This window comes from Methylomonas koyamae (genome assembly GCF_019669905.1).
In the GTDB taxonomy this organism is placed as follows: domain Bacteria; phylum Pseudomonadota; class Gammaproteobacteria; order Methylococcales; family Methylomonadaceae; genus Methylomonas; species Methylomonas koyamae.
Genome location: NZ_AP019777.1, coordinates 4242007 through 4298441 on the forward strand (window position 1 = coordinate 4242007; position 56435 = coordinate 4298441).

Annotated in this window: 58 protein-coding genes and 1 other RNA gene (1 of these 59 running past the window's edge); 20 read left to right on the forward strand and 39 right to left on the reverse strand. The window is 57.4% G+C overall.

Annotated features, from left to right (window positions below):
- Positions 1 to 64: 64 nt before the first annotated feature.
- From hypD to MKFW12EY_RS19155, 7 genes are all read right to left on the reverse strand, one after another.
- The gene (hypD, locus tag MKFW12EY_RS19125; protein ID WP_054763401.1) at positions 65 to 1174 is read right to left on the reverse strand and encodes a hydrogenase formation protein HypD; all 1110 of its coding nucleotides are present in this window, start codon (positions 1172 to 1174) and stop codon (positions 65 to 67) included.
- Positions 1171 to 1398: a HypC/HybG/HupF family hydrogenase formation chaperone gene (locus MKFW12EY_RS19130; protein ID WP_054763404.1), complete on the reverse strand. Its 228-nt coding sequence runs from the start codon at positions 1396 to 1398 to the stop codon at positions 1171 to 1173. Before MKFW12EY_RS19130 ends, hypD begins: the two co-directional genes overlap by 4 nt.
- Positions 1399 to 1422: 24 nt before the next feature.
- Entirely contained in the window at positions 1423 to 1734 is a 312-nt protein-coding gene (locus MKFW12EY_RS19135; RefSeq protein WP_172680363.1) for a type II toxin-antitoxin system RelE/ParE family toxin, read from the reverse strand.
- A complete protein-coding gene (locus tag MKFW12EY_RS19140; RefSeq protein ID WP_054763400.1) occupies positions 1731 to 1934 on the reverse strand; it encodes an addiction module protein in 204 nt (67 codons plus the stop codon). Before MKFW12EY_RS19140 ends, MKFW12EY_RS19135 begins: the two co-directional genes overlap by 4 nt.
- A 61-nt stretch (positions 1935 to 1995) precedes the next feature.
- Positions 1996 to 2844 carry a hydrogenase nickel incorporation protein HypB gene (hypB, locus tag MKFW12EY_RS19145; RefSeq protein ID WP_221053577.1) on the reverse strand — a complete coding sequence of 283 codons (849 nt, stop codon included), beginning with the start codon at positions 2842 to 2844 and terminating at the stop codon, positions 1996 to 1998.
- Entirely contained in the window at positions 2844 to 3185 is a 342-nt protein-coding gene (hypA, locus tag MKFW12EY_RS19150; protein WP_054763399.1) for a hydrogenase maturation nickel metallochaperone HypA, read from the reverse strand. Before hypA ends, hypB begins: the two co-directional genes overlap by 1 nt.
- A gap of 343 nt (positions 3186 to 3528) precedes the next feature.
- Complete coding sequence (locus tag MKFW12EY_RS19155) at positions 3529 to 3717, reverse strand: hypothetical protein (protein WP_054763397.1); 189 nt, start codon at positions 3715 to 3717, stop codon at positions 3529 to 3531.
- A 264-nt stretch (positions 3718 to 3981) separates the two neighbouring features.
- Here MKFW12EY_RS19155 and MKFW12EY_RS19160 point away from each other — a divergent pair, with 264 nt between their 5' ends.
- Positions 3982 to 4392, forward strand: a complete 411-nt coding sequence (locus tag MKFW12EY_RS19160; protein ID WP_054763396.1) for a hypothetical protein — start codon at positions 3982 to 3984, stop codon at positions 4390 to 4392.
- A gap of 60 nt (positions 4393 to 4452) precedes the next feature.
- Here MKFW12EY_RS19160 and MKFW12EY_RS19165 read toward each other — a convergent pair whose 3' ends face one another.
- The 10 genes from MKFW12EY_RS19165 to gcvH form a co-directional block, all read right to left on the reverse strand.
- Positions 4453 to 4782 carry a hypothetical protein gene (locus MKFW12EY_RS19165; RefSeq protein ID WP_157199565.1) on the reverse strand — a complete coding sequence of 110 codons (330 nt, stop codon included), beginning with the start codon at positions 4780 to 4782 and terminating at the stop codon, positions 4453 to 4455.
- Positions 4783 to 4956: 174 nt separating this feature from the next.
- The gene (locus MKFW12EY_RS19170) at positions 4957 to 5760 is read right to left on the reverse strand and encodes a general secretion pathway protein GspB (RefSeq protein ID WP_221053578.1); all 804 of its coding nucleotides are present in this window, start codon (positions 5758 to 5760) and stop codon (positions 4957 to 4959) included.
- 9 nt (positions 5761 to 5769) lie between these two features.
- Positions 5770 to 7359 (reverse strand): ExeA family protein, encoded by a 1590-nt coding sequence (locus MKFW12EY_RS19175; RefSeq protein WP_221053579.1) that lies wholly within the window; start codon positions 7357 to 7359, stop codon positions 5770 to 5772.
- 170 nt (positions 7360 to 7529) lie between these two features.
- Entirely contained in the window at positions 7530 to 9896 is a 2367-nt protein-coding gene (locus MKFW12EY_RS19180; RefSeq protein ID WP_221053580.1) for a phosphoketolase family protein, read from the reverse strand.
- Positions 9897 to 9968: 72 nt separating this feature from the next.
- Positions 9969 to 10487 (reverse strand): 3'-5' exonuclease family protein, encoded by a 519-nt coding sequence (locus MKFW12EY_RS19185; RefSeq protein WP_054763604.1) that lies wholly within the window; start codon positions 10485 to 10487, stop codon positions 9969 to 9971.
- A 98-nt stretch (positions 10488 to 10585) separates the two neighbouring features.
- Entirely contained in the window at positions 10586 to 11035 is a 450-nt protein-coding gene (locus tag MKFW12EY_RS19190; RefSeq protein WP_221053581.1) for a hypothetical protein, read from the reverse strand.
- A gap of 3 nt (positions 11036 to 11038) precedes the next feature.
- Entirely contained in the window at positions 11039 to 11842 is an 804-nt protein-coding gene (mazG, locus tag MKFW12EY_RS19195; RefSeq protein ID WP_082410029.1) for a nucleoside triphosphate pyrophosphohydrolase, read from the reverse strand.
- Positions 11839 to 12771: a carbohydrate kinase family protein gene (locus MKFW12EY_RS19200; RefSeq protein WP_064027736.1), complete on the reverse strand. Its 933-nt coding sequence runs from the start codon at positions 12769 to 12771 to the stop codon at positions 11839 to 11841. Before MKFW12EY_RS19200 ends, mazG begins: the two co-directional genes overlap by 4 nt.
- 102 nt (positions 12772 to 12873) lie before the next feature.
- A complete protein-coding gene (locus tag MKFW12EY_RS19205; RefSeq protein WP_064022867.1) occupies positions 12874 to 13233 on the reverse strand; it encodes a diacylglycerol kinase in 360 nt (119 codons plus the stop codon).
- Between the two features lie 10 nt (positions 13234 to 13243).
- The gene (gcvH, locus tag MKFW12EY_RS19210) at positions 13244 to 13627 is read right to left on the reverse strand and encodes a glycine cleavage system protein GcvH (RefSeq protein ID WP_064022868.1); all 384 of its coding nucleotides are present in this window, start codon (positions 13625 to 13627) and stop codon (positions 13244 to 13246) included.
- A 145-nt stretch (positions 13628 to 13772) separates the two neighbouring features.
- Here gcvH and MKFW12EY_RS19215 point away from each other — a divergent pair, with 145 nt between their 5' ends.
- The gene (locus MKFW12EY_RS19215) at positions 13773 to 14819 is read left to right on the forward strand and encodes an efflux RND transporter periplasmic adaptor subunit (protein WP_245006358.1); all 1047 of its coding nucleotides are present in this window, start codon (positions 13773 to 13775) and stop codon (positions 14817 to 14819) included.
- A 15-nt stretch (positions 14820 to 14834) separates the two neighbouring features.
- Here the strand turns inward: MKFW12EY_RS19215 and MKFW12EY_RS19220 are convergent, their stop codons facing one another.
- Positions 14835 to 15875, reverse strand: coding sequence for an MJ1255/VC2487 family glycosyltransferase (locus MKFW12EY_RS19220; protein WP_054760525.1), 1041 nt, complete (start codon positions 15873 to 15875; stop codon positions 14835 to 14837).
- Entirely contained in the window at positions 15872 to 16396 is a 525-nt protein-coding gene (locus tag MKFW12EY_RS19225) for a phosphatase PAP2 family protein (RefSeq protein WP_054760524.1), read from the reverse strand. Before MKFW12EY_RS19225 ends, MKFW12EY_RS19220 begins: the two co-directional genes overlap by 4 nt.
- 291 nt (positions 16397 to 16687) lie before the next feature.
- Between MKFW12EY_RS19225 and MKFW12EY_RS19230 the strand changes: the two genes are divergently transcribed.
- The 5 genes from MKFW12EY_RS19230 (at position 16688) to MKFW12EY_RS19250 (ending at position 25026) form a co-directional block, all read left to right on the forward strand.
- On the forward strand, positions 16688 to 18145 hold the full coding sequence (locus tag MKFW12EY_RS19230; RefSeq protein WP_221053582.1) for a TrkH family potassium uptake protein: 1458 nt from the start codon (positions 16688 to 16690) through the stop codon (positions 18143 to 18145).
- A gap of 103 nt (positions 18146 to 18248) precedes the next feature.
- Positions 18249 to 19178 carry a protein translocase subunit SecF gene (gene secF / locus MKFW12EY_RS19235; protein WP_221053583.1) on the forward strand — a complete coding sequence of 310 codons (930 nt, stop codon included), beginning with the start codon at positions 18249 to 18251 and terminating at the stop codon, positions 19176 to 19178.
- A 54-nt stretch (positions 19179 to 19232) separates the two neighbouring features.
- Positions 19233 to 22832 (forward strand): pyridine nucleotide-disulfide oxidoreductase, encoded by a 3600-nt coding sequence (locus MKFW12EY_RS19240; protein ID WP_221053584.1) that lies wholly within the window; start codon positions 19233 to 19235, stop codon positions 22830 to 22832.
- Positions 22833 to 22950: 118 nt separating this feature from the next.
- Positions 22951 to 24387 (forward strand): sodium:proton antiporter NhaD, encoded by a 1437-nt coding sequence (gene nhaD / locus MKFW12EY_RS19245; protein ID WP_054760522.1) that lies wholly within the window; start codon positions 22951 to 22953, stop codon positions 24385 to 24387.
- Between the two features lie 429 nt (positions 24388 to 24816).
- A complete protein-coding gene (locus MKFW12EY_RS19250; protein ID WP_054760518.1) occupies positions 24817 to 25026 on the forward strand; it encodes a cold-shock protein in 210 nt (69 codons plus the stop codon).
- 37 nt (positions 25027 to 25063) lie between these two features.
- Here MKFW12EY_RS19250 and rimO read toward each other — a convergent pair whose 3' ends face one another.
- From rimO to MKFW12EY_RS19270, 4 genes are read right to left on the reverse strand one after another with little or no spacing between them, the layout of a single operon-like run.
- Positions 25064 to 26374, reverse strand: a complete 1311-nt coding sequence (rimO, locus tag MKFW12EY_RS19255) for a 30S ribosomal protein S12 methylthiotransferase RimO (RefSeq protein WP_221053585.1) — start codon at positions 26372 to 26374, stop codon at positions 25064 to 25066.
- 18 nt (positions 26375 to 26392) lie between these two features.
- Positions 26393 to 26725 carry a TusE/DsrC/DsvC family sulfur relay protein gene (locus MKFW12EY_RS19260; RefSeq protein WP_221054631.1) on the reverse strand — a complete coding sequence of 111 codons (333 nt, stop codon included), beginning with the start codon at positions 26723 to 26725 and terminating at the stop codon, positions 26393 to 26395.
- Complete coding sequence (gene tusB / locus MKFW12EY_RS19265; RefSeq protein ID WP_054760515.1) at positions 26716 to 27009, reverse strand: sulfurtransferase complex subunit TusB; 294 nt, start codon at positions 27007 to 27009, stop codon at positions 26716 to 26718. Before tusB ends, MKFW12EY_RS19260 begins: the two co-directional genes overlap by 10 nt.
- Positions 27009 to 27329 (reverse strand): DMT family transporter, encoded by a 321-nt coding sequence (locus MKFW12EY_RS19270; protein WP_054760514.1) that lies wholly within the window; start codon positions 27327 to 27329, stop codon positions 27009 to 27011. The genes tusB and MKFW12EY_RS19270 overlap by 1 nt, the downstream gene beginning before the upstream one ends.
- Before the next feature lie 79 nt (positions 27330 to 27408).
- On the opposite strand from MKFW12EY_RS19270, the gene MKFW12EY_RS19275 reads away from it, so the two are divergent.
- The 4 genes from MKFW12EY_RS19275 (at position 27409) to MKFW12EY_RS23325 (ending at position 33872) form a co-directional block, all read left to right on the forward strand.
- Positions 27409 to 28164: a flagellar brake protein gene (locus MKFW12EY_RS19275; RefSeq protein ID WP_054760512.1), complete on the forward strand. Its 756-nt coding sequence runs from the start codon at positions 27409 to 27411 to the stop codon at positions 28162 to 28164.
- Between the two features lie 109 nt (positions 28165 to 28273).
- Positions 28274 to 31720 (forward strand): transcription-repair coupling factor, encoded by a 3447-nt coding sequence (mfd, locus tag MKFW12EY_RS19280; RefSeq protein WP_221053586.1) that lies wholly within the window; start codon positions 28274 to 28276, stop codon positions 31718 to 31720.
- A 641-nt stretch (positions 31721 to 32361) separates the two neighbouring features.
- Positions 32362 to 33414 carry a PEP-CTERM sorting domain-containing protein gene (locus MKFW12EY_RS19285; protein WP_221053587.1) on the forward strand — a complete coding sequence of 351 codons (1053 nt, stop codon included), beginning with the start codon at positions 32362 to 32364 and terminating at the stop codon, positions 33412 to 33414.
- A gap of 200 nt (positions 33415 to 33614) precedes the next feature.
- A complete protein-coding gene (locus MKFW12EY_RS23325; RefSeq protein WP_054760511.1) occupies positions 33615 to 33872 on the forward strand; it encodes a restriction endonuclease in 258 nt (85 codons plus the stop codon).
- A gap of 95 nt (positions 33873 to 33967) precedes the next feature.
- On the opposite strand, the gene MKFW12EY_RS19295 is transcribed toward MKFW12EY_RS23325, so the two are convergent.
- Entirely contained in the window at positions 33968 to 34345 is a 378-nt protein-coding gene (locus MKFW12EY_RS19295; RefSeq protein ID WP_221053588.1) for a lipocalin family protein, read from the reverse strand.
- A gap of 189 nt (positions 34346 to 34534) precedes the next feature.
- Complete coding sequence (locus MKFW12EY_RS19300; RefSeq protein ID WP_054760509.1) at positions 34535 to 34993, reverse strand: hypothetical protein; 459 nt, start codon at positions 34991 to 34993, stop codon at positions 34535 to 34537.
- A gap of 67 nt (positions 34994 to 35060) precedes the next feature.
- Between MKFW12EY_RS19300 and MKFW12EY_RS19305 the strand changes: the two genes are divergently transcribed.
- Positions 35061 to 35477 (forward strand): DUF805 domain-containing protein, encoded by a 417-nt coding sequence (locus MKFW12EY_RS19305; protein WP_054760507.1) that lies wholly within the window; start codon positions 35061 to 35063, stop codon positions 35475 to 35477.
- Positions 35478 to 35544: 67 nt separating this feature from the next.
- Here the strand turns inward: MKFW12EY_RS19305 and MKFW12EY_RS19310 are convergent, their stop codons facing one another.
- The 4 genes from MKFW12EY_RS19310 to orn form a co-directional block, all read right to left on the reverse strand.
- On the reverse strand, positions 35545 to 35934 hold the full coding sequence (locus MKFW12EY_RS19310; RefSeq protein WP_221053589.1) for a group I truncated hemoglobin: 390 nt from the start codon (positions 35932 to 35934) through the stop codon (positions 35545 to 35547).
- A gap of 157 nt (positions 35935 to 36091) precedes the next feature.
- Positions 36092 to 37363, reverse strand: a complete 1272-nt coding sequence (gene serS, locus MKFW12EY_RS19315) for a serine--tRNA ligase (protein WP_221053590.1) — start codon at positions 37361 to 37363, stop codon at positions 36092 to 36094.
- Between the two features lie 41 nt (positions 37364 to 37404).
- Entirely contained in the window at positions 37405 to 38112 is a 708-nt protein-coding gene (gene crcB / locus MKFW12EY_RS19320; protein ID WP_054760504.1) for a fluoride efflux transporter CrcB, read from the reverse strand.
- The gene (gene orn / locus MKFW12EY_RS19325; protein WP_054760502.1) at positions 38112 to 38657 is read right to left on the reverse strand and encodes an oligoribonuclease; all 546 of its coding nucleotides are present in this window, start codon (positions 38655 to 38657) and stop codon (positions 38112 to 38114) included. The genes crcB and orn overlap by 1 nt, the downstream gene beginning before the upstream one ends.
- An 89-nt stretch (positions 38658 to 38746) precedes the next feature.
- On the opposite strand from orn, the gene MKFW12EY_RS19330 reads away from it, so the two are divergent.
- From MKFW12EY_RS19330 to MKFW12EY_RS19360, 7 genes are all read left to right on the forward strand, one after another.
- Positions 38747 to 39997 (forward strand): M48 family metallopeptidase, encoded by a 1251-nt coding sequence (locus MKFW12EY_RS19330; RefSeq protein WP_221053591.1) that lies wholly within the window; start codon positions 38747 to 38749, stop codon positions 39995 to 39997.
- On the forward strand, positions 39997 to 40887 hold the full coding sequence (gene rsgA, locus MKFW12EY_RS19335; RefSeq protein ID WP_221053592.1) for a ribosome small subunit-dependent GTPase A: 891 nt from the start codon (positions 39997 to 39999) through the stop codon (positions 40885 to 40887). The genes MKFW12EY_RS19330 and rsgA overlap by 1 nt, the downstream gene beginning before the upstream one ends.
- 122 nt (positions 40888 to 41009) lie before the next feature.
- Entirely contained in the window at positions 41010 to 43022 is a 2013-nt protein-coding gene (locus MKFW12EY_RS19340; RefSeq protein WP_221053593.1) for a dehydrogenase E1 component subunit alpha/beta, read from the forward strand.
- Positions 43023 to 43030: 8 nt separating this feature from the next.
- The gene (locus MKFW12EY_RS19345) at positions 43031 to 44137 is read left to right on the forward strand and encodes a 2-oxo acid dehydrogenase subunit E2 (protein ID WP_221053594.1); all 1107 of its coding nucleotides are present in this window, start codon (positions 43031 to 43033) and stop codon (positions 44135 to 44137) included.
- 27 nt (positions 44138 to 44164) lie between these two features.
- Positions 44165 to 44431 (forward strand): phosphopantetheine-binding protein, encoded by a 267-nt coding sequence (locus MKFW12EY_RS19350; RefSeq protein ID WP_054760496.1) that lies wholly within the window; start codon positions 44165 to 44167, stop codon positions 44429 to 44431.
- A 38-nt stretch (positions 44432 to 44469) separates the two neighbouring features.
- Positions 44470 to 45327 carry a hypothetical protein gene (locus MKFW12EY_RS19355; protein WP_221053595.1) on the forward strand — a complete coding sequence of 286 codons (858 nt, stop codon included), beginning with the start codon at positions 44470 to 44472 and terminating at the stop codon, positions 45325 to 45327.
- The gene (locus MKFW12EY_RS19360) at positions 45324 to 46316 is read left to right on the forward strand and encodes a polysaccharide deacetylase family protein (protein ID WP_221053596.1); all 993 of its coding nucleotides are present in this window, start codon (positions 45324 to 45326) and stop codon (positions 46314 to 46316) included. The genes MKFW12EY_RS19355 and MKFW12EY_RS19360 overlap by 4 nt, the downstream gene beginning before the upstream one ends.
- On the opposite strand, the gene MKFW12EY_RS19365 is transcribed toward MKFW12EY_RS19360, so the two are convergent.
- From MKFW12EY_RS19365 to rluC, 8 genes are all read right to left on the reverse strand, one after another.
- Positions 46317 to 46655, reverse strand: coding sequence for a histidine triad nucleotide-binding protein (locus MKFW12EY_RS19365; RefSeq protein WP_054760489.1), 339 nt, complete (start codon positions 46653 to 46655; stop codon positions 46317 to 46319).
- Between the two features lie 8 nt (positions 46656 to 46663).
- Complete coding sequence (recR, locus tag MKFW12EY_RS19370) at positions 46664 to 47260, reverse strand: recombination mediator RecR (RefSeq protein ID WP_054760488.1); 597 nt, start codon at positions 47258 to 47260, stop codon at positions 46664 to 46666.
- A 3-nt stretch (positions 47261 to 47263) separates the two neighbouring features.
- Entirely contained in the window at positions 47264 to 47587 is a 324-nt protein-coding gene (locus MKFW12EY_RS19375) for a YbaB/EbfC family nucleoid-associated protein (protein ID WP_054760486.1), read from the reverse strand.
- A gap of 16 nt (positions 47588 to 47603) precedes the next feature.
- Positions 47604 to 49223: a DNA polymerase III subunit gamma/tau gene (gene dnaX, locus MKFW12EY_RS19380; RefSeq protein ID WP_221053597.1), complete on the reverse strand. Its 1620-nt coding sequence runs from the start codon at positions 49221 to 49223 to the stop codon at positions 47604 to 47606.
- 33 nt (positions 49224 to 49256) lie between these two features.
- An RNA gene (ffs, locus tag MKFW12EY_RS19385) (signal recognition particle sRNA small type) lies at positions 49257 to 49353 on the reverse strand.
- A 97-nt stretch (positions 49354 to 49450) separates the two neighbouring features.
- Positions 49451 to 50425 (reverse strand): signal peptide peptidase SppA, encoded by a 975-nt coding sequence (sppA, locus tag MKFW12EY_RS19390; RefSeq protein ID WP_054760484.1) that lies wholly within the window; start codon positions 50423 to 50425, stop codon positions 49451 to 49453.
- 9 nt (positions 50426 to 50434) lie between these two features.
- On the reverse strand, positions 50435 to 51082 hold the full coding sequence (locus tag MKFW12EY_RS19395; protein ID WP_221053598.1) for an HAD-IA family hydrolase: 648 nt from the start codon (positions 51080 to 51082) through the stop codon (positions 50435 to 50437).
- Positions 51066 to 52025: a 23S rRNA pseudouridine(955/2504/2580) synthase RluC gene (gene rluC, locus MKFW12EY_RS19400; protein WP_221053599.1), complete on the reverse strand. Its 960-nt coding sequence runs from the start codon at positions 52023 to 52025 to the stop codon at positions 51066 to 51068. Before rluC ends, MKFW12EY_RS19395 begins: the two co-directional genes overlap by 17 nt.
- A 419-nt stretch (positions 52026 to 52444) precedes the next feature.
- Between rluC and MKFW12EY_RS19405 the strand changes: the two genes are divergently transcribed.
- Positions 52445 to 54652, forward strand: a complete 2208-nt coding sequence (locus tag MKFW12EY_RS19405; protein ID WP_221053600.1) for an Rne/Rng family ribonuclease — start codon at positions 52445 to 52447, stop codon at positions 54650 to 54652.
- Positions 54653 to 54708: 56 nt separating this feature from the next.
- On the opposite strand, the gene MKFW12EY_RS19410 is transcribed toward MKFW12EY_RS19405, so the two are convergent.
- Positions 54709 to 55593 carry a carbon-nitrogen hydrolase gene (locus tag MKFW12EY_RS19410; RefSeq protein ID WP_054763529.1) on the reverse strand — a complete coding sequence of 295 codons (885 nt, stop codon included), beginning with the start codon at positions 55591 to 55593 and terminating at the stop codon, positions 54709 to 54711.
- Between the two features lie 68 nt (positions 55594 to 55661).
- On the reverse strand, positions 55662 to 56435 hold the 3' portion of the coding sequence (locus tag MKFW12EY_RS19415; RefSeq protein ID WP_054763530.1) for an agmatine deiminase family protein. It continues 258 nt past the right edge of the window; only the last 774 of its 1032 coding nucleotides appear in the window; its start codon lies off the right edge, out of view; it ends in the stop codon at positions 55662 to 55664.

Consider the following 56435-nt stretch of genomic DNA (forward strand, 5'->3'; position numbering starts at 1 on the left):
CACCGCCAGCAAGGCCCGAGCCGCGAATTGACGCCGAGTCGCTACGCTGGGGAGTTGGAGTAACTTAACCGGCCCTCACCCGGCCATAACTCCAATACGCCGCGCAAGCGCCTTCCGACGACACCATGCACGAACCCATCGGATTTTCCGGGGTGCAGACTGTGCCCAGCAGTTTGCAATCCTGCGGTTTTTTGGCGCCGCGCAGGATGGCCGGACACTCGCAGCCCTTGACGTCGCTGGCTTTGATGGCCGGCATCGCGAAGCGGTGTTCGGCGTCGAATTGGGCGTATTGCGGTTTGATGCGCAACGCGCTGTTGGGGATCAGTCCCAGGCCGCGCCATTCGAATTCCGGGCGCAATTCGAATACCTCGGCGACCAGCGCCTGGGCTTTGCCATTGCCGTCGCGGGTCACAGCGCGGCTGTATTCGTTTTCCACTTCATGGCGGCCGGCGTTGAGTTGGCGAATCAGCATCAAGGCCGACTGCATCACGTCCAACGGCTCGAAACCGGCGATGACGATGGGCTTGCCGTAATGTTCGGCGAACGTTTCGTAAGGCCGGCTGCCGATCACGCTGCTGACGTGGGACGGACCGAGAAAGGCGTCGATCTGCACCGGTTCCGGCGCGTTCAAGATTGCCTGCATCGCTGCCGGCGTCAGCACGTGATTGCAGAACACGCTGAAATTTTTCAAGCCTTCGGCTGCAGCCTGTTTGATCGCTACCGCGGTCGGCGGCGTCGTGGTCTCGAAACCGATCGCGAAAAACACCACCTGCCGCTCCGGATTGGCGCGGGCGACGTTTAGCGCATCTTGCGTGGAATAAACCATGCGGATGTCGCCGCCGGCGGCTTTGGCTTTGATCAGGCTTTGGCGTTCACTAGCCGGGACCCGCATCAAATCGGCATAAGTACATAAAATCACCTCGTGCTCGCGCACCAGTTGAATCGCATTGTCGATGCGTCCGGTCGGCAATACGCAAACCGGGCAGCCGGGGCCGTGGATAAACTCGACATTGCTCGGCATTAAATCCTGCACGCCGTAACGGAAAATGGCGTGGGTATGGCCGCCGCAAAATTCCATCAGCCGGTAATGCCGATTCGGATCGACCGTTTGCGCAATCGCCCCGGCCAGTTGCTTGGCGACGTCGCGCTGGCGGAATTCGTCGATATATTTCATGAAGCGGTCAAACCGGCTTCGGCGAACAAAGCCAGAGTTTTCAGCGCTTCGTCCTCGTCGATCTTGTTCAGCGCGTAACCGACGTGGACCAGCACATAATCACCGACTTTCACGTCGTCAACCAACGCTAGCGACACTTCGACTTTGACACCGTCCACCGACACGGTGGCCGTGTCGCCGGCGGGGGCGATTTCAATGATTTGGGCGGGGAGGGCTAGGCACATCGGCAAAATCTCTTGATGGCAAAATCAAAGCGTTGGGCGATTTAATCGGCTCGAAATCCAAGTCGGATTACGCCGCAAATCGAGCACCGCGACGACGATAATCGCCGAGTCGGTAATGTCGTAATAAATCGCGGAAGGAAAACGCTTAGCCAGCATGCGGAATAAACCGAATTGCTTTTCATGTATGCCGGCGTATAAGTGCAGGGATTCAATGTCGGCAATCAAACTGTCGAAAAAATAATCGCCTACTCCCGGTTGGCTGGCCTCGTAAAACTGTTTGCTGGTCTGTAAATCGGCGGCCACTTCTTCTAAGAACAGCAATTCTTTAAAACTCATCGATTACTGTCTTTCAACTGCTGCAATGTCAACAATTTAGCTTGATGCGATGCGAGCCGCTCCATTCTGCCGTTAAGCACCCCTTGGTGCCATTGCGGCGAGGCGATCGGCTCCGGCTCTCGGCAAAGACTGTCCCAGATTTCCTCCATCAACAACATGCGTTCGCTGACGGGGAGCGATTTAATTTCGGTTATGGTCATGGCGATACTCCTATTTGCTTGAAGTCACTATACCGTATCTTTCAAGAATGAAATGCGGCCATCAAGCATACCCAATCCCCTGCAAGTCCAACTCCGCCCGCAGCCATTTCAACCAGTTGTCCATGCCCTCGCCGGTTTTGGCCGACAACTGCAACACCCGAATTTTGGGATTGACCTGCTTGGCATAGCGGATGCACTGTTCGACGTCGAAATCCAGATACGGCAACAAATCGGTTTTGTTCAGGATCATCAAATCGGCGGCATGGAACATGTCCGGGTATTTGATCGGTTTATCCTCGCCCTCCGTGACCGACAGAATCACCACTTTATGCGCCTCGCCCAAATCGAAGGCCGACGGGCAGACCAGATTACCGACGTTTTCGATAAACAACAGACTTTTCTCCGGCAAATTAAGGCTTTCCAGCGCGTGGCCGACTCGATGCGCGTCCAGGTGGCAGCCCTTGCCGGTATTGATCTGCACTGCCGGCACACCGGTAGCGCGGATGCGGTCGGCATCGCGGGCGGTTTGCTGGTCGCCTTCGATCACGGCGATGTTCAGCTCGTCTTTCAATCGCAGAATGGTTTCGGTCAACAGCATGGTCTTGCCGGAGCCGGGGCTGGACACCAGATTCAACGCCAGCATGCCGCGCTCGCCGAAATAGCGCCGATTGTCGTCGGCGTAACGGTTATTCGCGGACAAAATATCCTGCTCGATCTGTACCATCCGCGCCGGCGTCAGGCCCGGTGCATGCGCATGTTCCGGGCCGAGAGCATGTTCGTGGTGATGGTGATGCTGGCTATGGCTGTGCGCATGCGCGTGCCGATGTTCGTGTGCGTGGCCATGTTGAGGATCGTGTTCGTGTTCATGCGAGTGGTTCAGGCCCTCGCCGCAGCCGCAGACGCCGCACATTACTCTACCTCCAGTTCTTTGATTCGCATTTGGTCGCCGCCGACGATTTGCAGTTGATGGCTGCCGCAGTTGGGGCAAACGTCGTACAACTGGCTGACGGCGACATTTTTCCCGCACGGCAGACACCAGGCCACGCCGGGCGCGGCAATAATTTCCAGCCCGGCGCCATCGGCCAGCGAACCGCGCATAACCGCGTCGAAGCAAAACCGCATCGCTTCCGGTTCGACGCCGGCCAAAGCGCCGATTTCCAACCACACCGTTTTCACCCGGCCGAAGCCCTGAGTTTGCGCTTCCCGTTCGATGATGTGCAATACGCCTTCGCATAACGACATTTCGTGCATAGTCTTTCAATCCACCCTATCTCGGAGCCGTTTCAAGCCTTCGATGGTACGCGGTGCGTACCCTACCTTTCATTCACTACCAGCCGATAAGGTACACAGGGATCGATAGCCTGTATCCACCATTCCGCCTGCCGGCGTAAATTGTGCGGGTCGTTTGCCGTTAACGCGCTCAAACCCTGAGCCAATACGCAGCCGGGCGGGCAATTCCATTCGGTCGGTGCGATAACTCGATAATCGACCACTTTGCCGGCCGCAAATTCGACCCGGTGGATCAATAAGCCATGCTATTTTATTCGGCGAGCCAGACCAGTAAATCCGCTTCCCTGGCTATCTGGCGCCAAGTTTACAAATTTTCGCCGAAAACGGCTTGGTCCAGCAAAGCGACGATTTCGGAGCGAATGCCCGGCAACAGTTTACGATCCTCGGTAAACAACGCGGACCGATGCGGCCTATCCAGCCGGACCAATAACGCCGGCCAGTCCAGCAAAATTCGCCAGGCATATTCGCACTGGCTTTCCATCGCAACCAGCATCCGCCAGTCGGCGTACCCCGAATTCCGTTTCGCCGTCCCACGCCGCCCGGCAGGCTGAAAACGATGCGCGGCCAGCAGGTCTTGCTGGGCACGAATATGGACTCCTCCCGTTTTGCAAGCGGAACACTTCTGTTAGTAAGGGGCGCGACTGCACAGGTATAAGCTACAAACTCGGCAATCGTTAATACGATTTGCCGCAAAACCAACAAAACCAATTGCCACGCCGCCGGCGGACAAATCGGCCAAACACGACAGGAAACATTCATGTGCAAACGCCTATTGATACTGAACATCGTCGTCTTAATCGGCAGCCAAACGGTATGGGCCGACTGGGACCCGGAATTGGAAGCCAAAGCAGCCGCCGAGCGTGCCGCCGCGCAACGTGCCGAGCAGGCCAGGCAACAACAAGCGCAACACATGCTGGACGCGGCCAAGGCCAAAGCGGAGCGGGAAGTCATGAACGGCAAACGCAAAGCGCTGGGCGCGGCGGTGCAGGAAAAATCGGACGCAGAAGTCGACCGGCTTTACCAAGCCCGGACCCGGCAAAACCAGCAAGAAGCCGAACGATTATCGGCGGAAGCCCGCGCGGCATTGAGCAGCGGCCAAGGCGCCGCGGCGGTGAAGCAAGTCACCGGCAAAACCTTGCAGGAGCTGGAGAAAAAATACGGCCAGTAAAGCGCTGACCCTCAACCGGCGCTGCCGATGCCGCGGCGCCGGAGCCTTAGAGCTCGACAGCTAATCGCCGTCGATTTCCTGTTCCAATAAGGTCCGCAGGCCGGCCGGCATTTCCAGGGTTGCCATGTCCCAACCTTCCAGCTCCAGCACGTCCTTCAAACACGCCTCCATGATCCGGTGCGCCTGCTCGCTGGCTTCGGCGATGCGGGCGTGCACCTGGGTTTGAATTTCGCTCCGGCTGCGGTCGGCGCAATTGGCCTGATAATCGAACAGGCGGCGCAGGCTGTCGATCTGCACGCCGACCTGGGACGGGCAGGAACATAGGTACAAGATGGATTGCACGTTGATGCGTTGCAATTGCGCGGTGCTGAATTGGGTTTCCAGTTTCATGCGGAGGGCTCTGTTATCGGTATTGTTATAGTTATCTAGGCGCCACTCCTGGCTAGGTTCCGCCGGCCCGTTCCGTCGCCGCTCGGCCGGCAATAGGCTATCAAGGCCACCGCCGCTTAGCAACCTCCGGCCCGCCGGACCCGTTCGGACATAGTACCGCCGGCCCGGCCGCAATCACTGGCGTTTGATTTTAAACTGCTGGCCGTCGTAACTGACGACGATGCCGTCTTCCAGGATCTGCTTCAGTTCCAAGCGGTCCTTGATCATTTGGCCGGGTACGTATTTGACCATATCGATCATGACGAAGCGCTCGGCCGGAATCGGCGAATAACTGAAGACGTTGATCGGCAGACTGGGCAGAGACTGACGCAGTTCTGCCGGCAATTGTTCCAGCGTCGGCAAACCGCTCTTCGCCGCCAGCGCAACGGGGCCAGGCGCTGCCGCGCCAGCCTCATTGGCGATTGCCGCCCGCATCGGCGGCCGGCCGGCCGGTTCCGCTGCCGGCAACGGCTTGGCGGCACTCGCCGGTTCGGCCTGCGCCAGCGTTTTGGCCGGTGCCGGCGGAACCGGCGCCGGTTTGGCCGGCTCGATTGACGGCTTCTTGAGCTCGGCGGACTTAACCGCGGCCGCCGGGGTTGCGGCGCGCGTTTGCTCCGGCTTGGCCTTGGGCGAAGCTTTCGCCGGCAGCGGCGGCCGTTCGCCAGGCAGCGCCGGGTTCGATTCTGCGAGCGGCAAGGCCGGCAACTGTTGCGCCGCGGCCTGCGGCGGCGGCGCATTGCCATTGGCGGCCATCCTCGGCGCCACACCCAGGAAGTAAGCCAGAATTGCCGCGTTTACCGCCAACAATGCCGCGATGATTTTGGCGGTAGCGTGCGGCGGCGGCGCGTGTTGCAGCACAATTCGGCTGGCGACCGTATCCGGTTGGCAAGATTGGCGTTCCCGCTCCGATTTACGTAATGCGTTCAGGATATAAGACATGTCCAAGACCTAGCGTTGACCGGCTTGCAAATGCGGCGAATCGGCGGCGCCGGTTAAATTATCCAAATGAATCAACGTCCTGGCTCCGGCAATGCCATCGGCCGCCAAATGCTGCAAGCGCTGAAATTCCGTCAATTGCCGTTTCAGCGTATCGTCGAAATAGTCCGGCTCGGCCTCGGCTTTCGCCAATTGCATCGCTTGCCCCAGCCTGTCGCGCAACCACAACACTTCGGCCGATTTCTGCGGCGCGGCAATTTCGCTGACGCCCGGGCGCGGCGAACGCCACAGCAGCAAAAAATTGCCGTCCCAATCCGCCAGCACATCGGCCAATGGAAAACGGATCGCACCGCCGGCCAAAACCAAGGTCCGCCCCTGTTCCACGGCTTGGATCGGCACGAAGCGCTTGCGGCCTTGGCCGTCGGCGAACTCCAGTAAAGCCGGACGATCCAGAGCGAGCACATCCTTCCAATTGCCTGTGCCGGGCAAGCAATACAAGCCTAGCTCGGTCGCATAACGGCAATCGGCCATCCGCCCGGCCGGCGCTGCCGCGCCCCAAATCCGTAACAGTTCGCCGAGTGCGGCATCGAAGGCCGGCGCCGAGTACTCCAGCCATGCGCGGAATGCCGGGTTTTCCGGCTGGGCGACAACCGGTTTCGATACGGCCGCTTCCGGAACGGTTAGCGGTTTCGCCGGACTTACCAACCCCAATTCATGCCGCCAGACATAGCCGCCGGCCATCGCGCCGGCTAACAGCAGCGCCGCGGCAACCGCCGGCAACCGGCGCGGCAGCCACGATTTCAAACCCAAGGTTTCCCGGGCCGAACGGCTGACGATGGCCGGGGTAATCCGCCCGGCATCGGTGGCATAGGCGCCGAGCAAGGCTCTATCGCACAAGATATTGATCAGTCGCGGCACGCCGGCCGAATAGCGGTAAATCCGCCGAATCGCGGCGGCGCTAAATAAACGGTGGCTGCCGCGGCAGACCCGCAACCGGTGCTGAATGTAAGCTTTGGTCTCGTCGAAGGATAAAGGCAACAGATGGTAGCGCGCGGTAATCCGTTGGTTAAGTTGGCGCAGCTCGCGCCGCCCCAGCATGGCGTTTAGTTCCGGCTGGCCGACCAGGACGATTTGCAGCAATTTGGCCTTGCTGGTTTCCAGATTGGTCAGCAACCGAATCTGCTCCAAGACTTCCAGGCTCAGATTCTGGGCTTCGTCGATCAACAGCACGGTGCGCCTGCCGGCGGCATAGGCCGAAAGCAAATATCGATTGATGGCGTCGATCAGGCTTTTCGCCGTCATCCCATCGTGTGCGATACCCAATTCGTCGCAAATCGTCGCCAACAATTCGATAGCGCTCAGCTTGGGGTTCAATATCAGGGCGATATCGATGTTGGCGGGCAATTGTTGCAGCAGACAGTGGCATAGCGTGGTCTTGCCGGTACCCACCTCGCCGGTCAACGCGACGAAACCGCCGCCGCGATCGATGCCGTACAGCAAATGCGCCAGGCCCTCCTGATGCCGTTCGCTCATGTACATGAAGTGCGGATCGGGCGAGATCGAAAACGGCGGCTCGCTGAAGTTGAAATATTGCTGGTACAAAGCGGCGGTTAAGTCGGAAGTTACGTTTGCTTAAAAATTACACTTAAATATCTGACCGAGTGCAAAAGATTTAGGCTTGGCCGGGCAACCCTGCCCTGGCGCATGATTAGCAATCAAAAACATAAAACGACAAACCCCGCCACATTGATTGGAATTGATAAATCGCGGCATCACGGCCAAATCCAATCATCCGCCTCCGGCAAATCCACGCCGTGCTCGTAGGCGTAATGCCGGCATTCGAGCTGCATATCGCGCATTTTTTCCTTGACGTGGGCGCCGGCGACTTTTAGCCCAGGCAAACGGTCGATCGCATCGATCACCAAACTAAAGCGGTCGATTTCGTTTTGAATCGCCAACTCCAGCGGGGTGTTGATGCTGCCCTTTTCCTTGTAGCCGCGCACGTGCAGATTTTTGTGGTTGGCGCGCCGATAAGCCAGACGGTGGATCAGCCACGGGTAGCCGTGGAAATTGAACAGAATCGGTTTATCCAGCGTGAACAGACTGTCGAAATCCTTGTCGCTCAAGCCGTGCGGATGCTCGCTGGTCGGCGTCAGTTTGTACAAATCGACGACGTTGACGAAACGTACTTTCAAATCCGGGAAATGCTGGCGCAGAATCACGGTCGCGGCCAACGCTTCCTTGGTCGGGATGTCGCCGGCGCTGGCCATCACCAAGTCCGGCTCGGCGCCGGCATCGTTGCTGGCCCATTCCCAGATGCCGATGCCTTTGCTGCAATGTTTGATCGCGGCGTCGATATCCAGATATTGCAAATGTTTCTGTTTGTCGGAAACGATGACGTTGACGTAATTGGTGCTGCGCAGGCAGTGGTCGGCAATCGCCAACAGGCAATTCACGTCCGGCGGCAGGTAGATGCGGGTGACCGCCGGGCTTTTGTTGACCACCAAATCCAGGAAGCCGGGGTCCTGGTGGGTAAAGCCGTTGTGGTCCTGGCGCCAAACGGTCGACGTAATCAACAGATTCAACGACGACACCGGCGCCCGCCACGGCACGGCCTGCATCATTGCCAGCCATTTGGCGTGCTGGTTGAACATCGAATCGATGACGTGGACAAAGGCCTCGTAAGTCGAGAAAAAGCCGTGGCGTCCGGTCAATAAATAGCCTTCCAGCCAGCCTTCCAGCGTGTGTTCGGACAGCATTTCCATGACCCGGCCGTCGGGCGATAACTCGCCGCCGTCGGCATCCTCCGGCAGATAATCGGCCAGCCAGGTTTTCTTGCTGGCGGCATAAATCGCATCCAGCTTGTTGGAACTATTTTCGTCCGGACCGAACACCCGGAAGTTATGCATATTGTCGGCCATGATGTCGCGCAGGAACTGGCCGAGCGGCCGGGTGTTTTCGGCGCTGATTTTGCCCGGTCCGGGCAAGGCCACGGCGTAATCGCGAAAGTCCGGCATCCGCAACGCCCGCCGCAACACGCCGCCGTTAGCCTGCGGCATCGCGCTCATCCGGCGCTGGCCTTGCGGCGCCAGAGCCTTAAGAGCCGAAACTAATTTGCCGTCGGCATCGAACAATTCCTCCGGTTTGTAGCTGCGCAGCCAGTCTTCCAGTTGTTGCAAATGGGCCGGGTTTTCGCGCACAGCCGCCATCGGCACCTGATGCGCACGCCAGTAGCCTTCGACTTTGCGGTTGTCTACAAACTTGGGACCGGTCCAGCCTTTCGGCGAACGCAACACGATCATCGGCCAACGCGGCCTTACTACCTCGCCGCCTGAACGCGCGACCTGCTGAATCTTGCGGATTTCCAGCAAACAGGTTTCCAGCGTCTCGGCCATTTTCCGGTGCATCGCCAGCGGCTCGTCGCCTTCGACAAAATACGGGGTCCAGCCGTAGCCTTTGAACAAATCGTCCAATTCCTGATGCGAGATGCGCGACAGCAGGGTCGGATTGTTGATCTTGTAGCCGTTCAAATGCAGGATCGGCAGCACCGCGCCGTCGCGGGCCGGATTCAGAAATTTGTTGGAATGCCAGGACGTGGCCAGCGGCGCAGTCTCCGCTTCGCCGTCGCCGACCACGGCCGCGACCAGCAAATCCGGGTTGTCGAAGGCCGCGCCGAAGGCGTGGGAAATGCTGTAGCCCAACTCGCCGCCTTCGTGGATCGAGCCCGGCGTTTCCGGCGTGCAATGGCTGCCGATACCGCCCGGAAACGAGAATTCCTTGAAGAACTGGCGCATGCCCTCTTCGTCTTCGCCTTTGTTGGGGTAAATCTCGCTGTAAGTGCCTTCCAGATAAGCCGGTGCCAATACGCCGGGCGCGCCGTGGCCGGGGCCGGCAATGAACAGCACGCTCTGGTCGTAGCGGTTGATGATCCGGTTCAAATGCACGTAGGCAAAGCTCAAGCCGGGGCTGGAACCCCAATGGCCGAGCAGACGGCGTTTGATATGCTCGGGCTGCAGGGGTTGGCGCAGCAACGGATTGTCGCGCAGGTAAATCATACCGGCGGCCAGATAATTGCAGGCGCGCCAATAGGCGTCGATCTGTTGCAATTCGCTATCGGAAACTAAAGTTGTCGTAGTCATTGCTGCTTCACCGTTGGAGTAAAAATGTAGCGTAGTAAATTTTCGATACGGACTGATAAGTGCACGGCGCGGTCAAGCCAAGGCGTAACCGCCGGCACCGCTTAGTTGCCGGGTGCGGGCATAAGTTTCCTGAATGATCAAGGCATCGGTGCTGGCGCGATGTCGGTGCATGGCAAATTCCTGGATTACCTGGCGCTTGGTTTGGCTCCAGATTTCCATTTGAGTTTCCTTCAAAATCAGCTCCAACGCGCTGAGGTAAAAACTCGGTTGCAGGCCGGATTGGTAAAACAGGCGGGACAGCCACGGTTTGTCGACCACCCAACCGTCGCAATAAACGGTTCGGTCGGCCAAGAATTCGTTGAGTTCGACGGCGACTTGCCGAATCGGTTTGCCATAGTCCAGCAAAGTGTCCCGGCTCAGGCCGTGCACCTGTTCCGCCTGCTCGTCCCAATACACCCAGTTGCCGGCCGGCCGAATCAACGCGCAGTATTTTTGCCCGGAACCCAGTACCACGCCGACTTCTATCGGATAACTGTCGTTGCCGAATCCGGACGCTTCGAAATCGAGTACATTCGGTCTGATGGGCTGCATCTGCGTATCCTTTTGCACGGGGTTAACCAGGCTAAGCCTAGCGCAAACGCAGCCGCAGCGCCCGGATTTTGTCGGGCGGCGACTGGGCCGGACAGCCGTTATTTACGCGGCCGTTTATGGCTGGCGTTTTTTTTCGAGGCAGCCTTGGTTTTCTTGGCCGATTTGGCGGGCGCATGCCTGTTGGCACGCGTGCTTGCGGCTCGGGAAGGCCGGGCCGCGGCCGGAATCGCCTTCGCCGGCTCGGCGGCTTCGGCCGGATCGTCCTGGTCCGCCGGCAAGTCGGGTGTCGGCACGCTTACCGGGTTATCGGCCGCGCCGGTGTCGTCGACAGCGTCCCGGTCGCAATCCGGCAAATCCCGGTCCTCCGCCGAGCAGATCACCCGATACACGATGCGGCGGCCGTCGTTTTTGCCGGCCGGCGCCGGTTCCGGCTGCGGTTTCGGCGCGGTGTCGTCGGAGATGCTACCCAGCAATTCGGCCTTGGCCGGTAGCGCCGCGGCCAAAACCAGAGCCAAGCCGGCTATGTGCGAAAAAGAGATGCCGCTCACGCCTCAAACCTGCTTCAGCTCGCGCTTGGCCCGATTCCACAAGCCATCCAGCTCGGCCAGTTCGCAGTCGCGCAATTGGCGGCCGGACGCGGCGACCTGCTTTTCGATGTAATTGAAGCGGCGGGTAAATTTTTTGGTGGCATCGCGCAGCGCTATTTCCGGATTGACTTTCAAATGCCGGGCCAGATTGACCGCCACCAGCAACAAATCGCCGACCTCCTCGTGGATGTGGGCTTGGTCGCCGGATCGCCAGGCCTCGTGGACCTCGTCGAGTTCCTCGCGGACCTTGTCGAACACCGGCTCGGCTTCGGGCCAATCGAAACCGTGGCTGGCGGCGCGGTTCTGGATTTTCTCGCATTGCACCAGGGCCGGCAGGCTGTGGGCAACGCCGGCCAGCACGCTTTCCGGCTGGGATTCCGCCTGCTTCTGGCGCCGCTCCTCGGCCTTGGCCTCGTCCCAGGCTTGTTGGCGCTGCTCGTCGTTGTCGAACTTGACGCCGGCAAACACGTGCGGATGGCGGCTGACCAGTTTCTGGCCGATGGCCGCGGCGACTTGTTCGAAATCGAACAGGCCGCGCTCCTGGGCAATTTGCGAGTGAAACACCACTTGCAGCAACAGATCGCCCAGCTCGCCGCGCAAATCGTCGAAATCGTTGCGCTCGATGGCATCGGCCACTTCGTAGGCTTCTTCGATGGTATACGGGATCAAGCTGTGAAAATCCTGCTTCAGGTCCCAAGCGCAACCCCGTTCGGGGTCGCGCAAGCGGGACATCAAGGCAAGCAGATCCTGGGTTTTCTGTAAACTCAAAACGTCGAACCGAAGGTTTCCTGATAGCGTTTTTTGAATTCCGCCATCGTGAAGGTGTGGTTCTGGGTGCCGTTGTGCTCGATTTTGATCGCGCCCAGCAGCGAGGCGATGCGGCCGGTAACCTCCCAGTCGTAATCGTTGATCAGGCCGAACAGCAAACCGGCCCGGTAAGCGTCGCCGCAACCGGTCGGATCGAGAATTTGTTTTGGGCTGGCCGGCGGGATGTCGATGATTTCGCCGCGGGTATAGACTTTGGAGCCTTGGCTACCCAAGGTCACGATCAACGCGTCGACTTTTTCGGCGATTTGTTCCGGCGTCAGGCCGGTGCGCTGTTGCAGCAGTTCGAACTCGTAATCGTTGAAAGTGGCGTAATTGGCCTGCTCCAAAAACTGCAGCAGTTCCGCGCCATCGAACATCGGCATGCCTTGGCCGGGATCGAAAATGAAGGGGATGCCCTGCTCGACGAATTGCTGGGCGTGTTCCTGCATGCCTTGTTTGCCGTCCGGCGAGACGATGCCGATCGTGATTTCCGAGTCCAGCGGCACGCTGTTGAAATGCGAGAAATTCATCGCCCCCGGATGGAAAGCGGTGATCTGGTTATCGTCCTGGTCGGTGGTGATGTAGGCCTGGCCGGTGTAATGGTCGTCCAGCACCTTGATGTAGCGGCTGCTGATGCCGCATTGGCTGAGCCATTGCGCATACGGCTCGAAATCGTGGCCGACGGTAGCCATGATCCAAGGCTCTTCCTGCAACAACTTCAGATTGTAGGCGATGTTGCCGGCACAGCCGCCGTATTCGCGCCGCATCGCCGGCACCAGAAACGACACGTTCAGGATATGGACTTTTTCCGGCAGGATGTGGTTTTTGAATTTGTCGTGAAACACCATGATGGTGTCGTAGGCCATGGAGCCACAGATCAATGCACTCATTGTTTTCCTTTGGGTTTAACTAAACTTTAGCGGCCCCTAAGGTAACGGATGTTGCTAACCGGTACAAGATAGCAGGCGAAACAACGAAAATCCGGCTTTCGCCTACAGCAATATCATGCCCCAGGTCGCCGCCGCCCAGATCAAGGACAGCATCACCGCCGCCGAGCCGATGTCCTTGGCCCGACCGGACAATTCGTGGTGTTCGAAACCGACCCGGTCGACGACGGCTTCGACCGCGGAATTCAATAGCTCCACCAGCAGCACCAATACCACGCTACCTATCAACAATACCTTTTCTATCGCGCCTTGCCCCAGCCACAATGCCAGCGGCGTCGTCACCACGAATAACGCCACTTCCTGGCGAAACGCCTCCTCGTGTTGCCAGGTCGCCTTGAAGCCGGCAATCGAAAAAAAGCAGGCGTTGATCAAGCGCCGCAAACCCTTTGCGTTTTGGTTAGCCATCGGTGGTTCTTTATGCCTCTATCAAATTTTGGTAGCCCTGCGCGTCCAATAATTGGTCGAGTTCGGCAGGGTCGTCGGCCTGGATGCAAAACAGCCAGGTTTGGTAAGCGTCTTCGTTGACCAGCTCCGGTGCATCCTGCACTGCCTCGTTCACGGCAACGACGCTGCCGCTGACCGGGCTGAACAAATCGGATGCGGTTTTGACCGACTCGACCACGGCCAATTGCTCCTGGGCTTTGACGGCGCGGCCGACCTCGGGCAGGCCAATGAAGACAATGTCGCCCAGTTCGGACTGGGCAAAATCGGTGATGCCAACCCGCACCAGGCCGCCGTCTTCCAGCTTGGCCCATTCGTGAGTTTGCGCGTATTTCAAATTCTCTGGTGCTTCTGTCATGGGATATCTCTCTGGCCGTAATCAATCCGAAACAGGATAACCGGCTAATTTTTTAACACAACAAAAAAATGCAGGCCCAGCCACGGCGAACCTTATAATTCCGGCCAACTCCGCCCTGGCCGGCGGCCACTGCCGCCGGCCAGGATTGTTCATTCAAACCGTCATCCAGTTCATGCGTAGCGCTTATGCCCTGGCCTGCTTGTTAGGCAGTTTCTCACTATTGGCGGCAGCGGCCGCAACCGACGGCGACGACGCGCCGGCGCCGGCAAAATCGGTGCCGGCTCGGCCGCAAGGCGATACGCTGGAGCTGGACGCCGCCGGCCAAGCCTTGGCCGGCATTCGCAGCGAGCCGCTGCGGGGCGCGCGCCGACAACCCGAGACCACCGCCTACGGCACGGTGCTGAACCCGGAACCGCTGTTGGCGGTGCGCCAGCAGTTTCTGGCCGCCAGCGCCCAGCAAGCCGGCGCCCGTTCCCGCTTCAGCGAAGCCGAACATAACCTGAACCGCACCCGCGACCTGCACCGCCAGGACATCGTTTCGACCCGGCGCCTACAAGAACAGCAGGCGATACGCGATGCCGACCAAGCCAATCTGGCCGCCAACAGCTATCAGCAGCAACTGATCGTCGCCAACAGCCGGTTAACCTGGGGCGACACGCTGACCGAGTGGTTTACCCGCCCCGAACATAAAGCCGCCGCCGAACTGCTCGAGCACCGGGCGCAACTGCTGCAAATCACGCTGCCGGCCGGCACTCGGCTGGAACCCGGAACCGTCCGGATTCAAGCCGACCCGGCCGGGCAACGCCAAACCGCGCTTAGCGCCGACCTGGTCTCGGCGGCTCCGCAAGCCGATCCGGTCACGCTGGGCCAGCGTTACTTTTTTAAATGCAGCCAATGCCGCTGGCCGCTGGGCACGCACATTACCGTCTGGCTGCCCAGCGGCCCAGCCGGCGAAAGCGGCGTCGATGTGCCGCAATCGGCGCTGATCTGGCATATGGGCCAGGCCTGGGTGTTCGTCAAAACCGATGCGACCCATTTCAGCCGGCGGCCGCTGACCACCTATTCCGCCAACGGCGCGCACTATTTCGTCGGCGAAGGCCTGCATCCCGACGAGGAAATCGTCACCGCCGGCGCGCAAACCTTGTTATCGCAAATGCTGAAGGCGCAGATTCCGGAGGAAGACGACGATTGACGGCAACGCGCGAGGCTAGTGCTTGACTTGCAACACTTCGACCGATTCCCAAACCCGTTCGACGAACTCGGTGTCCATGGCCGGCATGCCGGCGTTGATCCACTGCACGATAATCTTGGCGACGTTCGGATAGGTCACCCGCAGGCTGTGCGGATTATGCAGCCAATCCTCGATCACTTGCGGCGCCAGGTCGAACATGGTGTGGCCGTAACCGAGCTGCTTCAGCGCTTCGGCATTGGAGATCTGTTCCATCTGCGAGTGCAGCGGCTTGACCAGAATTTTCTTGCCCAACTGTAAGGACTCGCTGGCCAGCTCGAAACCGGCGTTGCTGATGATGCCGGCGCAATCGTATAAATCCCGCTGAAAGCCGTCGCGCGACAATGGTTTGCATTGCACGTGCGCATACTTCGAGGCGGCGGGTTGCGGCGAGTAGACGTGGAACTCGAAATTTTCGAACGGACACAACAGTTTGACGACTTCGTCGCCGTCTTCGAACGGCAGATACACCACGATCTTGTTGGCCTGCACCTGCTGCGGCAATTCCGGGGTTTCGATGATGGGCGGCAGGATCGGCTGACCGAAGTGGTGCCAATGCAAGCCGATGCCGATGTCGGCCGGCGCGAAATATTTCATGACCCGGTCGGCAATCGGGTCGCCGCCGGCGCGCGGAATCTTGTGGCCGAATGCGTATTGGTGGCCGATACCGAGCACTTTTTTCTGCTGCCGTTTCGCGGCCCAGGCCGTGACCGGCTCGAAATCGCTGATGACCAAATCGTAGCCGCTCAAATCCAGACTGCCGATATCTCTGACGAAGCGGATCGGGCTGGCCTCGAGCGCGGTTTTCAGGTAGCTGACCTGGCCTTTGTGGGTGTTGAAGGTCAAACCGGTTTTCACCCGGTAGCCGTTGAACACTTCCATGTCGAAATATTGTTCCGCCGGGCGACCGCTGAACTGAAAGTCCACCTGGCAACCGGCCGCATACAATTCCTTTGCCATGACCCGAGCCCGGGTAATGTGGCCATTACCGGTACCTTGCACACCGTAAAAAATTTTCATGATAAAACGTAATTGAGGCTAAAAAATGCGGTGCCGACACCCAGAAACATGCCCATCAACGTGTCGGTCGGAAAGTGCACGCCGAGCACGACCCGGGAAAAGCCGACGGCGGCGGCCCAGCAATACAACGCAGTCGCCAGTTGCGGCAGGCAATAGCCGAACAGGGTTGCCACCATGAACGCCGCCGAGGTATGGCCCGAGGGAAAACTGAACTGGTCGGCCGGCTTGATCGCACTTTGAAAGTTGCTGAGCGCTTGCTGCGGGCGGTTGCGTTTAAAACCCTTTTTCAACGCGAAATACACCGGCCTTTCGATCAGAAACGCCAGCACCATGGCTTGCAACAGCCCGTCCTGGCCGCCCCGATCCCAATACAGCCAGCCGGCCGCCAGCACGTACAGCAAACCGTCCGCCGTCCGGGAAATTCCCCGGCACACCGGCATCAGACTGGTACGGATCGCGACGGCGTTGACCCAGGTGAACATCGTCACGTCGTATTTGTGTATGGAATAAATCAGTTTCATGTCCGGCCCTCCGGGGTTGATTGCGCAGGTCGACCGCGACTGCCGCGCAAGCTGAAAATCTTGGATTTTCCGTATGTTCGAATTCCTTAACTGCACTGCCAGCTTAGGATCGGTTTGTGACAGGCGGATGACGCTTTGTTTAAGGTTTTGTGACAGGGCCAAATTCGGGATTGTTTGTTACAATTGCCGGCTGCGGCGCGTCCGGCCCTTCTGCCTGCCGGCCCCGATTTTCCGGCCCGCGCTTTTCCATTAATCGGCAACCCTCCTTTCGGATCGATTCAGGCGGCAAACATGCAACGTTTTTGTACCCTCGGTTTTGTGCTCGGCCTGATTCTGATGGTGTTCGGTTTGACTTATACCCTGCCGATTGCGACGTCTTTGTATTTCGACGACGGCATGGCAGAACACTTCGTCAACGGCATGTCTTTGAATATCGGTGTCGGCAGCCTGCTATCCGGCCTGACCATGCGTTTTCGCGGCGACGTCAAAACCCGCGACGGCTATTTGTTGGTGGCTTCGTTCTGGATATTGATGTCGGCGGCGGCAACCTTGCCGTTGCTCTGGGGCATGCCCGGCTTGTCGTTTACCGACGCGTTTTTCGAGTGCGTCTCCGGCTTCACCACCACCGGTGCCACGGTGCTGATGGGCCTGGACCACCTGGCGCCGTCGCTAAACCTGTGGCGGCACGAACTGAACTGGATCGGCGGCCTGGGTATCATCGTGTTGGCCGTGGCGATTCTGCCGCTGTTGGGCGTCGGCGGCATGCAGTTGTACAAGGCCGAGATTGCCGGCCCGGTCAAGGACAGCAAGATCACGCCGCGCATCACCGAAACCGCGCGCTTGCTGTGGCTGGTGTACGCCGGCGGCACGGTGTTGTGCACGTTGAGCCTGAAACTGGCCGGCATGGGCTGGTTCGATGCGCTCTGCCACGCGTTTTCCACGCTGGGCCTGGGCGGATTTTCGACCCACGACGCCAGCATCAGTTATTACGATTCTCCGGCGATCGAATTCGTACTGGTCGTGTTCATGCTGATCTCGGCCATTAATTTCGCCACGCATTACACGGTGATGCATCAAATCAGCCTGAAGCCTTACCTGTTGGATCCGGAAGCGATTCCGATGCTGGGCGTGGTCTCAGGCAGCATTCTGCTTTGCGCCGGTTACTTGTGGCATTTCGAAACCTATCCGGATTTTTTCGAGAGCCTGCGCCACGTTGCGTTCAATCTGGTCTCGGTCGCCACCGATTGCGGCTTCATGAGCGCGGACTACGACCGCTGGCCGCCCTTCGTGCCGTGGTGGATGTTGTATTTGAGCTGTATCACCGCCTGCACCGGCTCGACCGGCGGCGGCATCAAGATGTTCCGCACCCTTCTGCTGTGGAAGCAGGCCGGCCGGGAAATGTTCAGCATTCTGCATCCGCGCGCGGTCAATCCGATCCGGATCGGCGACACCCCGATCGCCAACAAGATCATTTTCGCGGTATTGGCCTTCATTTTCCTGTATTTCATTTCGATCGTCGTGCTGACCTTTTCGCTGATCTTTTCCGGGCTGGACCCGATTTCGGCGCTGAGCGGCATTATCGCCTGCATCAATAACGCCGGCCCCGGCTTGAACGTGATCGGCCCGGCGCAGAATTACGGAGTACTCAGCGATTTCCAAACCTGGATTTGCTCGATTGCGATGCTGCTGGGACGCTTGGAAGTATTCACGCTGATCGTGCTTTTTACACCCACGTTCTGGAGAAAATAGTACAATTCGCCGGACCAATTCTGCGTCGGCCCGGCCAACTACGCTCGTTTTGAGCCGGCCACAGGCTACAAAAATCTCAATTCTAAAATCAGGAACATTTGACATGACTTCCGCCCGACATATCGACTTTCTCAGCAAAAGAAAAATAGCCTTTTTCTTTTCCGGCAGCCTGCTACTGATTTCGATCATTTCGTTTTTCGCCAAGGGCTTGGATCTGGGCATCGATTTTACCGGCGGCAGCGTCTACGAGATGCACTACAACCAAGCCGCCGATCTGGACAAGATGCGCGCCACGTTGGAACAGGAAGGTTTCGCCGACGCCAATCTGCAGCATTTCGGCAGCGCGGCGGACGTGCTGATTCGACTGAAACCGGTAGAGAACATCAGCCAAAAGGAACTTAGCGAAAAAGTCCTGAAAGTCGCCAACAGCAGCCAAGCCCAACCCGGCGAATTGCGCCGCGTCGAGTTCGTCGGCCCACAAGTCGGCGAAGACCTGATCAACGACGGCGGCTTGGCGCTGCTGTTCGCCTTTATCGGCATCATGGTCTACGTCAGCGTTCGCTTCGAGTGGAAACTGTCGCTGAGCGCTATCGCCGCGCTGTTCCACGACACCATCATCACGATGGGCTTTTTCTCGGTGTTCGGCTGGGAGTTCGACATGACGGTGCTGTCGGCGATTCTGGCGCTGATCGGCTACTCGATCAACGACACCATCGTCGTCTACGACCGGATCCGGGAGACGGTCCACACCAGCAGGATCAAGGAATCGATCAACGAAATTGTCAACACCGCGTTGAACGACACGCTGAGCCGAACCATCCTGACTTCTTTAACCGTATTCCTGACCTTGCTGGCGCTGGCATTTCTGGGCGGCAAGACCATCCACGGCTTCGCCATCGCGATGATGATCGGCGTGGTCAAGGGCACTTATTCCTCGATTTATATCGCCAGCTCGTTGGCGCTGAGCCTTGGCCTGACCCGCGAAGACTTGATGCCGCCAGCCAAGGACAACGTCGTCGACGACATGCCTTAATTGGCCGCCTTATTCCGATTCCCAACTTCGAGCGTACATTCACGGACTAACTTGATGACCCAACAGCTAAATACTCGCGAACTGACTCAACTAACTCTCGGCATCCCCGGCTTCGAATACAAAGACCTTTACGACAGCAAACGCCTGGCCGATTTGTTGTCCGTGTTCGACCAATCGGTCAAGCAACACGACTCGGCTCTGTTCGACGAGATCGCCGCCTACCGCGCTTGCGGCGGCGCCGGCATGAAGCCGGAAGACATATCGGAACTGTTGGTCAGAACGGCGCCGCTGGTCGGCACCTTCGTTGCCAAGCTGTTCAACGTTGAAGACGTACGCGACCAGCAAATCGGCCATATTCGCGGCGAGTTCGACAGCGTGTTTACTTACCGCACCCAGATCGTCGGCAACCTGGCCAAACTGTTCAAAGGCCAAACCATCGACAGTTGGGATATAGCGGCATTGCGCGCTGAAATGGACGGCCTGCTGGCCGCCGCCGGCAAAACTGAGTTGTTCGACACCGATCCGGAGTTGGCGGTTAGTCAATTGGGCGCCGACCTGTGGCGGGCAGCGCAGCAGGAAAACCCCAGCGCGGCAGATGCCGCCGCCTACGATACGGTTTGTCGCTGGAGCTTTGCCGCCAAACAGGCCCCCGAATTGCAAAGCCTGGTCGCAAAATGGCTGAGCTTTAAAGTCCCGGAAAAAACCAATCTGGAAAATCTGGTCGACCACGAAAGCGTGGCGCAAAACGGTTACGACGTTTGGGCTTGCGACGACCACCATCACCGCCGCCGCGACGGCTTCGCCTTGACCGACAAGCGCTTCAACCAGCGCCAGGCCTTGTACGAAGTCGACCATTGCATCTATTGCCACGACCGCGACAACGACTCCTGCTCGAAGGGCATCAAAAACAAAAAAGACGGCACGTTCAAAACCAACCATTTGAACGCGCTGATGACCGGCTGCCCGCTGGAAGAAAAAATTTCCGAAATGCACGTGGTCAAACGCCAGGGCGACAACATCGGCGCACTGGCGATGATCATCATCGACAACCCGATGTGCCCCGGCACCGGCCACCGGATTTGCAACGACTGCATGCGCGGCTGCATTTACCAAAAAACCGAGGCGGTCAACATCCCGCAAATCGAAACCAACGTGCTGACCGACGTTCTGTTCATGCCCTGGGGTTTCGAGATTTACAGCCTGCTGACCCGCTGGAATCCGCTCAACGTCAAGCGCTCCACCGCCCAGCCCTACAACGGCAAAAATGTGCTGGTCGCCGGCATGGGCCCGGCCGGTTACACCTTGGCGCATTACCTGTTGAACGAAGGCTTTGGTGTGGTTGGTATCGACGCGCTAAAAATCGAGCCATTGCCACTGCATTTGACCGGCGACCGCAATAACCCGCCGCTGCCGATTATCGATTTCAAAGATCTGTACGATGACCTGGACAAGCGAGTCATGCTCGGTTTCGGCGGCGTCGCCGAATACGGCATCACCGTGCGTTGGGATAAAAATTTCCTGAAAGTGATTTACCTGACCCTACTGCGCCGCAGCGCCTTCAAATGTTACGGCGGCGTCCGTTTCGGCGGCACCGTGACGATCGACGAAGCCTGGGAATTGGGTTTCGACCACATCGCTATCGCCAGCGGCGCCGGTAAGCCGACGATCATCGATCTGAAAAACAACATGACCCGCGGCATCCGCAAGGCATCGGACTTTTTGATGGGCTTGCAATTGACCGGCGCGGCCAAGGAATCGTCGCTGGCCAACCTGCAACTGCGCTTGCCGGCCGGCGTGATCGGCGGCGGCTTGACCGCTATCGACACCTGCACCGAAGCCTTGGCTTACTATCCGTTGCAAGTCAGCAAAATTCTGCACCGCTACGAAAAACTGTCAGCCAAATATGGCGAAGCCGAAGTCCGCCGCCGTTACGACGCCGAAGAACTGGAAATCCTCGAAGAATTCCTGGCTCACGGCCGTGTCATCGAACAAGAACGGCAGCGCGCCGCCGCAGCCGGCGAAACTCCGAATTTCCTGCCATTCCTGAAACAATGGGGCGGCGTGACGCTGTTCTACCGTAAAGGCATCAAGGACTCGCCAGCCTACCGGCAGAACCACGAAGAGATTCACGAAGCTTTGTCCGAAGGCATTTTCCTAGCGGAGGGCATGAGCCCGCTGGAAGCGATCGAAGACCAGTACGGCCACCTGAAAGCCGTCCGTTTCGAGAAACTGACCGAGCAGGAAGGCCGCTGGCGTAAAACCGACGAAGTCGAAGTAAGCCTACGCGGCTTGTTCATCGCCGCCGGCACCGCACCGAACACGATCTACCAATCCGAGCATCCGCGCACTTTCGCGATGGAAGGCAAATTCTACAAACGCCACGAACCGGACTGGTTGGACGGCAAAGCGCAACTGGCGCCGATGGCCGACGACGCCCAAGTCAAGGTCGGCAAACCGGCGCCGTTTACCTCCTACCAAAGCGAAGGCCGCTACATCACCTTCTACGGCGACAACCACCCGGTTTACGCCGGCAACGTGGTTAAAGCGATGGCCAGCGCCAAAGACGGTTATCCGTATATCGTCAAATTGTTCGCCAACGAACTGGCTGCGCTCGACCCGGCCCAACAAAGCCAACGCGACGCCCAACTGCACGGCTTGCAAGACAAACTGGACGAGTTGTTTTTGGCCCGTGTTGTCGAAGTCAATCGCCTGACGCCGACCATTATCGAAGTGGTGATCAAGGCCCCGGCAGCGGCCAAGCATTTCGAACCCGGCCAATTCTATCGGGTACAGAATTACGAATCGCTGGCCCCGGTGGTCGAAGGCACCACGCTGGCCGCGGAAGGCTTGGCGTTGACCGGCGCCTGGGTTGACAAAGAAAAAGGCCTGGTATCCTTGATTGCATTGGAAATGGGCAGTTCCAGCCGCCTGTGCGCGACCTGGAAACCCGGCGATCCGTTGGTGTTGATGGGCGTCACCGGCGCTCCGACCGAAATTCCGACCGGCAAAACCGTATTGCTGCTGGGCGGCGGTTTGGGCAACGCGGTACTGTTCTCGATCGGCAAGGCCATGCGCGCCGCCGGCAATAAAGTGTTGTACTTCGCCGGTTACCGCAACCGTATCGACTTGTTCAAGGTGCCGGAAATCGAGGAAGCGTCCGACGTCATCGTCTGGGCCGTCGATAACATACCGGGCAACGACGCGATTCCAGTGACCCGGCCGCAGGACAAGACCTTCGTCGGCAACATCGTCGAAGCGATGGTCGCCTACGCCGAAGGCCAATTAGGCGAAACCACGCTGAAATTGCAGGATGTCGACCATCTGATCGTGATCGGCTCAGACCGCATGATGGCAGCGGTCAAAGCGGCGCGCTTCGCAGCGCTGAAACCGTATTTGAAGACCGACCACGAAGCGGTCGGCTCGATCAACTCGCCGATGCAGTGCATGATGAAAGGGGTCTGCGCGCAGTGCTTGTGCAAGCACGTCGATCCGGAAAGCGGCGAGGAAAGCTTCATGTATTCCTGTTACAACCAGGACCAAGCCTTGGACTACGTGGACTTTCCGAATTTGAACGCCCGCTTACGGCAAAATACCGTGCAGGAAAAACTGTCGTCGTTGTGGTTGACTTACTTGCTGGAAGCGGCCGGTAACTAAACCTTTACAACATAAGCCCGCATTCCGGCTCCGGCTGGAAACGCGGGCCGCTTTCGCGGCTAAGGAACTCGGTACCGCCGCGACAGTCTGGGCTTCAAATTCTGAAAGGAGTTCGCTCGTGTTACTACGTATTTCGTTGTTTCTGCTATTTGCTTGCTCGCCAACCCTAGTTTGGGCCAGCAACGAACCCACCGCCTCCCATGTACTCGATTTGACCCACCACTGGGTAGGCTACCTCGCCATTTGCATTTTCTCGCTGGCCTACACCTTGGCTATGACCGAGGAAGTCACGGAATTAAACAAATCCAAACCGATGGTGCTCGCGGCGAGCTTGATCTGGGCGTTTATCGCCGGCGTCTACGTTAACGGCGGCATGCGCGAGGAGGCCGGTCAAGCCTTTCGCGCCGCGCTGATCGGCTACGCCGAGCTGTTTTTGTTCATTATGGTGTCGATGGCCTATTTGAACGCGATGGAAAATCGCGGGGTGTTCGATAATTTGCGGGTCTGGCTGCTGAGCAAAGGCTTCAGCTACCGCAAACTATTCTGGATAACCGGATTCATGTCGTTTTTCATGTCGTCGGTGTGCAATAACCTGACGACAGCGCTGTTGATGGGTGCCGTCATCATGGCAATGGGCAAGGACAACCGGCGCTTCGTGACACTGGCGTCGATCAATGTCGTGGTGGCGACCAACGCCGGCGGCTCGTTCAGCCCGTTCGGCGATATAACCACGCTGCTGGTCTGGCAGAGCGGCGTGGTGCCGTTCGCCGATTTCTTCTCGCTGTTCATCCCGGCAATCGTCAATTTTGCGTTGCCGGCTATCGTCATGCATTTCTGGATTCCGCGCGAATTTCCGGCCGCAGTGGGCAAAGCGCCGACCATGAAGCGCGGCGCGCTGGCGATGATCGTCCTGTTTTTGTTGACCATCATCACCGCAGTCTGCTTCGAGAATTTCCTGAAATTACCGCCCGCCGCAGGCATGTTGGCCGGCCTGACTTATCTGAAATTTCTCGGTTATTACCTGCAAAAAACTGAAGACAAGAGCAAAGGCAGCGATTTTGCCCACGTTTACAAGCTGTTTCAGGTTGAGTTGCCGGCCACGCAGCAAAACCAAAGTTTCGACGTATTCAAGAGCGTCGCCCACCTGGAATGGGACACCTTGCTGTTTTTCTACGGCGTCATGATGAGCGTCGGCGGTTTGAGTTTCATCGGTTATTTGACGATGGCCTCCAACGTGCTTTACATCGGCATGGACCCGACGATTGCCAACATTCTGGTCGGCATTTTTTCCGCCTTCATCGATAACGGCACGATTATGTTTGCGGTACTGACAATGCACCCGGACATCTCGCAAGGCCAATGGCTGTTGGTGACGTTGACCGCCGGCGTCGGCGGCAGCCTGTTGGCGATCGGGTCGGCAGCCGGCGTCGGCCTGATGGGGCAAATGAAGGGTATTTATACCTTTAGCAGCCATTTGAAATGGATGCCGGTGATATTACTGGGCTTCTTCGGCAGTATCGCCGCCCATTTCCTGCTCAACGGCCATTATTTCTGAGCCACAATCGGCAGCAAGGGATTGCTGCCCGTTAGGGCAATTGCCAAAAACATCGGATTTGTATCGCTTTTTGCAACACGTCATTTGGCGCTAGCTTCCGCCGCCGCCAGCCGCCCCTGCCGGACGCACCGAAAGAATATTTATTTATTTTTCAAAGCGTTAAACCCAGCCCATCTTACCAAAACCGTCTCCCGCCGCCTGCAACTGCCGCTAACATTCGGCAGGCCCGCCATATGCCAGGCAAAAATCGCTTTACTTTTTGTGGATAGCCGCAGCGAGCCATGTATAATGCAACCGATTTAGCTCGGTATCGTTGTCGCTTTTCAAGCTCGCAATAGGATCAACAAACTTTGTTTTCCGCTTACCCGCTTTAGTCACAAACCCTAGTTACAAACCAGCGAATAGCACTTTATAAAGCAAGAGAAATTTATGTCAGTTCAAGTAGAAGGCAAAGTTAAATGGTTCAACGATGAAAAAGGTTTCGGCTTCATCGAACAAGAGGGCGGCAAAGACGTGTTTGTGCATTTCAGCGCAATCAATGGCAGCGGCCGCAGAACTTTGAAAGAAGGCCAAAAAGTCACGATGGAAGTGACCAACGGCCAAAAAGGCCCGCAAGCGGAAAACGTTACTCCGTTATAAATCCGATAAAAAAACCGCCTCACCAGCGGCTTTTTTGTTAGACCAGTCTGGCCCAAAGGTCGTATTCGTCGGCGTCCTCGATTTCGACGTCGACGAATTCCCCGACCTGAAGATGGCTGGCGCCATCAATGAACACCTGTCCGTCGATTTCGGGGGCGTCGCTTCTGCTGCGTGCCACCGCGCCTTCTTCGACCACTTCGTCGACCAACACGATCTCCCGACTGCCTATCCGCCGCTTTAAGCGTTCGGCACTGATTACAGCCTGATGCTCCATGAAACGCGCCAACCGCTCCTGCTTAACTTCTTCCGCCACCGCATCCGGTAACGCGTTTGCCGCCGCACCCTTGACCGGCGAATAAGCAAAACAACCGACTCGGTCCATTTGCGCTTCCGTCAAAAACTGCAATAGCTCTTCGAATTCCTGCTCGGTTTCGCCGGGGAAACCGACGATAAACGTACTGCGTATGGTTAAATCCGGACAAATTTCGCGCCAGACACGAATGCGCTCCAGATTGTTTTCCGCTGCGGCCGGCCGCTTCATCAACTTCAAAATCCGGCTGCTGGCGTGTTGAAACGGGATATCCAGGTACGGCAGGATTTTCCCGTCGGCCATCAGCGGCACGACGTCGTCGACATGCGGATAGGGATAGACGTAATGCATCCGCACCCAAATCCCGAGCTCGCCCAAGGCCGCCGCCAAATCTTTGAAGCGGGTTTGGTAGTCGCGGCCACGCCACGACCGGCTTTGGTAGTGCAAATCCAAACCGTAAGCACTGGTGTCCTGCGACACGATCAATAGCTCTTTAACGCCCGCGCCAGCCAGCTTCTCGGCCTCGACCATCACATCGTCGAGCGGCCTGCTGACCAGGTCGCCACGCATCGACGGAATGATGCAAAAGGTACAACGGTGGTTGCAGCCTTCCGAAATCTTCAAGTAGGCATAATGCTTGGGCGTCAATTTAATGCCTTGCGGCGGCAACAGCTCCAGGAAGGGATTGTGCGCCGGCGGCAAATGTTCGTGCACGGCTTCCAGCACTTCGTCGGTGGCGTGAGCGCCGGTGATTTTCAGCACTTGCGGATGCCGCGCCAGAATTTCGTCCTGCCGCGCGCCTAGACAACCGGTGACGATAACCTTACCGTTTTCGGCCAGGGCTTCGCCGATGCTGTCCAGCGACTCTTCCACCGCCGCATCGATAAAACCGCACGTATTGACGATGACCAGATCGGAATCCTTGTAATTCGGCGACACCTGGTAACCCTCGGTGCGTAAGCGGGTCAGAATCTGTTCGCTATCGACCAGGGCTTTCGGACACCCCAAACTAATAAAACCAACACGCGGATTACTCATCAAATTCTCTCGAAAACGTTATAAACAGGTAGGCGGCTTCGGCAAGCCGGCAATTTTGCAGGCGTATTTCAGCGGACCTTTGGGAAATAGTTTTTGCAGATAACGGCTGTTGCCTTTGTCTTCGCCGAATTGTTTACGCACCGCGGCGACAAACATCCTGGCGTTGGGCAAATGCTTAAAGCGCGCGTAGTAGTCGCGAATGAAATACAGGATCTCCCAATGGGCATCCTCCAGCTCCAAGGCCTCGGCCAGCGCCAACGCCTTGGCGACGTTTGGATTCCACTGCCCCGGGTCGCGCAAAAAACCGTCTTCCGTGGTTTCCAAATCCGCGCCGTCGTGTATCAACACCAGGAATGGATCGCCGGATGCTTGACGGTTAACTCGACCAAGCCGGCGTAGTCTATCGCTTCGATCCCGGGCAACAAGCGATCCGCCGCCAAGCCGTGAGCCGCGACCATATCCCGCATCGCATACAACTTGCAGGATCGATCCAATGCCCGTTGCAACAAGCGGTTATCCCGGTGGCCGCGCAACGCACTACAGACCGTGGCATCCAGCAGCACGATCTCGTCGCCCGGCGCCATTCTCTCGAATAGCTCGGCCTGCAGCGGCGCTTGCGACAACAAATGCAACATCACTCGGCGTGGGTCAATTTCAGGCCGACGATGCCCACGACAATAAACATAATCGACGCCAGCCGCACCCAGTCGGCCGGCTCCTTGAACCACACCACGCCGATCACGGCGACCCCGACCGCGCCCATGCCGGTCCACACCGCGTAGGCGGTTCCCAACGGCAAAGTGCGGATAGCCAACATCAACAAATAAAAACTGCCGATACCGGAGATCCCGGTCACCACGCTCGGCCACAGCTTGGTAAAGCCATCGTTAAACTTCAGACTTACCGCAAACACGATTTCCGAACAACCCGCGGCCAACAATAGCAACCAACCCATCAAAACCCCTGCCTTTGGACTATAATCGCCGTTATTTTACAATAGCGCTTTCCGCAAACTGCAATATTTAGCAACCTTAATGGAAAAAGAATCCGATTATCTTGTTAGAAACGCCAAATTGGTTTATGGCCACCTGACCGATCTGGTAAAGAAAAAGTGCATTATTTCCGCGCACTTCGGCGAACACAACCAATCGTTTTTAACCACGATTATCGATCTCGACCAGAAAGCCAACCTGTTGACGCTCGACGTGGCGCCCACCGAGTTGCTGAACAAGCAGTTGCTGAATTCGCCCAAAGTCCTGTTCCGCACCGAATTCGACGGCATCAAGGTCTCGTTCCGCGGCAAATCGATCAAGAAATCGCAAAGCGACGGCCATCCAGTGTTCGCCATGCCGATACCGGATGCGATTTTCTGGATGCAACGCCGCCAGTTTTACCGGATTAAGATACCTCTGTCCCATATCAACAGCGTGTGCCAAATCGAATTCACCGCACCGCGCGATCCCGACAACGCCGAGCCGGTCACTTCGAAAGGCGTTTTCAGACTGGTAGACCTCAGCATTTCCGGATTTGCCTTTCTGAATCCCGACCCGCAATTCGACAAGTTCCTCAACCCGGAAGATAAGTACGAAGGCTGCATGATATATCTGCACGACGGCGGCCAAGCCAAAATCAGTTTCGAGATCAAGGAAATTACCAAGGTCAGAGCGACCATGACCGCCACGCAACTGCGGATCGGCTGCCGGTTCACCGATATTCCGCAGGCATTCGAATCCAACATTCAGCGCTATATGCAGGATATCGAAATCCAACAGAAAAATTTGGCCGGATAGCGGAAACGGCCGCCGAGCGGAATTCCGCCCGGCGGCCGTTCCTGGCCACTCCGCTTACCAGTTAGTCTTTATTTTTTAAGTTATTACCGCCATTGCCCGTCTAGTTGCCATGACCGCCTCTCCGCTAAGCCTCCCCGAATTACCGAAACAAAGCGCACAGGTGCAAATCTGGCGCGGCCTAGCCGGCTGCGGCGATGCTTTAGCGCTGGCCAACGCGATCGCCGGCGAAAAACGCCTGGCCGTCATTGTCACGCCGGACACGCAAACCGCGTTGCGCCTGGAACACGAATTGGCCTTTTTCCTCGATAACGCATTCCCTATCCTGCAATTCCCGGACTGGGAAACCCTGCCCTACGACGTGTTTTCGCCGCTGCCGGAAATCGTTTCCGAACGCCTGCGCACGCTGGCCTTATTACCGGAAACCAAGCGCGGCGCGCTGATCGTGCCGATCTCGACGCTAATGCACCGGCTGGCGCCGCGCGAGCACATCCTCGCCCATAGTTTCGCCATCGAAGTCGGCGGCAGCTTGAACCTGGATCTGACTCGCGCCAAGCTGGAGGCGGTGGGCTACCAATGCGTGTCGCAGGTCTACCAACACGGCGAATTCGCGGTACGCGGCTCGATTCTAGACCTGTTCCCGATGGGTTCGAAACAGCCCTACCGCATCGAACTGTTCGACGACGACGTAGAATCGATCCGCAGCTTCGATCCCGATACGCAAATGTCGCAAGACAAAATGCAAAAGGTCGAGTTGTTTCCCGCTCGCGAATTTCCGTTTACCGACGAAGCGATCAAACGCTTCCGCCAGGCCTTCCGCGAACAATTCCCGGACGCGTCGCCGAAGAACAACCTGTACCTCGACGTTTCCAAGCAAATCGCTCCGGCCGGTATCGAGTACTACTTGCCGCTGTTCGTCGAGCGCACCGAATCGCTGTTCGATTATTTACCTAAGACGGCGCTATTCGTGTTGCCGGCCGAGTTCGAAACCGGTGCCGGCCAGTTCTACGCCGAAGCCGAAGAGCGTTACCAACAACGCAAGTACGATATCGATAGGCCGTTGCTGCCGCCGCAACGCTTGTTCTTATCCGCCGACGAGCTGGTTGGCAAAACCGGCAGTTTCAGCCGGATCGTGCTGGACTACCAGGGCGAACAAGGCGAATCGCTGCATTGTCAAGCATTGCCCGATGTAGCGATCGATAGCCGCCTGAAAGAGCCGGCGCAACGCCTGCGCCAGTTTATCGAAGGCTTTGCCGGCAAAATTCTGTTCGTCGCCGAAACCGCCGGCCACCGCGAAGGCCTGATCGAAAAACTGAAAAGCGTCAAACTGGCCGCCAAGCAGGTGCAGAGCTGGGCGGAGTTTTTGGACAGCGAACAGTCGCCGTGCATCGTCGTCGCACCGATGGACCACGGGCTGTTGCTCGAAGAACCACCTCTGGCCATCGTCACCGAGAGCCAGCTCAGCGGCGAAAAAGTCCAGCAGCGCCGGCGCCGGGCCAAGTCCGCGGCTCGGGCGCTGGAAAACATCTTCAATAACCTCGACGAATTGACCATCGGCTCGCCGGTGGTGCACCAGGAACACGGCGTCGGCCGTTACCTGGGCTTGCAGACCTTGACCGTCGGCGGCATCGAAGCCGAGTTCCTGATGCTGGAATACGCCGGCGGCGACAAGATTTACGTGCCGGTAGCCTCCCTGCATTTGATCGGCCGCTATTCCGGCGTCAGCGCCGAAAACGCGCCGCTGCACAAACTCGGCACCGAACAATGGAGCAAAGCCAAGCAAAAAGCCATGGAGCGGGCGCGCGACGTGGCCGCCGAGTTGCTCGACATCCATGCTAAGCGCGCGGCGCGCGGCGGCTTTGCCTTCAATGTCGGCGACGCCGATTACAACGCCTTCGCCGCTGCCTTCCCGTTCGAGGAAACGCCTGATCAGCTCAGTGCTATCGACGCCATTCTGCAGGATATGGCCTCGCCGCAGCCGATGGATCGCGTGGTGTGCGGCGACGTCGGCTTCGGCAAGACCGAAGTGGCGATGCGCGCCGCCTTCGTCGCAGTGCAAAGCGGCGAACAGGTCGCGGTGCTGGTGCCCACCACCCTGCTCGCCCAACAGCATTACCAGAATTTCCGCGACCGCTTCGCCGACTGGCCGGTGCGCATCGAAGTCACCTCGCGCTTCGTCTCCGCCAAGCAACAAAATGCCATTGCCGACGAATTGGCCGACGGCAAGGTCGACATTGTGATCGGCACTCACAAACTGCTGTCCAAGGAGATGAAATACAAGGCCTTGGGCCTGGTGATCATCGACGAGGAACACCGTTTCGGCGTTACTCAGAAAGAGCATTTCAAGAAGCTGCGCTCCGAACTGGACTTGTTGACGCTAACCGCGACGCCGATCCCAAGAACGTTGAATATGGCGATGTCCGGCCTGCGCGATATTTCCATCATCGCCACGCCGCCGCCGAATCGCCACGCCATCAAGACCTTCGTCACCGAATGGATCGATTCGCAAGTGCAGGAAGCCTGCCAGCGCGAAATCAAGCGCGGTGGCCAGGTATTCTTCCTGCACAACGACGTTAAGACTATGGACAAGACGATGCGCGAGCTGGCCGAGCTGGTGCCGGAAGCGCGGATTCAGATCGCCCACGGCCAGATGGCGGAACGCGAGCTGGAACAGATCATGCTGGATTTTTACCACCAGCGCTTCAACCTGCTGATCGCCACGACCATTATCGAAAGCGGCATCGACATCCCCAGCGCCAACACCATCGTCATCAACCGTGCCGACAAGCTGGGCCTGGCCCAGTTGCACCAGTTACGCGGTCGGGTCGGCCGTTCGCACCACCGCGCTTATTGCTATTGCATCGTGCCGCCTAAAACCTTGATGACCAAGGACGCCATAAAACGCCTGGAAGCCTTCGAAACTTCGGGCGAACTCGGCGCCGGCTTCATGCTGTCCTCGCACGACATGGAGATTCGCGGCGCCGGCGAGTTGCTGGGCGACGAGCAAAGCGGCCAAATTCAGGAAATCGGCTTTACCTTGTACACCGAACTGTTGGAACGGGCAGTCAAGGCTTTGAAATCCGGCAAACAACCGGAATTGGACGCGCCGCTGGATTACGGCCCGGAAGTGGACTTGCAAGTTGCCACGTTGATTCCGGAAGATTATTTGCCGGACATCCACGCCCGCCTGGTTTTGTACAAACGCATCGCCAGCGCCGAAACCGAAGAGGATTTGCGCAAACTCAAAATCGAAATGATCGACCGCTTCGGCTTACTGCCGGATCAGGTCAAAGCCCTGTTCGCGGTCACCGAACTGAAACAACAAGCGGCTCACTTGGGCATCAGGAAAATCGAAGCCCACGCCAGCGGCGGCCGCATCGTCTTCACAGCCACGCCGCAGATCGATACCGGCGAGTTGATCCTGATGGTGCAAAGTCAGTCGCAGGTTTATAAATTCGACGGCGCCGATAAATTACGCTTTACCCAGGCCTTTAAGGATATGGAAGATAAGGTGGCATTTTTGGCGAAGTTGTTGACTAGGTTGGCGCCGAAATCATAAGAAAACCCACCAGCGAATCACCAGCCTTCCCGTTTTTGTCATTCCGCTACGGTTCTTCAAGGTATATTCGGCTGAGTTTCCAGATACCGCCGACACGCTTGAATTGCATGGATAAAATGAAAGCAAAATCGTCGCTTTGCTGGTCTTTAGCGCTTATCGTGGCTTTCTCCACAATGGCGTCCCTTAGGTTCTTGTCGATACGTTTTCCGCCAACGACAACCGTGCGCCGCGATTTCTTCGACGAGATCAGGCTGAAGCTTATCGCGCTAGGTTTGTAAACAACAACGGCGGCGTATTGCGATGAAACTGCATGCCCCCCCGCGCGTTACCAGGCTTTCAGCAGCAGCGGAATTCGTTCCATTGATGCTGGCTTGTTTCACGCACCAACTAACACTTGCCTTAGATTCTCGTTACCGCTCGCGCATTACCTGTCGGTATTTTTTACAGGTTTATAACCTTAAATAAGCCCCAAACCTCCGCAAGCCCTACTCGCCCAGATGCGGGGCGTCGATATTTCTTACAAAATTAACAGCACATGGGCCCCTATATAACCATAGGCTATTGAAATATAACAAATGGCTGGAAATATGCTTGTAAGGATTTACTTACAATAAAATTAATTTCATAAAAGGGGAGTCATCATGAGACCCAAAATAATCACCCTTCTCGCCACAAGCTTGCTGGCGAGCAGCATGAATGCGCAAGCCGCAATCGGCTCTTTGGCCGGGAAAGGTTATTACACCTATGGCGATGCGAATTCCTATTCCTTACCTCTAAACGGCTTGGAAGTGATGTCCGGCCCAGGCCAAATAGATGTATACACCAAGCTCGGATTGGGCGCTAACGGCCAAACCGGCAACTCTACAGCAGGGATGGACGACGCCTTCGATACGCCACAAGCAAACAACATAGACGGTTTCCGAATGGGTGCCGGCAACGAACCCTTGGACACGGGAAGCTGGGACCGCGTTGGCTGGTGGGATGCATCGTTAAGTGCGTTGCATGGCGATCTCGATCTGGCGCTAAATTCAATGATTTTCTTTTTTGCCAACAATGAAACCGGGGGCAAAGGTACCGATAATCTGGCAGCTTGGGCTCGCGTGGAATTGACCCAAGGCAACGTACTTCTGGGGCGATTCGATTTGACTAACGATCCCGAGCACGACGGCCAAGGCTATGGCGCACCTCCCGCGAGCGGCGGCGTTCCGATGGGCGATCCGGGAGCCTACACCTCTAACGGGGCAGAGCCTTACGTGTCGGACTTTCTCATGTCAGGCGGCAATGTCTGTGTAAATAGTTCAGGGCTAATCGTCGACTGTAGTCAGCCACACGTCATAGACGCCGAACACAATCTAGGCGGAGACCGCGCGGCGTATGCGATTGTGTTTCCCGAATTGAACGCGCTGATTAAGGGCTTAGTACAGACCGACCTTGCCAATCTTTCCAGCTATGCGCTGCACGTGAATTATCGGCTCGGCTGTGGTCCCGAAAAAACTCAAGCCGGAGGTAGTTTCCCGACAGCTGGACAAGGTGGAAATACTGAGTGCGACCCCAATTACGCCCTTAACGGCGGCGACGAGAAAGTGTTCATTGGCACGGAGTCCTTGCTAAGCACGGTACCGGAACCCAGTTCGCTGGCCTTGCTGGCATTAGGCCCCATTTACATGGGCTGGCGCAGACGCAGGGCGCTGTAAAATACGACAGCCGTTCGGCTTAAGTTCAGGCCGGGGATTTTAACCCCGGCCTTATCCTTTCCAATCTCGCCCGTGCATACCATTGCCGGAATTGCAAGACCCCATCAACGGTTCGCATTTGCCATCTCCGCATCCGCCCAGCTAACTTAGGTATGTAGACAGATCCGAGCAAACCGATCATTGCTCCCCCATGACGCCCCTTGGCTCCGGCTTACCGCCCCGAAATTCAAAAGTTTGCCGGCGCTCTACAAGGCCAACGCGCGCGAAAGAGTGTTTTCATTACAACATCTTCGTTTACGAAAGAAGCCAAGGAATATGTTTCGGTAATTGAATCGAAAATCATACTAATCGATGGCGAGAATCTTGCGAAGCTTATGGCTGAGCACAGCGTCGGAGTCTCAACGATAGGTATTTACGAAGTCAAAAAACTGGACTCCGATTATTTTGATAACGAGTAACGTGATCGGCGGGAACTCGGCACATCGCTTTGTTCTTAAACGCCTAAGTTGGCTGGCGACGTTGCTGACGTAAAGCCGCCAACCGATTCAATCGTTTACTTCTTAACGAAGTGATAAATATCCCCAAACTTGCCTTTCAAGGTCATCGTTTTGTCGTCCTTTTCTACCAGCGAAAATACGTCGAATTTGTCGGACCGGCCCAATAGCGAAATCTTTAATTTGCCGTTTTCCACTTCGTAATTGACCGGCGATTGGTCGTAATAGGTGCCGTCGCGCGGGATATGAGTAATCGTGACCTTGCCGGCGTTGAACGCCCAGGTATCTTCCCGTTTGATCGTATCCTGAGCGCTGGCCGACTTCTTGGTGTACTCCAACTTCCAGCTACCTTGTATTTCGTCGCTGGATTGCAACGGAACGTCGGCAAAACCCTGGCTGGCCATTGCCAATAACAGCACTGCCCAATATTTTTTCATGTCGCTCTCCCCGTTTTGATAAACATAGAGCGTCAGGATTGTACGCTCAGTTTTCCGGAAAGTATCTTATTCATTTCCGGCAGTGTGGTTTCTGTTCAGCGCTCGGCGACATACCCGACTCAGCTGCTTAGCAGGCTTGACCACTGCCCGGCCGATAGCGTCAAACCGGGCGAAACGGCCAGCCCATGGCTATTGCTCCGAATTACTCGGATAGCTATAAATTGCCTGCCCGTTCGCTTTATCGACATAAACCATGTCCACCGTGGCTATCGGTACCGAAGGCACTAACATCGGATAGCTGTGTATGCCGCGGTTATAGGCGGGATCGTCGTAAAGCACCTGCACCGCCGCCGATACAGGGTGTCCGGAACCGACTGCGCGGTCGCCATGGGCAACTGCCGCTCCGGAAAACAAGCCAGCGGCGATAACGAGGGTTTTGATAATGTTTGTAGTTTTCATGATTGCTCTCCCGGTGATATTGGAATCGCCTGTTGCGCCAAAATTTAGGCGTTCCGGCTTGGAGAGCATTCTGGACAAGTTGAAAAAATAAATAAAATCGATTGTTTTTATAACGACAATAGCAATTTTGAATAGACCGCCCCCGGCTTGACACAACGCCACGGCGAGAAGCCAGCGCAGAATCCGCACGGCCGGAAAATGCGGTTTCCGTTAAAATTGCCGGCCTATTGGTTAATATTCCCGGATCAAATCATCCATGCTGCGCTACGACCGCTCTCGATACATTGCGTTAGGCCTGCCCTGTTTGGCCAACGCTGCACTACTGGTCTATGGGCTGGAACTGAAGTTGGGAGTATTCCCGGAGGGTTTTATTGAGCGCGGTTACTGGTTGTTGGCCGCCGGCCTGGGCCTATTCGGTGCGACGGCGATGATCAAGCGCGCCCGCGACATCGGCTCGTCGGCATGGGGAATATTGCTGGGATTTTTATTCGCAGCACCGCTGATGCTGCTGATCGGGATTGTGTTGTGTTTCGTGCCGAGCAATCCGGATGCGGACCGTCTGGAACCGGCTCCAGAGCCGGCAACAACCAAACTTTGGTTGCTGGGCGGCGGCTTGTGCGTGCTACCTTGGCTTGCCGTGCTGGCGCTCCGTTACTGGGGAAGCATTTTGTGACATTCCGCCGCGCCGGTTGACGCCGCCACACTACCGGCAAAGGCCGGCGGCAATGGCGGCAAACAGCTTATTTACCCAACACTTCGCCTCTGACGCTCTCTACCAGAGCCGCCGCTTCGGCAATCAGTTCCTGCGGAACGTTCAATTCGGTCATCGTCGCGCCCAGATGCTCCATGACGGCATCGTAGTGCGAGTCGTTCAGCCCCATTTTGACCAGGCGGGCGTGGCCGTCGCGCAAGGAGCGGCCGGTGTAATTATTCGGCCCGCCGAAAGCCACCGTCATAAACGCTACCAAATGTTCGACCTGTTTCGCCATGTCGGTTTTCTCGAAAAACCGGTTGATGCGGAAATCGCCCAACACTTTGCCGTAAAACAAATCGACTGCGGCATTGACCGCCGCCTCGCCGCCGATTCTTTCGTATAACGATGGCCCTTGCACTTCGTTCGCTTCACTCATGGTTACCCCTCCTCTGTATTTGGTTATTATCGAGGCCGGAGCCGATACGGCAAGCCTTTGATTTTGCCCAGGTTACCAGCCTCGGCGCGGATGATAACCCAGGATAGTTTCGCCTCCAAACTATTTCGGCAACACCAAAGACCGGACAAAGCGTAAGTTATTGAATCTTTTCGAGACCGCCCATATATGGCCGTAACGCTTCCGGCACCGTGATCGAGCCGTCTTCGTTTTGGTAATTCTCGATGATTGCAATCAAGGTACGGCCGGCAGCCAATCCGGAGCCGTTCAAGGTATGCACCAACTCCGGCTTGCCGGTTTCCGGGTTGCGCCAACGCGCTTGCAGGCGGCGGGCCTGGAAGTCCTTGAAATTGCTGCAGGACGAAATTTCCCGGTATTTTTGCTGGCCCGGCAGCCACACTTCCAGATCGTAGGTTTTAGACGACGAGAAGCCGGTGTCGCCGGCACACAGCAAGACCTTGCGGTACGGCAGATTCAATATTTGCAGAATCTTTTCGGCATGAGCGGTCAGCTCTTCGTGAGCCTGCGCCGATTGTTCCGGCGTTGTGATCTGCACCAATTCCACTTTCTCGAACTGGTGCTGGCGAATCATGCCGCGTACGTCGCTGCCGTAGGCGCCGGCTTCGCTGCGGAAACACGGCGAATGGCAGACGAATTTCAGCGGCATTTGTTTGGCGTCGACGATGACGTCGCGGACGATATTGGTGACCGGTACTTCGGCGGTCGGAATCAAGTAAAAGGTCGGATCGTTTTTGACGGTAAACAGATCGGCTTCGAACTTGGGCAACTGGCCGGTGCCGCGCAAGCTGTCGGCATTGGCCATGAACGGCACGTAAGTTTCCTGGTAACCGTGTTCGTTGATGTGGGTATTCAGCATCAGTTGGATGATCGCCCGTTGCAAGGTCGCCAGTTTTCCGGCCAACACAACGAAGCGGGCGCTGGCAATTTTGGCGCCCAATTCGAAGTTCATACCCAGAGGCTCGCCCAAATCGACGTGGTCCTTCGGCGTAAAATCGAACTGGCGCGGCTCGCCCCAGCAGCTGATTTCGACATTGTCGGCATCGCTTTTGCCGGCCGGCACCGATTCGTCGAGAATGTTAGGAATGCCTTCCAACAGCGTGTTCAGTTGCGTCTGAATAGCATTTAGCTCGCCTTCCGCCGCCTTCAACTGATCGCCCAAATCGGCCACTTGGTCCAGCAAGGGCTGGATGTCCTCGCCCTTGGCTTTGGCTTGGCCGATGGCTTTGGAGCGGGTGTTGCGCTCGTTCTGCAAATCCTGGGTTTTAACCTGAATATCCTTGCGCCGATCTTCGAGTGCCTGGTAAGCGGCGGCATCGAATTGAAAACCGCGTCTTTGCAACTGTTGCACGACCAGTTCCAGGTCGCTTCTGAACAAACGGGGATCTAACATGGCTACAGCTATCCTGAATTAATGATGGGAAAAAACGGCGCTTATACCTGCTTGCCCAGCCACAAGCCGAACCACAACGCGCCACCGCAAAACAGCAGGTTGCCGAGAAACACCGTTAACATGGCGTCGATATGCGATTCGAACGAATGTCCGCTTTCCAGCAGATACAAAATCAAATACAAACCGGACAGAGTCAGGAATACGCCGATCAGCAGCGTCACCAAAATCGCCCGGTGCTCGATGGAAATTTCAAGTTTATGCAGCAATATCGTGGCGACGATGCCGATCAGAAAGGCGCCGATGCCGTTTACCACAGTCAACGCGTACGGATATGGCCAATCGCCGATACGCACGGCGCCCTGGCCGTAGAAAAACAAGCCCTTACCTAAAGACAGGCCGGCCCAGACCGCCAACAGGCAACCCAAGACGCTGACCGCGATATTCAGCCCGGCTTTGCCGATTTGGCCTTGTTCCAGCAGGTAAAAGGTTTCCAGCGAAAAACTGGAGAAGGTCGTGAAACCGCCCATGACGCCGGCTAAAATCGCCGTGCGGTATTCCAAGGCGATCGCCAAGCGTTGCAGAATCAAGGCTTCCGACATCAAGCCGATCAGGAACGACCCGATTAGATTGACCGTTAGCGTGCCGTACGGAAAGCCGCGGCCGAGCCACAGGTAAACGCCGCTGGATGCCAGATAGCGCAACAGGGAACCGATGGCACCGCCCAACGCGACGGCAAATAGTTGCAGCATCAGAACTTGAAGAAAGTTTCCCGGTAATAACGCAGCTCATCGATCGACTCGATAATGTCGTCGAGCGCTTTATGGGAAGCCTGTTTGTTGAATCCGTCTCTGACCTGCGGCGCCCAGCGTGCGGCCAGTTCCTTAACGGTGGATACGTCCAGGTTGCGGTAATGGAAAAACGCTTCCAGTTTAGGCATGTAACGGTACAAAAACCGCCGGTCCTGGCAAATGCTGTTGCCGCACATCGGCGAGGTTCCGGCCGGCAGCCATTGTTGCAGGAAATCCAAGGTGCGCCGTTCGGCTTCGGCGGCGTCGATATCGGAATCCTTGACCCGCTGAATCAAGCCGGATTCGCCGTGGTGCTGCTGGTTCCATTCATCCATCGCCGCCAGCGCGGCATCGGACTGGTGTACCGCAATGACCGGGCCTTGCGCCAGCACATTCAGATTCTTATCGGTGACCACGGTGGCAATTTCAATGATCAAATCGTTGTCGGGATCCAAGCCGGTCATTTCCAAATCGATCCAGATCAGATTGTCCTTATCTTGAGCCATTGCGTTTCTATGTTATTAATAATGTTGCGGCGGATTGTAGCATTAGCTAATCTGTACCGCTAATTGTTAACCCCACCTATCTTGGCTTGATGAACACGTTTACCGGCATATTTTTATTAGCTTTCGTCCTCTCCTACGGCACCCAATTCTGGCTTGCCAGACGCCAGAAAAATCATGTTTTGCAGCACCGGGACCAAGTGCCCGCCGCATTCCGGGATCGCGTAACCTTGGCCGCCCACCAGAAAGCCGCCGATTACACGATCGAAAAAGGCAAATTGCACGATGTCGACAGCGTGGTCGGCATGGTATTTCTGCTGGCGTTGACCTTGGGCGGCGGCATCAGCCTGGTGTTCGACTTCTGGTCGACCTTCGATTTGTCGCCGCTGACCGCTGACTTGGCGGCGATGGCCAGCATATTTTTGCTGATGACGGTGGTCGAAATCCCGTTCAGCTTGTACCAAACCTTCGTCATCGAAGAGAAGTTCGGCTTCAACAAAAACACCATCCCGCAGTTCGCCAAAGATCAACTGTTGTCCTTTGGTCTGACGTTGGCCATCGGCCTGCCGATCCTGGCGCTGATCCTGTGGGTTATGGACAGCATCGGCAGCCTTTGGTGGCTATATGCCTGGGCGATTCTGATGAGTTTTTCGTTGCTGATGAGCTGGCTGTTTCCGACCCTGATCGCGCCGTTGTTCAATAAATTCGAGCCGATGCAGGAAGGCTCGTTAAAACAGCGGATCCAAGGCTTGCTGGAGCGCTGCGGCTTCAGCAGCAAAGGCATTTTCATCATGGACGGCTCGCGCCGCTCCGGCCACGGCAACGCTTATTTCACCGGTTTGGGCAACAATAAGCGCATCGTGTTTTTCGATACCTTGGTTAATTCGTTGGACGAAGAAGAATTGGAAGCGGTTCTGGCCCACGAACTCGGCCACTTCAAATGCAAGCACACCATCAAGATGCTGGTAGCCTCGTCGATCATGACGTTGATCAGTTTCGCGGTGTTAGGCTGGCTGATCACCCAGGACTGGTTCTTCGACGGCTTGGGCGTCACCACTCATTCCAACGCCGCCGCTTTATTGCTGTTCATGCTGGTGTCGCCGGTGTTCACCACCTTTATGCAACCGATCAGCGCCTATTTCCAACGCAAGTTCGAATTCGAAGCAGACGACTTTGCTACCCGCAACGCGCAGGGCAAAAAAATGATCAGCGGTTTGGTCAAACTCTATGAAGAAAACGCCAGCACGTTGACGCCCGATCCGTTGTACTCGGCTTTCCATTACAGCCATCCACCGGCGGCGATCCGCATCGCCCACATCGAACAAAAAATGCAGTCCGCTTAATGGCCGAGCTGCACCAAGGCTTGGTCGTTTCCCACCTCGGCAAGGGCATCGCCGTCGAGGTCGGGGAACAAACCGTGCTGTGCCAAACCCTGCGCAAGCTGGATACCGTCGTCGTCGGCGACCAAGTCTTACTGTCCTTATCCGGCCCGGAACAAGGCCGCATCGAACAAATCCTGCCGCGGCGCTCGGTATTGCAACGCCCCAGCCGCGGCGACCAGGTCCGGCCGGTGGCCGCCAATCTGGATACGATTTTTGTCGTGTTCGCCGCTGAACCCGAGTGCGATTTTCTATTATTGGACCAGTATTTGGCCATTTGCGAAAACTGCAATATCGACGCCGCCTTGGTATTCAACAAGATCGACATCCCGTGCAGCGCATCGGTTGCGGCGGAATTGAAAATATACGAAAGTCTGGGTTACCGGGTCTACCGGGTCAGTGCCAAACAGCACGCCGGCATCGAAGAATTAAAGCAAATATTGCAAGGACAAACCGCCATGTTCGCCGGCCAATCCGGCGTCGGCAAATCGTCGCTGACCAACGCGTTGTTACCGGACCGAACCCTACGCACCAATAGCGTCTCCGCGACCACCCGCCACGGCCGCCATACCACGACCGCCGCGACGCTTTACCATTTACCGGACGGCGGCGACTTGATCGACAGCCCCGGCGTGGCGATTTTCGGCCTGGCCGGCCTGTCCGAAGCCCAACTGGCATGGGGTTACCGCGATTTCCAGCCCTACATCGGCAATTGCAAATTCAACGATTGCCGCCATGCCGGCGATAAGGACTGCGCAGTCCGGGCCGCGGCCGAATCCGGCGCGATATCGCCCAGCCGTTACCAGCGCTTTTTGAAATTGCGGGAAAAAATGCCGCCCGGCAATCGGCTATAGTTACGACGTATATGTTGAACTCACCCGCCGCGGCGAAGCGTCTGCCGGCTTGCGCGGCGGCCCGGCCTTAGCGTAAATTAGCGCTTTTAACCCGAGTCGTCCCCGGCGCCTGGAACCAGCACATGGAAATCAGCCAACAATCAACCGATCAGGCAATTCTGGCTTGGGCTAGAGACGATCACGGCAAACCGCAAATAGCGCTCGATCCGGAAAGCCTTTACCGTTACGGCCATCTGATTCGGTTGACCGAACAACTGGTCCTCGACCAGTTTTCCCGCGGCCTGGTTTCCGGCACCACACATACCTGCATCGGCCAGGAATTAACGGCGATGTCGGTCGTGCGAGCACTCAACCATCCCGACGACGCCGTGCTGTCCAACCACCGCAACCACGGCCACTTTTTGACCTATTCCGGCGACCTCGTCGGCTTGGTCGCCGAAATCATGGGCCGCGAAGCCGGCGCCTGCGGCGGCTGGGGCGGCAGCCAGCATTTGGTGCACCGGCATTTTCACAGCAACGGCGTTCAGGGCGGCATGCTGGGTATCGGCGCCGGTTTGGCTTTGGCGCGCAAGCTACACAACAGCGACGGCATCGTCGCGGCCATTATCGGCGACGGCACGCTGGGTCAGGGCCTGGTTTACGAAGCAATGAACCTGGCGTCGGTCTGGAATGCGCCATTGCTCGTTGTCGTGGAAAATAACGGCATTGCCCAAACCACCGTCAGCAGCCATACCCTGGGCGGCGACATCGAAGCCCGCGGCGCGGCGTTCGGCCTGCCTACTTGGCGCGTGGCCGACGACGATCCAGAATTTTTGGCGAAAGTCGACGGCGTCGTCAACACGGTCCGCGGCAGGCGCGGCCCCGGCTTTCTGGTTATCGACACCCGGCGCATGGGCCCGCACAGCAAGGGCGACGATTTGCGCGATCCCGAGGAGTTGGAGCAAATACGCAACCGCGACCCGCTGGCGGCGCTCGGGCGGCTTCTGCCGGCAGACGTCCGCAATGCCATCGAATCAAACAATCGCCAGTTCGTAGAAGCCGTGCGCCAAGCAGCCGACGCCTCTCCGGAAGCCTGCCTCCGCGAAACTCCGGCCCATATTTTCGAGCAACCGGCTCAACCGGAACCCATGTCCGTTCCGGAAATTCCGGCCGGCAGCAACGTCCGCCAGGCCATCAACAGCACGTTGCGCCATTTGCTCGACTCGGATAAGCGCGTTTTGGTGATCGGCGAAGATTTGCACGATCCCTACGGCGGCGCCTTCAAGGTTACCCAAGGTTTATCGACCGATTTTCCCGGACGGGTGATTTCCACGCCGATCAGCGAAGCCGGCATCACCGGCGCGGCAATCGGTCTGGCGCTGGACGGCTACCTGCCGATCGTGGAAATCATGTTCGCCGACTTCCTGACGCTGTGCATGGATCAACTGTTGAACCATGCCGTCAAATTTCCCGGCATGTTCCCGGACGTCTCGGTGCCGCTAGTGATCCGCACCCCGTGTGGCGGACGGCGCGGTTACGGCCCGACCCATAGCCAAAGCCCCGAGCACCTGTTTACCGCGGTTCCGGGTTTGACCGTGGCTTACCCCAGCCATCGCCACGACGTATCCGGCTTGCTGGCCAACGCCGTGCAACGTTGGCATTATCCGGTGCTGTTCCTGGAACACAAATTACTGTACGGCGAAAAACTGGATCCGGCCGACTATACTGCCCTGGATAGTGCCGACGATGTCGCCACCGAGCTGTTTCCAACGCTCAGGCGCGGCGCCGACGATCCCGATGTGACGCTAGTGGCCTACGGCGGCATGCTGCCGATTGCCGAGGCCGTAGCCAGGCGTCTGGAAACCGAAGAGGAACTGGCGGTGGAAATCGTCGCCCCCGCCTTGCTGTCGCCGTTGCCGCGCGACTCGATGATAGGCCATCTGCTCGAGCGGCAAACCGTCGTTGTCGTCGAAGAATCGCACCACGATTTCGGCGTCAGCGCCGAAATTGCCGCCGCGCTACTCGAATCGGGTTTTAGCGGCCAACTGTTGCGCATCGGCACGCCGCCGGTACCGATCGCTTCGGCGCGCAGCCTGGAACGAAGCATCATTCCCGACGAACAATCCATCATCGACCAAATTCTCGACCTTTTCTAAGGATTGCCATGGCCAGCTACCAGACCGTCCCCTGCGTCAATATCAACGACGAATTCGTCGACATCGTCAGCATCGACGTCAAACCGGGGCAATACGTCAACAGCGGCGACATCGTCGCCACGGTCGAAACCGACAAATCGATGATCGACGTGGTGGCGGAGCAAGCCGGTTACGTATTGAGAATCGACGGCACCGAAAAAGAAAAAGCCCGGGTCGGCTCGATCCTGTTTTGGTTGGGCGAAGCGGCGGACGAACCGATTCCCGAACAAGCATCCGATCCGGTAGCGACCGACTCCGTTACGCGGCAGCCGACCGCGAAAGCCCGGGCGCTGTTGAAGCGGTTAGGCTTGGCTGCCGGAGATATTCCGAGCAGCGGCGAACGGCTATCGGTCGCGGACATCGAAACCTGGCTGGCCCGTAACGGCAAAACCATCGCCCCAGCCACCGGTGCCGCACCGATTGCTCGCCAGGACCCGGTGCCGGCTGTTAATGGCGAATTGGAAGCGCTCTCATCGGAAGCTGCGGGCATGCTGCACGCGGTCACCTGGCACCGCGACCACGCCGCGGCCGGCTACATCGAAATGGAATACGATCCCAAACCGTGGGAAGAGTATGCCGCCGGCTATGCCGCCGAACACAAATTGATGTTATCGCCGCTGCTGCCGCTGTTGGCATTTCGCCTGGCCCAGCTAGGCCGCGAACGCCCGACCATCAACTCCACCATCGTCAACGGCCAACGCTACCAATATCAGCCGGTCAATTTGGGGTTTACGGTCCAAGCCGGCAACATGCTGTATTTGACCGTGGTCCGCGATACCCAGGACATGGATACCGCCCAATTCATCAGCGCTCTGGGCGAAATTCAACGCCACGCCATGGGCCATAAGTTGCCGCCGCAGGAAGCCTCCGGTGCGACCTTGTCGTTTTCCAGCATGGCGCGCTGGAACGTCAGCCGCCATATTCCGATTTTGCCGCCGCAAACCTCGCTGATCATCGCCCATGCCGCTCCGAAAAACGCCGGCCATGCCGTGTTGGCCGCCAGCTACGACCACCGCGTGCTAACCGGCTTCGATGTTGCCCAAGTCTTGCAAGCTTTGTCGCAACCGCCCAAATAACCCCCCAAACCTCAAGAGAAACATTGCATGAGCCTGAATCCAGACGCTATCAAAGCCGCGCTCCGCGCCAAAGTCATCGAACTCGCCGCACCGCTGGGTATGGATGCCAGCGGCGTAACGGACGACGATATTCTGCCGGCCACCGGCTTGCTCGACTCCGGCGCCATTTTGGAATTGGTGGTGTGGTTCGAAGCAACATACGACATTCGTATCAAACAGGAAGAGATGAATATCGATAACCTCGGTTCGATCAACGCGATGACCGATTTTCTGTTGGCCCGCAAACCAAGCTAGACAATCAAGCCCTTTCAACTTCACCTAAGGCGATACATATGGCATTGCCGACCATCGAACCGATACAGGACGGCGATCTGCTGCCGTTCTGCCAATTCCTGACCGAACATCTAAGCAACCAGCGTAGCGCCGAGCAATGGGCGCAAGCCTTTCGGCAAAACTGGATTTCGGATAAGCCCAATAACGGATTTGTAATCCGCGACAGCGGCAAAATCGTCGGCGGCATCGGCGCCATTTACGCCGAGCGCAAGATTCGCGGCCAAACCGAACGCTTCTGCAACATTACCAGTTGGTGCGTGTTGGAAGCCTACCGCGCACAAAGCATGCGTCTGGCGATGGCGGTGGTTTCTCAACCCGGATTCCACTTTACCGACCTGACCCCCACCGAAGTAGTTTCGAAGACCTTACAGTTTCTGAAATTCAAACCGATGAACGAACGGCATGCGATTTGGCCGAACTTTCCATGGCCGTTTTCGGCAATCGCCGGCGTAAAGGTCATTACCGATCACGAAACGATTGCCAGCGTGCTGCCGGCCGACGCCGGCAAAGTGTTTACGGAACATCGCCATTTGTCTTGGTTGCAACATGCCGCCGTAGGTAAGCCCGGCGCTTATTGCCATGTGGTCTGGAAACCGAATCGCTTGAAAGGCGTGAACGGCGCGATGATTCTGGGATTCAGCGACGCCGAATTATTTTTACGCTACCGGCACACGTTTGGCAGCCATCTGTTCTGGCAAGGCCGTTTTTACACCCGCGTCGAATCGCGCCTGCTGCCGACGGTGCCGACTCTGGCGCTGGAACTGGCCGGCTACCGCAATAAAGTGTTCCGCAGCGACACGCTGACAGCGGCCGACATCAGCAATTTCTACTCCGAACTAATGGCATTAGACCTATGATCGAGCGAACCCTAATTAAGCCTGAGCCAGCAACTCGCCCGATTTTATCGGTCGTAATCCATACCGAGGAAGAATTCGATTGGAACCGGCCCTACGATCGCAACGCCACCGGCGTCAGCCACATGCAATATATCGACCGCGCCCAAAGCGTGTTCGATAGCTTCGGCATCGTGCCGAACTACGTGATCGACTATCCGATTGCATCGCAAGCCGAGGCCGTTGCTCCGTTGAAGGCTTACGCCGACAGCGGTAGGGCGCTGATCGGCGCTCACTTGCATCCTTGGGTTTCGCCGCCGTTCGACGAAGAAATCAATGCCCGCAACTCCTACCCGGGAAATTTGCCTGCGGAATTGGAGCGGGAAAAACTTCGGCTGCTGACCGAGCAAATCACGGCCTCGTTCGGTAGCCGGCCGCTGACTTATTTGGCCGGCCGTTACGGTTTCGGCCCCAACACGGCGGATATTTTGGAAGAGCTGGGTTACGAGGTCGATATCAGCGTGGCGGCGTCGATAGACTATAGCGGCGACGGCGGCCCGGATTATGCCAACGTCAGCAGCGATCCGTTCTGGTTCGGCCGCCAGCGGCGCCTGCTGGGCTTACCGGGCTCCGGCGGCTACGTCGGTTACTTGCGTAGCGGCGGCACGCCGCTTTACCGGCAACTGACCCAGCCATGGCTGCGCAAAATCCGCGTTTCCGGCGCCGTTGCGCGCTTACGGATGCTGGAAAGGATTCGGCTATCGCCCGAAGATTACAGCGAACCGGAAATGCGCCGCTTGACCGAATCGCTGCTGGACGACGGGATACGGATTTTTGTGTTCAGCTTCCATTCGCCGTCGGTGATGCCGGGCGGCACCCCCTACGTCAGAAACCAAGCCGACCTGGAACGCTTCCTGGGCAAATGCCGGGATTACTTCGATTTTTTTATGGGCCAATTGGGCGGCACGGCAATGACACCGTTGCAGATCAAGGCCTGGCTGGAGCAGCGCTAACTAACCCGGCGGCCAGTGCATTTGCCGGCCGGCCAGCAGGTGCAGGTGCAGATGAAACACAGTCTGCCCGCCGTCGGCGTTGCAGTTCAGCACGGTGCGGTAGCCGTTATCGGCGTAACCGAGATCCTTGGCGATCTGTGCGGCGGTTTGCAGCAGACGTCCGCCCAGCCCGGCGTCGTCCAGTTCGTTCAATGTGGCAACGTGCCGCTTCGGAATCACCAACGCGTGCAGCGGCGCCTGCGGATGCAAATCGCGGAACGCCAGCACTTGATCGTCTTCGTAGACCACGTCCGGCTTGATTTCGCCGGCCGCCATTTTGCAAAACAAACAATCGCTCATAGTTGCTCCTAAAGTTCGCGCCGGCCGTTGAAGGCGTGCGCCAAAGTACCGCTGTCGATAAACTCCAGTTCGCCGCCCATCGGCACGCCGTGGGCGATGCGCGTGGCGCGAACGCCGAATTTGGCGGCGACGTCGGCAATGAAGTGGGCGGTGGCTTGGCCTTCGACTGTCGAATTGGTCGCCAGAATGATTTCCTTGATTTGGCCGGAAGCCATACGCTGCTCCAGCAAATCGAAGCCGAGTTGGTCAGGGCCGATACCGTCCAGCGGCGACAGGCGGCCGTGCAACACGAAATATTTACCCTTGAAGGTCGTCGCTTGGTCCACCACCCAAACGTCGGCAGGGCTCTCGACCACGCACAAGGTTTCGGCATCGCGTAGCGGGTTGGCGCAAACCTCGCACAACTCGGCTTCGGTCAAGGTCCGGCATTCGCGGCAATGGCCGATTTCGTTGACGGCCCGCTCCAGCATCTTGCCAAGCTGCAAACCGCCCTCGCGATTGCGCTGCAACAAATGAAAAGCCATGCGTTGCGCCGACTTGGGCCCGACACCCGGCAAACAGCACAGGCTTTGAATCAGCTCTTTCAGCAAGCCCTGGTTCTGCATCGTTTAAAACGGCATTTGAAACCCGGGCGGAATCGGAATCCCGGCCGTGACGTCGGCCATTTTCTCTTTCTTCATCTTGCCAACCTTATGCACCGCGTCGTTGATCGCCGCCGCCACCAAATCTTCCAGCATGTCCTTATCGTCGCCGACCAGAGACGGATCTATGCTGACTTTACGCACTTCGCGCTTGCCGGTCATGACGATGGTCACCAAGCCGCCGCCGGACTCGCCCCGGACCTCCATGGCTTCCAATTCTTCCTGGGCTTTTTTCAAATTTTCCTGCATTTTTTGGGCTTGCTGCATGATGCCCGCGAGTGCGTTTTTCATTTCTGTCTCCAACCATTCAATTCAGCGGTTCGATGCTGCCAGGCACAATTCTGGCTCCGAACGTTTCTTTTAAAGCCTGCACGTTAGGATCGGCGTTGATATTGTCCACCGCCGCCTGCTGCCGGTCTTCCCGGGCTTTCTGCATTTCCAGCGCCGGCGTCATTTGTGCTGCCGCCTGCTGGGTAATGACCAATTTCAACGGCTTACCGTAATAATGTTGCAAGGCCGTGCGCAGATTTTCCTCGGCCCGGCTGCCGACTTGGTGAAAGCCGGGATCCAGCAATAGCCGGCAACTGCTGTCGTCGATACTGTCCAGCACGCAATTATTGGCCAATTCGCGAGTACGGCCATTCAGATTCAAGGCCGCGATAATGTCTCGCCAGCGGCTTCCGGCATCGGCGGCGGCAATCGGTTGCGCCACTGGGGCTACGGCCGGCTCGGCCACCGTTTCGGCAACCGGCGCGGTCCGCGCCGGGGGCTCGCCGGCTGGTGCCATATTCGGCGCGACGGGAGTCCCAGCCGCAACAGCCTTTACCGGCATGCGGCCAGCCGACGCCGCCGGGCGAAAAGCCAGCATGCGCAATAACGTCATTTCGAAGCCGCTGCGCGGATCGGGCGCTAAAACCAAGTCGCGTTGGCCGGTCAAGCCAATCTGATAATACAGCTGCACGTCCTCCGGCGTTAACCGCTGCGCCAGCTCGTCCAGCAACTGCTTGTCGAATTCGTGGTCGACGAAACCCGGCACCTGCTGCAATACGGCTACCCGATGCAATACCCGCAATATCTGCTGCAGGATCTCGGCGAAATCCGGCGTCAGTTGCGCCACATCGGCGATCTTTGCCAAGACCTGGCGGGCATCGCCGGCCGCCAAGGCCAACAAAATATCGTCGACCGGTTGCTGGGCGACCGCGCCGAGCATGCCCAGCACCGCGTCGCCGGTTACCGTGCCGCTGCCGTAGACGATCGCCTGATCCAGCAAGCTCAAGCCGTCGCGCAAACTGCCGTCGGCCGCTCGCGCCAACATTTTCAAGGCCTGAGACTCGAATGCGATATTTTCCTCGCCGAGGATGAATTGCATCTGCCGGTCGATTTGCTCGGGAGTCAGCCGTTTCAGATTGAATTGCAGACAACGCGATAGCACGGTAACCGGGATCTTGTGCGGATCGGTAGTCGCCAGCAAAAACTTGACGTGGGGCGGCGGCTCTTCCAGCGTTTTCAGCAGCGCATTGAAGCTGTGACCTGACAGCATGTGCACTTCGTCGATCAGATAAACCTTGTAGCGGCCCTGGTTCGGCGCGTATTGGGCGTTATCCAGCAGATCGCGGGTATCTTCGACTTTGGTGCGGGAGGCGGCATCGACTTCGATCAAGTCCATAAATCGGCCTTGTTCGAACGCCTGGCACACAGCACAAGTGCCGCAGGGATTGAAGTTTTGCAGATTTTCGCAGTTGATAGCCTTGGCCAATATCCTGGCGACCGTGGTTTTGCCGACGCCGCGGGTACCGGTAAACAAATAGGCGTGGTGCAAGCGTTCGTGCTGCAGAGCGTGGATCAAAGACTGGCTGACATGCTCCTGTCCGACGAGCTGAGAGAAGTTGCTGGGACGCCATTTTCTGGCAAGAACCTGATAAGCCATTAGCAACGGAAGCGGCAGGAGATTGGGCGGCTACTGCGCCAGCCGCATCCCGGCACACGAATCCGCTGCTACCGTTGCTTCCTTCCGGACCTGGCGGGGTTTACAGCGTATCGTTGCGAGAGGACCGACACAGTAACCATAAAACATCAGCGACTGGCTGAAGAGCTGGCTATTATCCTTAAATCGCTGCCGTTAGGCAAGCGACCCGCAAAAAATAAACTCCGTCCTTAGCGAAAGCCGCCAATATTCAACGCTGTGGCGATGCTGTGACCGAATGCGACCCCGAAACGGCCGACCAAGCGATCGATCAAGCGCTCGTGCGGCGTGAAATTGACCGTTTCCTCGGTGCCGAATTGCTCGCGCACCACCGAATCGATGCTGCCGAAGCCATCGGCCAAACCCAATTGGACGCCTTCCTGTCCGGACCAGATCAAGCCGGAGAACATTTCCGGGGTCTCTTTCAACCGCTCGCCGCGTCCGGCTCTGACCGCCTCGATGAATTGCTGATGGACCTGGTTCAACAAAGACTGCATGTGCTTGCTCTCGCGCTCGTTCACCGGCGAGAACGGATCGAGCATGGCTTTATGCTCGCCCGCGGTCAGTAAGCGCCGCTCCACACCCAGTTTTTCCAGCACATTGCTGAAGCCGAAACCGTTCATGACGACACCGATCGAGCCGACCAGACTGGCTTGGTTGACGTAAATCTTGTCGCTGGCCGAAGCGATGTAGTAGCCGCCCGAGGCACAAATATCGCCGACGACCGAGTAAATCGGCAACTGCGGGTGCACGGCTTTCAAGCGCCGGATTTCGTCATAGACGTAGGCCGATTGCACGGCGCTGCCGCCCGGCGAATTGATATTCAGGATGATGCCTTTGGTATTTTTATCCTTGGCCGCATCGCGCAGGCCTTCGATAATGGTATCGGCCGCCGCGCCTTCGCCCTCGGCGATCTGGCCCAACACATCGACGATGGCTACGTGTTGCGCCGACCCGGTCTCGACCTCCTGCTTCAGCTGAGGATACAAAGCCACGCCCAGCGCTACCGACAAATACGCGAAAGTCAGTAATTTGAAGAAGATGCCCCAACGCCGCGCAGCCTTTTGCTCGGCAATCGCCGCGAACGCCAATTTCTCGAGCACCTCCTTTTCCCAACCGGGCGCGTCCTGGTTCGAATGATCGGGATGCTGTTGATTCGTATCCACCGTAACCTCCTAAAGTAATTCGAGCAAATCCGTCGGATAATCCAGACAAAGCAACGGCTTGTATTGCTGCAGCGTCTCGCGGGAATGGGCGCCGCAGGTGACGCCGGCCGCAGCGACTCTGGCATTGGCCGCCATTTGCATGTCGTGCGCGGAGTCGCCGACCAGCAAGGCCCGCTGTCTGTCGATGCCCAGTTCGGCCAGAATTTCGGCCACCATCAACGGGTCGGGCTTCGATGCGGTCTGGTCCGAACTGCGCGTGGTACAAAACAAATCGGCTACGCCGGTACCGCGTATCGCCTGATCCAGACCGGCGCGTTTCTTGCCGGTAGCCACCGCCAGCCTGAAGCCTTCGCCCCGCAGCCGTTCGAGCATGGCCGTAACCCCCGGAAACAAATCGGTCGGACCGATCTGTTTGGAGAAAAAAGCCTTGCCGTAAACCTCGGCCAAACGTTGCCGAGTTTCGGTATCGACGCCGGGAAACAATTGCCGGGTGGCGTTATCGATACTCAAACCGATAATATCCTTGACTGCAGCCGCCGACGGTATGTCGCACGCACACTCCGCCGCCGCCTGTTGAATGCAGTGGACGATCCAGTCCACCGAATCCATCAGCGTGCCGTCCCAATCGAAAATGATTAAGTCAAAGCGGTTTTTCATGATCGATCAATTGTTGCAAATCGGCCGGCAACGGCGCCACGAAGTGCAGCGGCTCACCGGTCAGCGGATGGGCAAACTGTAATTGTTCGGCGTGCAAGAATAGCCGCTTGTACCCGCGTTTTTTAAACATCTTGTTGGTCTCGCCGTCGCCGTAGCGGTCGTCCGCGACTATCGGATGCCCGAGCCAAGCCGCATGCACCCGGATCTGGTGGGTCCGGCCGGTCTTCGGCGCCGCATGCACCAGAGTCGCATCCTGATATTGCTTTAGCCGCGTGAACAGGGTTTCCGCAGCCTTGCCGGCCTGACTGACTACCACCATGCGTTCGCCGCCCTGGGCGACGTTCTTCAGCAACGGCACGTCCACCACCTGCTTTTTGCGCTGGAACTGTCCGGCCAACAAAGCCAAATAGGTCTTCTGAATGCCGTCGCCGCGAAAAAGTTCATGCAATACCTTCAATACCGAGCGTTTCTTGGCAATCAGCAAACAACCGGAAGTATCTTTGTCCAGCCGATGCACCAGCTCCAGAAACTTCTGTTGCGGCCGGATTTGCCGCAACCCCTCGATCACGCCGGAACTGACGCCGCTACCGCCGTGCACGGCAAATCCGGCCGGCTTGTTCAATACAATGAATCCGTCGTCTTCGTAGAGAATGTGGTTTTCCAAACTGAACTTCAAGGTGGGCTGAACGATGGCCTCGTCTTTTTTTTCGGAAACCCTGACCGGCGGGATGCGCACGATATCGCCGAGTTGCAGCTTGTAACTGACGTCGATACGGCCTTTGTTGACCCGAACCTCACCCTTCCTGACCATGCGGTAAATTCGAGTTTTCGGTACGCCTTTGAGATAACTGATCAGAAAATTATCGAGCCTTTGTTCGCTGTTCGCCTCGGTAATTTCCAGCCATTGCACTTGCGGAGTAGTCTGGTCTGCTGCGGTATTCATGCGCGAAATGATAACAACATATCCGTAAGCTATGTTTAAAATTGCTGGCCCGAATAAACATTGCTATATTAGGCTGGTTTATCTTTGGATAGACTTTGACTATAAAAATTTAAAACCATGGTTTTAGCGCTGTTTCGCCGCGCCAAGCTTATAAAGAATTTTTTCGGGTTTTGTCGCTCAACCCATGATGAGCGAGCTGCATCCTTTGCGTAGAGTTCGGTAAAACAGACCTCCCACTTTTCAAGCGCCCCGCTCGGCATTGCCGATACCCACTGCGACAATAACTACAAGACCTTGCAGTTTTCAGTCAGTCCGGCCGCTCAACTAAAAGTCATATTGGGAAACATGCCGCCTTTATCCGCGACAACCAAACCTGTTCAAGCTCTAGGTAGGATACACAGAACAATAAGGATAATTAAATGAAAAGAATGCTTATCAACGCCACGCAGCCCGAAGAGCTGCGGGTGGCATTGGTAGATGGCCAGAAACTTTACGATTTCGACATCGAAGTTCCATCGAAAGAACAAAAAAAATCCAATATTTATAAAGGCATCATCACCCGGGTAGAACCCAGCCTCGAAGCGGCCTTCGTCAACTACGGCGCCGAAAAACACGGATTCCTGCCGTTCAAGGAAATCGCCCCGGAATACCGCACCGGCGACGGCCAGGAAGGTAAACCATCCAGCAAAAGCAATATCCGCGAAGGCCAGGAAATTGTCGTTCAAATCGAAAAAGAAGAACGCGGCAACAAAGGCGCGGCGCTAACAACCTACATCAGTCTGGCCGGCACCTATCTGGTGCTGATGCCAAACAACCCCAAAGCCGGCGGCATTTCCCGGCGTATCGAAGGCGACAACCGCAGCGAATTGCGCGAAACCATGGCCGCCCTGGAAATTCCGGACAGCATGGGCTTGATCATCCGCACCGCCGGCTCCGACAAAAACGTCGAAGAGCTGCAGTGGGACTTGAACTACCTGCTGCAACTGTGGGAAGCCATCGACCGCTCTAGCACCGAGCAAACCGCACCGTTCCTGATTTTCCAGGAAAGCAACGTCATCATCCGCGCACTGCGCGATCACTTGCGCGGCGACATCGACGAAATCCTGATTGACCAGGAAGGCGCCTTCAAACTGGTGCATAACTTCCTGAAACAGGTGATGCCGCATAATTTGCACAAGGCCAAACTGTATCAGGACAGCGTGCCGCTGTTCAGCCGCTACCAGATCGAAACCCAGATCGAGATGGCGTATAAGCGCGAAGTGTCGCTGCCGTCCGGCGGCTCCATCGTCATCGACCACACCGAGGCCCTGACATCAATAGACATTAACTCGGCCCGCGCCACCAAGGGCAGCGACATCGAGGAAACCGCACTGAACACCAACCTGGAAGCGGCCGACGAAATCGCCCGCCAACTGCGTTTACGCGACTTGGGCGGCTTATTCGTCATCGACTTCATCGACATGATGTCGAACAAAAACCAGCGCGAAGTGGAAAACCGCTTACGCGATGCGTTAAAAATCGACCGCGCTCGTATCCAGACCGGCCGCATCTCCCGCTTCGGCTTGATGGAAATGTCGCGCCAACGCTTGCGGCCGTCTTTGGGCGATTCGACCCAATTGACCTGCCCGCGCTGCAAAGGCCAAGGCACCATCCGTAACGTCGAATCGGTCACGCTGGCCGTGCTGCGCTTGATCGAAGAAGAAGCGATGAAAAAAGGCACCGAGCGCGTCATCGCCCACCTGCCAATCGATTGCGCCACCTTCCTGCTCAACGAAAAACGCGCGGCGATTCAGGAAATCGAATCCAGGCTGCAAGTCGGCATTATCGTGCTGCCGAGCAAACACCTGGAAACGCCGGCTTACGACATCGAGCGGATCAAAGCCATCGGCGACAGCGAAGAAAAAGCCAGCCATTTGCAAATCAAAGAAGAAGACATCACGGTGCCGGAATTCGCCAAACAACTGGGTCCGAAAACCGAAAAAGCCGCGATCAAGGAATTTCTGCCGGATTCGCCGGCACCGGTACAGAGCAAAAAGACTTCGGCCAGTCTGATACAGCGCTTCTGGCAACGCCTGATCGGCGCCGGCAAGACCGTTGAAACCGACGAAGTCGGCGAAAAAAGCGGCGAAGACAAAACCAAACCGGGCCGCAATAATCGCCGCGACCGTGGCGAGCTCGGTGAACGTGGCGCCGGCCGCAACAACAACCGCCGCAGCGGTAACCGCCGTCCGGCGAACCAGCCACCCGCAGCGGCTGGCCAGGAAACCGCACCCAACCTGAACGACGACGCCAAACCGGTAGCGGCAAGCTCCGAACTCGAATCCGGAGCCGATAACGCTGCGAAAAGGGCCCCAGGCGCGGCGCCGGACCGGGAACGCAGCCGCCGCAGCCGTAGCCGCCGCCGCGGCCCGCGCAACGGTGCCGAGAAACGCGGCGAACCGAACCTGAACGGAACGGACGGCGAAGCGCCGCAAGCCAGCGAATATATCCCGCCGGCCGCCGTCGACAGCGGAGAAGGCCACAATCAGCCGCGCTCGTATAACCGCGAGTTTGCCGAGCGGAATCAACGCCCGGCCGAGGACAGCCGGCAAGACCACGAACCCGTCAGAACCGCCGCCGAAGAATAAACGGCGGCAACCGGGCGCCGTCTCGGCACGGCGCCCGCCTCATCTCTACTGCGCGCCTAATCGATATAGCGCCGCAACAAATCCTGGTAGGCCTCGATACGGCGGTCGCGTAAGAACGGCCAAATCCGTCTAACATCCTCACTGCGGCGCAGATCGAGCTCGGCGAACAGCAGCAAATCCTGTTTATCGTCGGCGCTGGCTAAGATCTCGCCTTGCGGACCGGCGATAAAGCTATTACCCCAAAACTGGATGCCTTGCGCCTGATCCGGCGCCGCTTCGAAGCCGATTCGGTTGCAGGAAATTAGCGGTAAACCGTTGGCCACCGCATGGCCGCGTTGCACGGTTACCCAGGCGTCGCGCTGGCGCTGCTGCTCGTCCGCGGCGTCGCTCGGGTCCCAGCCGATAGCGGTCGGATAAATCAACACCTCCGCACCGGCCAAGGCCATCAAGCGCGCCGCTTCCGGGTACCACTGGTCCCAGCAGATCAATACCCCCAATTTACCGATCGAGGTTTCGATCGGCCGAAAGCCGAGATCGCCCGGCGTGAAATAAAACTTCTCGTAAAACCCCGGGTCGTCAGGGATGTGCATTTTGCGGAAGGTGCCGGCAATGCTGCCGTCCTTATCGAACACCACGGCCGTGTTGTGGTACAACCCCGGCGCCCGCCGTTCGAAGATCGTCGACACGATCACGACGTTATTGGCGGCGGCGACTTTGGCCAGTACCTCGCAGGTCGGCCCGGGCACCGGTTGCGCCAAATCGAAACAAGCGGTGTCTTCGCTTTGGCAAAAATAATGGTCCAGATGCAGTTCCGGCAGCACGACCAAATCGGCATTTTGTTGGGCAGCCGCTTCGATTTGGCTGATGGAATAGGCCAGATTGGTGTCCCGGCCGCGATTGCACGGTTGCTGCACCGCACAAGCGATGATGGTTTTCTTCATACTCAGTAGTAATCACGCTAAATCCGGCGCCGCGAACGCGGGCCGGAAACAATGCCAAGGGTTAATTGTTAAAAATTCAGTTTGACGATGGCCGGTACCTGCATGCTGGCGCAATGCAGGCTGCCGTATTGGTGTACCAGTGCCCGGCACGGCACGGCAATCACCTCGCGATCCGGGAAGCAGGCGGCCAAACGCTGCAACGCCACGGCATCGTTGGCGTCGTCGTAAACCGGCACCAGCACCGCACCGTTGATAATCAGGAAGTTGGCGTAGTTGGCCGGTAAACGCTGGCCATGTTCGTCGCTGATCGGTTGCGGCAACGGCAGCGGCACCAGCTTGTAAGCCGCGCCGGATTCGGTGCGGAAAGCCTGTAACTGGGCTTCCATATTTTTCAGGCTGGCATAGTGCGGGTCCGCGCTATCGTCGCAAGCGGTATAAGCGATGGTATCGGCACTGCAAAACCGCACCAACGTGTCGATATGGGCATCGGTATCGTCGCCGGCCAGATTGCTCTGTTCGACCCACAAAATCCGTTTCGCGCCCAAATAATTCTGCAACTGGCCGGTAATCGCGGCGGCGGACATATCCGGATTGCGATTCGGATTGAACAGGCAATTTTTGGTGCTCAGCAAGGTGCCTTGGCCGTCGGATTCGATACTGCCGCCTTCCAACACCAAGTCCAGCGTCGCCGTCGGATAACCCTTGAAAATAGGATGGGCAAACAAGGCCAAATTCAACGCATCGTCGGCGGCGTGCGGGTATTTGTTGCCCCAGCCGTTAAAGCGGAAATTCAGCATCTGCACGGCGGCCTTCGGATGTTGCCATTCCAGGGTCAGAAACAC

Bases quoted from the DNA above. Each gene is read 5' to 3' on its own strand.
- hypD (WP_054763401.1), bottom strand. From the start codon at position 1,174: ATGAAATATATCGACGAATTCCGCCAGCGCGACGTCGCCAAGCAACTG.
- MKFW12EY_RS19130 (WP_054763404.1), bottom strand. From the start codon at position 1,398: ATGTGCCTAGCCCTCCCCGCCCAAATCATTGAAATCGCCCCCGCCGGC.
- MKFW12EY_RS19135 (WP_172680363.1), bottom strand. From the start codon at position 1,734: ATGAGTTTTAAAGAATTGCTGTTCTTAGAAGAAGTGGCCGCCGATTTA.
- MKFW12EY_RS19140 (WP_054763400.1), bottom strand. From the start codon at position 1,934: ATGACCATAACCGAAATTAAATCGCTCCCCGTCAGCGAACGCATGTTG.
- hypB (WP_221053577.1), bottom strand. From the start codon at position 2,844: ATGTGCGGCGTCTGCGGCTGCGGCGAGGGCCTGAACCACTCGCATGAA.
- hypA (WP_054763399.1), bottom strand. From the start codon at position 3,185: ATGCACGAAATGTCGTTATGCGAAGGCGTATTGCACATCATCGAACGG.
- MKFW12EY_RS19155 (WP_054763397.1), bottom strand. From the start codon at position 3,717: ATGCTGGTTGCGATGGAAAGCCAGTGCGAATATGCCTGGCGAATTTTG.
- MKFW12EY_RS19160 (WP_054763396.1), top strand. From the start codon at position 3,982: ATGTGCAAACGCCTATTGATACTGAACATCGTCGTCTTAATCGGCAGC.
- MKFW12EY_RS19165 (WP_157199565.1), bottom strand. From the start codon at position 4,782: ATGAAACTGGAAACCCAATTCAGCACCGCGCAATTGCAACGCATCAAC.
- MKFW12EY_RS19170 (WP_221053578.1), bottom strand. From the start codon at position 5,760: ATGTCTTATATCCTGAACGCATTACGTAAATCGGAGCGGGAACGCCAA.
- MKFW12EY_RS19180 (WP_221053580.1), bottom strand. From the start codon at position 9,896: ATGACTACGACAACTTTAGTTTCCGATAGCGAATTGCAACAGATCGAC.
- MKFW12EY_RS19185 (WP_054763604.1), bottom strand. From the start codon at position 10,487: ATGCAGCCCATCAGACCGAATGTACTCGATTTCGAAGCGTCCGGATTC.
- MKFW12EY_RS19200 (WP_064027736.1), bottom strand. From the start codon at position 12,771: ATGAGTGCATTGATCTGTGGCTCCATGGCCTACGACACCATCATGGTG.
- MKFW12EY_RS19205 (WP_064022867.1), bottom strand. From the start codon at position 13,233: ATGGCTAACCAAAACGCAAAGGGTTTGCGGCGCTTGATCAACGCCTGC.
- gcvH (WP_064022868.1), bottom strand. From the start codon at position 13,627: ATGACAGAAGCACCAGAGAATTTGAAATACGCGCAAACTCACGAATGG.
- MKFW12EY_RS19220 (WP_054760525.1), bottom strand. From the start codon at position 15,875: ATGAAAATTTTTTACGGTGTGCAAGGTACCGGTAATGGCCACATTACC.
- MKFW12EY_RS19225 (WP_054760524.1), bottom strand. From the start codon at position 16,396: ATGAAACTGATTTATTCCATACACAAATACGACGTGACGATGTTCACC.
- MKFW12EY_RS19230 (WP_221053582.1), top strand. From the start codon at position 16,688: ATGCAACGTTTTTGTACCCTCGGTTTTGTGCTCGGCCTGATTCTGATG.
- secF (WP_221053583.1), top strand. From the start codon at position 18,249: ATGACTTCCGCCCGACATATCGACTTTCTCAGCAAAAGAAAAATAGCC.
- MKFW12EY_RS19240 (WP_221053584.1), top strand. From the start codon at position 19,233: ATGACCCAACAGCTAAATACTCGCGAACTGACTCAACTAACTCTCGGC.
- MKFW12EY_RS19250 (WP_054760518.1), top strand. From the start codon at position 24,817: ATGTCAGTTCAAGTAGAAGGCAAAGTTAAATGGTTCAACGATGAAAAA.
- rimO (WP_221053585.1), bottom strand. From the start codon at position 26,374: ATGAGTAATCCGCGTGTTGGTTTTATTAGTTTGGGGTGTCCGAAAGCC.
- tusB (WP_054760515.1), bottom strand. From the start codon at position 27,009: ATGTTGCATTTGTTGTCGCAAGCGCCGCTGCAGGCCGAGCTATTCGAG.
- MKFW12EY_RS19270 (WP_054760514.1), bottom strand. From the start codon at position 27,329: ATGGGTTGGTTGCTATTGTTGGCCGCGGGTTGTTCGGAAATCGTGTTT.
- MKFW12EY_RS19275 (WP_054760512.1), top strand. From the start codon at position 27,409: ATGGAAAAAGAATCCGATTATCTTGTTAGAAACGCCAAATTGGTTTAT.
- mfd (WP_221053586.1), top strand. From the start codon at position 28,274: ATGACCGCCTCTCCGCTAAGCCTCCCCGAATTACCGAAACAAAGCGCA.
- MKFW12EY_RS19285 (WP_221053587.1), top strand. From the start codon at position 32,362: ATGAGACCCAAAATAATCACCCTTCTCGCCACAAGCTTGCTGGCGAGC.
- MKFW12EY_RS19295 (WP_221053588.1), bottom strand. From the start codon at position 34,345: ATGAAAAAATATTGGGCAGTGCTGTTATTGGCAATGGCCAGCCAGGGT.
- MKFW12EY_RS19305 (WP_054760507.1), top strand. From the start codon at position 35,061: ATGCTGCGCTACGACCGCTCTCGATACATTGCGTTAGGCCTGCCCTGT.
- MKFW12EY_RS19310 (WP_221053589.1), bottom strand. From the start codon at position 35,934: ATGAGTGAAGCGAACGAAGTGCAAGGGCCATCGTTATACGAAAGAATC.
- serS (WP_221053590.1), bottom strand. From the start codon at position 37,363: ATGTTAGATCCCCGTTTGTTCAGAAGCGACCTGGAACTGGTCGTGCAA.
- crcB (WP_054760504.1), bottom strand. From the start codon at position 38,112: ATGCTGCAACTATTTGCCGTCGCGTTGGGCGGTGCCATCGGTTCCCTG.
- orn (WP_054760502.1), bottom strand. From the start codon at position 38,657: ATGGCTCAAGATAAGGACAATCTGATCTGGATCGATTTGGAAATGACC.
- MKFW12EY_RS19330 (WP_221053591.1), top strand. From the start codon at position 38,747: ATGAACACGTTTACCGGCATATTTTTATTAGCTTTCGTCCTCTCCTAC.
- rsgA (WP_221053592.1), top strand. From the start codon at position 39,997: ATGGCCGAGCTGCACCAAGGCTTGGTCGTTTCCCACCTCGGCAAGGGC.
- MKFW12EY_RS19340 (WP_221053593.1), top strand. From the start codon at position 41,010: ATGGAAATCAGCCAACAATCAACCGATCAGGCAATTCTGGCTTGGGCT.
- MKFW12EY_RS19345 (WP_221053594.1), top strand. From the start codon at position 43,031: ATGGCCAGCTACCAGACCGTCCCCTGCGTCAATATCAACGACGAATTC.
- MKFW12EY_RS19350 (WP_054760496.1), top strand. From the start codon at position 44,165: ATGAGCCTGAATCCAGACGCTATCAAAGCCGCGCTCCGCGCCAAAGTC.
- MKFW12EY_RS19355 (WP_221053595.1), top strand. From the start codon at position 44,470: ATGGCATTGCCGACCATCGAACCGATACAGGACGGCGATCTGCTGCCG.
- MKFW12EY_RS19360 (WP_221053596.1), top strand. From the start codon at position 45,324: ATGATCGAGCGAACCCTAATTAAGCCTGAGCCAGCAACTCGCCCGATT.
- MKFW12EY_RS19365 (WP_054760489.1), bottom strand. From the start codon at position 46,655: ATGAGCGATTGTTTGTTTTGCAAAATGGCGGCCGGCGAAATCAAGCCG.
- recR (WP_054760488.1), bottom strand. From the start codon at position 47,260: ATGCAGAACCAGGGCTTGCTGAAAGAGCTGATTCAAAGCCTGTGCTGT.
- MKFW12EY_RS19375 (WP_054760486.1), bottom strand. From the start codon at position 47,587: ATGAAAAACGCACTCGCGGGCATCATGCAGCAAGCCCAAAAAATGCAG.
- dnaX (WP_221053597.1), bottom strand. From the start codon at position 49,223: ATGGCTTATCAGGTTCTTGCCAGAAAATGGCGTCCCAGCAACTTCTCT.
- MKFW12EY_RS19395 (WP_221053598.1), bottom strand. From the start codon at position 51,082: ATGAAAAACCGCTTTGACTTAATCATTTTCGATTGGGACGGCACGCTG.
- rluC (WP_221053599.1), bottom strand. From the start codon at position 52,025: ATGAATACCGCAGCAGACCAGACTACTCCGCAAGTGCAATGGCTGGAA.
- MKFW12EY_RS19405 (WP_221053600.1), top strand. From the start codon at position 52,445: ATGAAAAGAATGCTTATCAACGCCACGCAGCCCGAAGAGCTGCGGGTG.
- MKFW12EY_RS19410 (WP_054763529.1), bottom strand. From the start codon at position 55,593: ATGAAGAAAACCATCATCGCTTGTGCGGTGCAGCAACCGTGCAATCGC.